The organism is Acinetobacter calcoaceticus ANC 3811, assembly GCF_000399665.1.
GTDB lineage: Bacteria > Pseudomonadota > Gammaproteobacteria > Pseudomonadales > Moraxellaceae > Acinetobacter > Acinetobacter calcoaceticus_B.
On record NZ_KB976986.1, the window covers coordinates 2,661,287 to 2,718,957 of the forward strand.

Consider the following 57,671-nt stretch of genomic DNA (forward strand, 5'->3'; position numbering starts at 1 on the left):
GCTCGACGAGAAACATCAATTTTAAAGAGCACCTGACCTTTTTTCACAGTCTGGTTATCTTGAACCAATACTTCTGTGACAAGACCAGCGACATCCGAAGATACTTGAATAACGTCACCACGCACTCGACCATCGCGTGTCCACGGCGCTGCATTATAGTAGTTCCACAAATGCACAATGGTATAGACCGCCACCATTAATGCGACAATCAAAATTACTGGACGGATGACCTTTTTCAAATCCACCTGATTCATTTCACTCACCTAACTCAATCTTTAATTTCGCAATCATCTCTATGCACCCACCCCAACAAAAATTTGATGTATGACCAAAAGCAATAAAAGGTAAAAGCACAAATTGAAAATACTAGGTAATGCAATCCAGCCTTGTGCAATCCACTTGTTGGTCAAAGGACTCAACCCACGGAAACATATATATGCCAAGAGGGCTTGGACGAGCAAAGAAGGCACGTAAATACCATAAACATTAAACTCACCCATTTGCTGGCGCTCCTCTCAAAGTACTGTTCTCATTCATTTGATCTGATGAAACATGACACATGCTATAAGCAATATTATTAAGTGAAATGAGTAATCTTTGTCGCATCGTCATATCTTCAATATTTGAAGCAAGCTGTTTTAATTCAAATAAACCGCGATGGATTTGTTCAACCAAAGCCGCCGTATTATCTACATCATTTTCTTTGGCTCTAAACAATTCATCTAGATTTTGTTGCAGATTTCCAATGTGATGAGCCAGCTCTGAATTTTGAGGAGACTGATTTGCCAATTCTTGTAATCTACTTAAATCAACAATACTGCTCGACTCAATCAATGCTTGATGAATTGAGGTTTTAATCTCATTAGATTGGACTACTTTACTGTTAAGAATTCCAATTCGGTCTAGCATGCTGCGTAGATGAACTTTAAAATCAAGGCCATAAGGCAAATAGATCGCCTGTCTCATTGCACGATAATGCAACGCTAAAATACGGCTAGCGCTGGTGTCTGGAGACATTGCACGAACAACATCAATCACAACCAAAGACACCAAAACACCTAAGATCATGGCAAAAGAACCATCAAGATAAGACACCGCATCCATGCTATAAGCATTATGTAGATTTAGCCCCATCATGGTATTAATGCCTAAGACCATGCCTACTGGCATAAGCATCTGGTTGGCCATCATAGACACAGCAAACAGGAACATCGGCAATAAAACCAGTCCAAGTTCCCAGAATGTGGTGACATGCGGAAAAATACCAAATGCATAAACAAAGACTAAAACTGCTGAAGCAATACTACCCCAGATAAAAATACGCAAAACCGGAACGGGGTTATCTAAGGCCGTTAAAATACAGGCTGTTACTGCGCCCATTTGCGCCATCATAAATCCAGCTTTCCAGCCCGAAATAATCCATACCCCAGTCACAATAAATGTAATGAGCACTGCACTAATACCACCTCGGATAGCCACACCATGGTCACGATGTAAACTTGGATATTTGGTGGTCATTGGCGTAATGTTGTCAGGAATCTCTTTATTGCCTTGCTGAATTCGTTGCCACAAGACTTTAACCGCTAAAACATTACTAATGAAATGACGTACATCCATTTTCATAGCTGCGACCAAAACTTGCTGATGTGTAGAAGCCGATTCCATCAAACTCAAGAAATCACTTTCAAACTCATCTGGTAACTGCAAAATATTTTCATCAATAATTAAATCTTTTTGCTCCAGAAAATGTACAACATGCGCGGAGAGCTGTTGCAGTTTTTCTGAATGCGTTTCGATAAATCGAAGTTCTTGAAGCTGCTTAATACGCTCAGATAAAGCGACCAGATTAGCCACCACCATTGAGATTTGATGAAGCATTTCCTGCAAGGGTTTGGTCATGCCATGCAACTCACCCTTTTCATAACTCAAATGTACTGCCAAAGCATGAATATCTGTGGTGTCACGAGTAATGGTCGCTAAAAGCTGAGTATTGTTCTGCTGCGGGTCAGCCTTTAATAAATTAGCAAATAAATTTTCTGTATCTTTAAGCGTTTTGATGACGCGCTGTTTAATCGCAGAACCAATGTGCATTGGAAGAATAGTGGCAGAAACCACCGCACTTGAAATCACCCCAATCGAAATCTCGATGACTCGAGCTAAAGCAATATCAAAAATATTGTATTGATCAATATAGGTAATCGAATTGAAGACAATCATGGCTGTCGAATAACCCGCCAGCATAAAAGCATAACTGCGTGGAGTCCGGTCAAGTAAAGACACATAAAGCGCAAAACCCACCCACAATGACAACACCACGGTAAACAACCAAGGTGTATTAATGAGATGGGGCGTTAGCGTTAAGGCAACCACTGCCCCCCCCATCGTCCCTATAACACGGTAGACACACTTAGAAGACACCATTCCTGAATAAGGGTTGGCAATAATCAGGACTGTACCAATCGACCACATCGGGTTAATCAGATCTAATTCAAATGAAACAAATAACGCCAACATTCCGGCAATAAATGTTTTTAAGGCAAAGATCAGATCAAGCCTACTCGGGCGAAACGCCAGTATTTGCTTTAATAACATGAACTCATCTCAAATACAGATTTGAACTGATGAGCATGCTCTTCAATGTTAAATTGCCTTTCTAGAGACAACAAAACTGTGACATTTGCCTAAAAGCAAATGAGATGAGGAGCATCCTTCAATACAATGATTTTTCCACATCCTGCCTGATTGGCCCAGATGATTTCAATTTGAGCGTTATTTAAACGGCCAAACTTTGGAAAGAAGAGGTATCAAGAAATTTGCCTAGAACCGACCAATTTCTCGATTAGATATTTTGTTTGGCAATTTTTTCAAAATAAAGCGATTTAGTCAACTAAAATATCTCTATTTGATAATTTGATATGTTTTTTGATTATCGTATATGATGTATAAGCCAAGAGAAGTTTTCTCTTTGTCAGAGTAAAATACTCAAATTAGGCATTTATTTTAGAATTGAGACAAATTTTCTTTTTTTCTGTTATAAAAACTCAAAGATGATTCATTGTTAAAGGATACGAACAAGACACTATGGCAATTTCAAGTTTTGGCAAAATTTTAACCGTATTGGACCTATTTTCAGTTTCGCGTCCAATAATTAATGTCGATATTATTTGCGAAGAACTTGGCTTGTCTAAACCAACTAGCTACCGTTATCTCAAAGAACTAGTGTCTACCGATCTATTAAAACGCATTAATGGAACCTCTGGCGATTATACCTTAGGCTCAAAAATTGCAGTTCTTGACTATGTATCAAGAACAACAGACCCTCTGGTTCAAATCAGCACACCATTTATGCGAAATATTGTAGAGCGTACCGAACTGTGCTGCTTGCTCACCTATTTAAACGATGACTATTGCATCGACATTCATCATGAAATTTTCAAAGACACCGAATTACTTTCATATGGCCGAGGCTGCCCAAGACCGATTTACGTTGGGTCATCTCCAAAAACGATGGTTTCGCATTTAAGTAAACAACGGATGCAGGACTACTATCATCGTTACCAGCAAGAATTAAAACAATCCGGTTTTGCTGAAGATGAACCAAGCTTTATTCAGCGTATGCGTAAAATTAAGAAACAAGGGTTCTATTTCTCACAAGGTGAGATTGATCCGAATGTTTCTGGCCTTGCTGTCCCTGTTCGTTTTTCGAACAAAGAAGTGCCTTTAGCTTTAACTTTAGTGGCCTCTAAAAATCGTTTTGATTTTTTAAATGTTGAAAAGCTCATCGAAATTTTGCAAGAAAATGCAGCACTTATTGAACAACGTTTTATGGAGTTATCTGAAAAAGGTGAAATCTAAAACTCCACTTTATGATAATTTAACCTTTTCTTACATTTTAATGCATTGAATATCACACAATATTCTCATATTATGATTTTAGCTCCTATTGATGATTCTTTTCATCAGCAGCTCATCAATAGAAGCATCCCCCTCAGAGGAATAAGCTCATGTTGCCATCATGGGCTTTTTTCTTGCCCAATTTTTATAAAAACTGAAACTGCCTAAAAGTAAGATTAATACGCGGCTGTAAAATCTTTGTTGAGCGATTTAAACGATGTTGCCAATGTTGTTGCGTCTCGCCACGCATCACAATGAGTTGACCTGGTTGGAGCCACAATTCAACTTTCTCTTTACTTTGAATATGTCTAAAAGAAAATTTACGGGTAGCTCCAAAACTTAAAGATGCAATTGTTGTGGTTCTTGCCAAAGACACATCCGAATCACTGTGCCAAGCCATTCCTTGAGTTCCATCTTCATAAAGATTTGCCAAGCACGAATTAAATTTTTCTGAAAGTATTTGCTCTACCTGTTGTTTTAGTTTGGCAAGTGCTTTGTCCCACGGCAAAGAATCACGTGCGACACCCGAATATTTATATTGATAATAGTCATCTCCATACCATGCAACTTTTCGAGCTGTTATAAAGTGCTTGCCATATAACTTAGCCTCGTCATGTTTCCACGCGAGGTGTTGGTAAAGATAATGAAAATATTGTTCAGCTTCTTCAGGGCTTAAAATACAACCATAGTCCTGAACTCCACCATCGTAGGGTAATAAATTCTCACAAGGCTCTGGAGAAAATAAATCCAAGGTCATACGGTCTCTCCCTGTTGCTTTGACATCTCCCAAGCTAACAATGCCAATTTACGCCCCTTTTGCCAATGATATTCTCCGACCATTCCGGTTGCGCGGATCACTCGATGGCAAGGAATCAAATATGCAATCGGATTTTGTCCAATTGCGGTGGCAACGGCTCGCACTGCTTTAGGTTTACCAATTTGCTCAGCAATATCTTGATAGGTTCGTAATTGACCTTCTGGAATGGTCAGTAAAGCTTCCCAGACTTGCAACTGGAATGGGGTTCCTGCCAAATTAAGAGGAAGTTTCTGCTGTAAGTGTTCTGAAAAATCTTGTGCGAACCACTCTGCAACTTGTTGATGCCAAACCGGTGACTGATTTTTCAATTGAGCTTTTGGGAAATACTGCTTAATTAAATCTTCAATATTCTCGTGAGTTTCAATAAATCGTATAGAACATATGCCTTTTTCACTACTGACAACCAACAACTCACCGAAGGGGCTTGGCTCAACCGAATAATTAAGAATCACGCCTTCGCCTTGCTGTTTATATTCACCAGGTGTCATCCCTTCGAGCTGAATAAACAGATCATGTAAACGACCAGTACCCGACAAACCTGTGTTTAAAGCAGTTTCTAATAAACTTCGCTTTTGTAGCAGATAATATTTAGCCTGCTGCAAACTCATATATTGAACAAATTTTTTCGGGCTAATACCCACCCATTCCTGAAACTGACGTTGGATATAACCTGAACTTAAATTCATATGAGTCGCAACATCGTCCAGACTGGGTTGCTGATCTAGATGTTCATATAAATATTCAATTACATTGGCAATTACAGCAAATTGCCGAGAAGAAAGCATTTGCATGTGTCACCTCCTTAGCATTCATATCTTACATTAAAGTAGCTAAAGCCCGATGACGACCCGATTCTTGCACTTTCGAAAATAAAAAAGCCTTTCATTATAGAAAGGCTTAATCATTCAATCTGAGCTTAAGGTTGCTTTAAATAAGGCCAAGCTGCTTTTAGGTAAATAAACATTGACCATAAAGTCAGAATGACGGCGGTATATAACAACGCGTAAGCCAACATTTCTAAAGGCTGCCAATTGAGTAGAAACACACTAATGGCAATCATTTGAAAAGCTGTTTTATATTTGCCTACTGTCGATACAGCCACACTCGTTCTTGCGCCAAGTTCTGCCATCCACTCACGTAAAGCAGAAACTGTAATTTCCCGTGAAATAATGACAATTGCCGCAAAAGCCATTGAAATGGTTGGATTCCACTGCACTAAAACAATCAGTGCTGCAGCCACCATGAGCTTATCTGCAACTGGATCTAAAAAACGGCCAAATGCTGAAGTCTGGTTTAAAGTTCGTGCCAAATAGCCATCAAACCAGTCGGTAATAGCGGCCAACACAAAAATACCCGTCAAGATAATATGACGACTCATATTTCCTGCTTGCTCACCAATCCCCATTGCAGGCGGCCAATACACAATCACCAAAAATACAGGAATAAGCGCTATACGCGCCAACGTTAGGATATTTGGGATATTCAGGATTCGCCCTGTGGTCATAAACACCGCCAATTTAGTCTTCATGCATCTTGTAACAGACAAAAATACATTCTTCAATATTGTATCTATCTGTAACAGCCACTTTATACGAAATATATGAATCGAGGAAGTGGACTGCTTAAGTAAATACCGTAACAGTTTGCCGTAAAATTGCAATTAAATGATCATTTTGGTCCCAAAGATGGGCATATTCTGTGGAATAACCTTCACCGGCATATTCAGTCACCACTTTATATTTAAACCAGTCACACAATTGATGTCGAAATTGATGGACATAGGTAATGTGCCAAGTTAAAGAACTTGCAGGAGCAACTTGTTTAAACATGGGCAATACACCAGGTGGCCAAATATCCATCAAAACAATTAAATCTGGCAAAGTCATTTGACGATTTTCATGCTTCTCTGGAGAAAACCTTGACCATCCTCCAAAGTCAGGATAATGACTTCCTGTAACAGGATGATGACCTTCTGCCCAGCATACATCAAAATGTTGATAGCATTCTGGCATTTGTTTGGCAAAAGGAAGAGGTTGTAACTCTTCTGGCGGCAGATAAACTGGAACCATCGGTTCTTGGCGTACTTCAATATTCGACGTACGAGGCACACCAAAGCTTGCAACCAAAATGGTTTGTACCGCGCCATCTTGCCACAAACGAGTTTCAAGCGTAGTGACCGACTTTCCTTCCCTTAAAATTTCAATAGTCAATTGAGCAGGCCCTTGCTGTACAGGCCCCACAAAAGTAACGCTACAACTTAATAATCTTTTATTTGGATCTTGCATATTGGAGCATGCTTTTTGCATCAGCAATCCTGCCACAAGACCGCCAAACACTGTCCGTCCTTGCAACCACCCTTCGGGTATTTCAATCCATTCCTTTTGTTTTATTTCTTCAAACAATCGCAGCAAAGACATTCCTTTCCCTAAAACGAAAGTGTTATTAGGGACTATCTTTCCTCATTTTGATTGGAATGTGAATGGTCAATCATCTAGTGATTGGCGAGTTATTTTGTCACTCAGCCTTTACCGATGCTTATTCATGCAGAATTTTATAAATCGTTCTAGCCATCATCTCACCAAAACCAGGCACAAGTGTTAGCTCTTTTTCAGAGGCTTTCAAAACACCTTGAATCCCGCCAAAATGGGTTAATAAATCTCGACGGCGCTTTGGACCCAAACCCGGAATTGCTTCTAAAACCGATGTACTACGGCGTTTATCACGTTTAGCTCGGTGTTTAGTAATTGCGAAGCGATGGGCTTCATCACGCACCTGTTGAATCAAGTGCAATGCTTTATTGTCTTCTGGTAACTGGATTTTCGTGCCATCTGTAAAATGCAGGGTTTCAAGACCCGGCTTACGCCCTTCACCTTTCGATACACCCACCATAAAAGCGTCAAGTCCAAGCTCTTGCATGACATCCATCGCCATGTGAAGTTGGCCTTTACCACCATCAATCAATAGTAAGTCAGGCAATATGGCTTTTTTATAACGTCGTGTTAAGGCTTGGCGCATGGCAGCATAATCATCGCCACCAGTAATATCTTGAATGGCAAATTGTCGATAGTCACGCTTACGAGCACCGCCTTGGTCAAACACCACGCACGACGCAATTGGAGCTTCGCCCATGGTATGACTAATATCAAAACATTCGATACGATCGACAGGCCTTCCCACCACTTGCTCTAGCTGATGAAAACGTTCATTGAGTTCTAAATGATTACTCAACTGTCCCTTAATCGCATGTTGAACATTCATTTCGGCTAGCTCTAGCCACTCAGCACGAGTTTCTCGAACATTATTCTTAATCTGAACTTTTTTACCAAACTGCTGTGCCAACCCTTCTTCTAATTCTTTACGGTCAGGCAATGCAATGTTCACAATGAGTTCATTGGGTACTTCATCTGCAACCTGAAAGTAAAAGTTAGCCATAAAGTCACTGAGCATTTGCCCAAGGTCATCACCTAGCATGTCTGGGAAATAACTTTTTCCACCTAACATTCGCCCATTGCGTACATACATAATCTGCACGCATGTCACACCAGCCTGATATGCAATGGCCAGAATATCTGCCTCACCCTTGACTTTAAAAACAGCTTGTTGCGCTTGAACTTCACGAAGTAAAGATAGTCGATCACGGTAAAAAACAGCTTTTTCGAATTCAAGTTCAGCCGCCGCTTGTTCCATTTTGGCAATAAGCTCTTGATTGAGCTCCTTTGTATCGCCTTGCAAAAAGCGAATACTATTATTAATGTCTTCTTTGTAATCTTCGGGTGAAATTAGCCCTACACAAGGTGCAGAACAACGCTTGATCTGATATTGCAAACAGGGGCGCTTGCGCTGTGCAAAGTAGCTATTTTCACACTGCCGTACATTAAAAAGCTTTTGTAGAACTACTAAAGTATCACGAGCACTATAAGCACTTGGATAAGGTCCAAAGAACTTACCAATTTGGTGCTTACCTTTGCCACGACCGCTAGCAAGCCGAGGATAGGGCTTATCTGCCGATACAAAAATATAGACATATGACTTATCGTCCCGCAGCATGATGTTATAAGGCGGACGATGTTGTTTAATTAAATTTTGCTCGAGAAGTAATGCTTCAGTTTCTGAACGAGTGACTAAAGTTTCAATATCATAAATTCTGGCTACTAAGGCCTGAGTTTTAGGATGCTCAATTGTTTTAACAAAATAACTCGATACCCGATTTTTTAGGTTTTTTGCTTTGCCGACATATAACAATTCGCCCTCTTTCCCTAGCATTTTATAAACGCCTGGAAGTTGGGTCATGTGGGCTAAAATTTTTTCAATATGAGGACGAGCGTTTTGATTCACTATCGGCAGACATGACTTAATACTGAATACCTAATGTGATGTTTTCAACCTTAATTTTCAAGTGCGTTACTGTGCCAGAACACAAATTTGGAAACAGATTTAGATATGTCCCGACAAACTATGTCGTACTCGCTTAAGAATCGAGACGATAGTAGCTATATTTAACATCTTTTTCTTTATATACCGCATAGGTTTTTTGGCGAAAATCTGAGAACCAGCCATTCCCTGTATATCCCGCAATATGACCATATGTGTGGCCACTCGTCCGCTCAATAATATAAATATCGCCTTCTTGAGGACGATTAAAAGCAGGTTTAATTTTCTTATAGCCATTCTTCTCAAGCGTATGCCCCCAGTCTGAAGCTGCTACTGGATGCTTAGACACATCAGCGCCTGCTGCTTGTAAAGCAATGCGAATATTTTTGGCACATTTCTCTTTACTATGGTCGGCAGACATACTTTCAAGCTTACTTGAGAACTTATGCAAATTAATATTTTGATCTTCAGATTGATGACTTTTCGTATCAGTTTTTTTATGCTTTTCAGTTGTCGAAGCTGTTTGTCTTAACATCACTTTCATTTTTAAATCATCTTGAGAACTTTCTTCTTTTCTCTCTTCGATATGATGAACATGTGCATGAACTGCGTGATGAGCATGAGCCATTTTAAAACCTACTTCCGCTAACCAGTCTTCGAAAAAACCGCGCCATTGTAGAATCAAAATTGCTCTTTGGTTTTTAATAGTTGTAACAAATTGCCAGCACTGTGAAGTGAGTCACAAAATCTATTAAGTACTGTACAGCATAAAAAAACGCCCTTTCGGGCGTAATAAAACTATTTATTTATCTACAATTACAGGGTCAAAGATTTACTTACAAAATCAGAATACTTGCCTGCAATTGATCAATCCCATCCATTTTAAATACGATTGACCAAGTATTTATAGAGAGTTCCAGATTAATTTAAATTATTTAAATAAACCGTTCGCTCTATAGTCTTTTGGATAAAGCACTGTGTATATTGCATCTCTTGGTTTTGCTTACTCATTTCAGCAGTCCAGTAATTCGATTGTTTCTGATAAGTTTCTAAATCTTTTTCAGGAATTTCATCAACACTTTTTTGTGCTAGTACCTTACACTCAACATCACGTTTTTTAAACCAGTCCGATTGATCTTGTTTAAATTGAGTTTTTTTCTCGGCACTCAATTTATCCCAAGTCTGATTTAAGCGTTCCACTTGCTTAGCTTTGTCGCTATCCAATTCTTTTTTACGAACATCCATGGCTTCCTGAGCTAAAGAAGTCTGCTCTTCATTATTTTCCTCAGACATTTGTCGATTTTCTTCAATAGTTTCTTCAAGCGACTGATTTTCTTTAACATAAGCTGCATATTGCACAGCTTTGGTTGCAACAAAAACCACACCCTCAATCACAGTATTTTGACTTGGCAAGTCAAACACCAAACCCTCTTTATCTGTTTTTGTGATGTTATAGAAAAATTCACCTTTCAATTGGTCATTTTCAAGGGTTAAAGGTGAATCACTATCAGAAAAATGGTCATTGAGCGTACCCGATTCGTCATCAGAGTGACGCTGTTCTTCAATATATGCTTTTTCCGCACGCTTTTGTAAACCTTTAGGAAATGAAATGACCAATTGGCTTTCACAACTTAATTGCGTATTTTTTTGACTATCGTCTTCTAAAGGTAAAGTGCGAATACTTTTAATTTCAAACTTCAAACCTTGATTAATTTTATTAAGGATATCCTCATCAACCTGATATTGACTTTGTCTTAAACTGCGTTCGATTTGTTTCAAATACTCTTTTTTCAATGAGGTTTGAATCTGATTCAAATTCTCAGGATGCGTACAGCTCCAATCCGAAATTGCCTCAACTTTATCTGTTTTTGATTTTGGTTCTGGCTTAGATTTTCCACATCCAGTCAATATTACTGCTGCACTGAATGTAGCTATTACTAAAGCTTGTTTCATCACCGTATTCATTTATATTCCACACAATTTTTTAAATTTATCAAGCACAAGAAAGGTATATATTTACCAGTCGCATTATCATCCCAATAATTAATATAAAATTCACCTAAAATTTTAAATAAAAAAACTATCCGCTCTAATAATCATCTTTTTTAAGTGCGGAAAACTAAATACAAATTATTTAAGTAATCAAAATAAAAAACGCCCTTTCGGGCGCTTTAATTAAAATATATATGGACGAACAAAAATCAGGAAGAAAATTCCCAACATCACAAACCATTTTAAGAAGTAATATAACTTACGGTTTTTAGCTTTTAATGCTTTGGCTTTAATACGAATTTGGTAAACATAACCAAAAACTTTATTTAAACTACCTGTTTGGTCACCTGTTTCATTCGGAGAACTTGCCGCTGTCATGACTTTACGACCAAACCAATGATTGAAATGTTCCATCCATTTCACTTTCATTGGACGTTCAACGTCTGCAAAGAAAATAATACGGTTTTGATCAGTCTTATTTTCCGCATAGTGAATATAGGTTTCATCAAACACGACACTTTGACCATCTCGCCAAGAGTATCTTTCACCATCAACATCAATAAAACAACGGTCATCATTTGGTGTAATTAAACCTAAGTGATAACGCAGCGAACCTGCATATGGATCACGATGTCTTACCAAACGGCTGTCGGGTGCAAGTTCGGTAAACATTGCGGCTTTAATTGTTGGCAATGTTTTAAGCAGTGCTGTGGTTTTCGGGCAAAGCTCCGCAGCAGACGGATGACTCGATTCGTACCATTTTAAGTAAAAACGCTTCCAACCTGTTTTAAAGAACGAGTTAAAACCTAAGTCGTTATAAGTACTCGATGCTTTGATCCCACCTTGATCATATAAAGCTTTCGCTTCATCACGAATCATTTCCCAACTTTCATCCAACACTTTTAAATCTTTAAAATGCTGAGTGTCGATATAAGGCTGATTTGGCACCTTTGAAAAGATGTACATTAAAAAGTTAATCGGCGCGAGCAAGGTTGAATGGTCAAAAAATTGGCGATAAAATGAGTGACGCACTTTACCGCGATGTTGGATATACAAGGCTGAAATGATAAAAATCACCAATATGATCCACTTAATCATATAGTTACTCGCTTTTAAACATCTTCAAGAATATTTCGAAGAAATTTGAAATTGGCAGGAATAATAACAAACTCTCAAAGAAAATTCAGACCTAGATCACCACGTATTATTTTTTAATAAATAGAAATCTCAAAAATATTCATTCTTGAGATTTCCTAAACTTAGCTTTTTAATTAGTTTTGATATGCTTGCCAATTTAATGCATTCAGAGAAGCAAGTGCCCTTGCAGCAGTTTCATTATAGACATAACAACCCGATTTCAATTGTGCAATTCTTAACTGAGCAAAACGAATGCGTTGAGGATCATTGACATTTTTTAAGTATGTTTCCCAATGCTTAACTTCTTGATCAGCCGTCCAACCAATATTACCTGTATAAGTTGCTGTATATGGCTTACCTTGATATTGCACCGCCACACTTTCATCCGCAGCAAAACCTAAACTCGTATCATAAATTGTAGTCCATTGAACCGTTTGCCATGTTCCCTTAACTGCTTTATATGAAAATCCGAATGGATTAGTTTGATTTAAACGATTAAGATACGGACCATTTTCCGCATCGAATTCCTCAAAACTTTGGTTAATTTCATAATCTTGACCGACATTAAATGCAAATGACTCTTGATTAGATTTTTTTGAAATTAAACGATAGCAACTACTTCCTTCAGGAAATTTATTCTGTCCATAAGTATTAAGAAATATACGTCCATAGGTCGTAGTCTCATTATTTACTGGAAACCCTGCTGCACGATAACCAGGTAAAACAGCATCAAACATGTTTTGACCAGATAAATTAACTCTTTGAAATTTCCAATCCTCTTTAACATCACCAATGAGATCTAGTGTCCAATCTGTTAGCGAATTAAAATTCATGACATTGATTGCTTTATCAGTAGGGAAATAGAGTTTTTTCTCTGTTAACAAATACTCACCTAAAGCTTGATTAGAAGAGCCATCCGTTGATTTTTTATTAAAAATTTCAAAATAAGAAATATTTAATTCATCTGTTTCATTCGCATTGTAATCCATAAAATAATAACGGGTACCATTCGCAATAGAATCTTGTGAAGTACCACTTTGATTATTATTCGCTGAATTATTATCACTAGAACCACCACCTCCACATGCACTCAACATAAAAGGAAGGATAGCCAGAATCATAAATTTATTTTTTAACATAATACATACTTTATTGAACATTTTTATAACACAAAGTTTATCCAAAGATAAAAAAATAGACAATACTTTCTGTCTAATAATTCACAAAGAACCTTATTTTTTATTACCAGTTCAAAAATTAAAGTAATCAGCTATCTGCTAGTTTTTCTCACTTCATATTAGATTCCAGCTAGAAATCAGTTTTTAAATAAAAATGTATTTTTCATATATATAGTTCAAGAAAGTTGTTTAAAAAAAATTGATGACCCTTGCGTCACGGCTTGATACAACTTGTCAGGTTTTTTTTAGATATAGTTATCGTAAGATTAGCGAAGCATAAATGTGTACCAAAGCTGTGCACACGCTTCATAACATCAACTTAGAAGTCCTCCAAAACCAAGGAGATCAGGCATGATCCACGCTGGCAATGCCATTACCGTCCAAATGCTTTCGGACGGAATTGCAGAATTCCGCTTTGACTTACAAGGTGAGTCGGTCAATAAATTTAACCGTGCAACAATTGAAGATTTCCAAGCTGCTATTGCTGCGGTAAAAGCAAATAATGATATTAAAGGCTTAGTTGTTACCTCTGGCAAATCAACATTTATTGTTGGAGCAGACATTACCGAGTTTGGTGAAAACTTCGCTCAAGGCGAAAAAGCGATTGTTGACTGGCTTATGCCTGTTCACGAAATCTTCAATAGCTTTGAAGATTTAGAAATTCCAAAAGTTGTTGCTATTAACGGTATGGCGTTAGGTGGCGGCTTTGAAATGTGTTTAGTGTGTGACTATCGTGTGATGTCAGAAGCTGCACAAGTGGGCTTACCGGAAATTAAACTTGGTATCTACCCAGGTTTTGGCGGTAGCGTACGTTTAAGCCGTGTTATTGGTATCGACAACGCGGTTGAATGGATGGCAATGGCTGCTCCTAAAAAACCAGCTGCTGCACTAAAAGATGGTGCTGTAGATGCGGTTGTAGCTGCTGATAAATTACTTGAAGCTGCAACTGATTTAGTGAAGCAAGCAATTTCTGGTCGTTTGAACTGGAAAGCAAAACGTCAAGAAAAACTTGATGCTGTAAAATTGAACCCACTTGAACAAATGATGGCGTTCAACACAGCAAAAGGTGCTGTACTTGCTAAAGCAAATCCTGCTCAATACCCTGCTCCAAAATTATTAATTGATTCATTACAAGCGGGTGCAAGCCTTACGCGTGACGAAGCATTAAAAGCGGAAGCTGAAGGTTTTGCAAAAGCTGCGATTACTCCACAAGCTGGTGCATTGATTGGTTTATTCCTTAATGACCAAGTTGTTAAGAAAACTGCTAAGAAACATGAAAAAGGTGCTCATCCTGTAAACCAAGCAGCTGTACTTGGCGCTGGTATCATGGGTGGTGGTATTGCTTACCAAGCGGCAAGCAAAGGCACTCCAATCATCATGAAAGATATTGGTAACCCACAACTTGCATTAGGTATGTCAGAAGCGAACAGCTTGTTAACTAAACAAGTTGAACGTAAGAAAATGAAACCTGCGCAAATGGGTGAAACCCTTGCACGTATCCGCCCTACTTTAAGCTACGATGAGTTTAAAGAAGTTGATATCGTGATCGAAGCGGTTACAGAAAATCCAAAAGTTAAAGAAATCGTTCTTGCAGACACTGAAAAGCATGTTCGTGAAAACACGATTATTGCGTCTAACACGTCTACAATTTCAATTACGCGTTTAGCGAAAGCTTTACAACGTCCTGAAAACTTTGTAGGTATGCACTTCTTCAACCCAGTTCACATGATGCCACTTGTAGAAGTCATTCGTGGTGAAAAGACTTCTGAAGAAGCGATTGCAACGACTGTAGTTCTTGCTCAAAAAATGGGTAAAACACCAATTGTTGTAAATGACTGCCCAGGGTTCTTGGTAAACCGCGTATTGTTCCCTTACTTTGGTGCGTTTGACCTTCTTGTAAAAGACGGCGCAGACTTCCAGCAAGTTGACAATGTAATGTCTAAGTTTGGCTGGCCAATGGGTCCTGCTTACCTCATCGACGTTGTTGGTATCGACACGGGTGTACATGGTGCAGAAGTCATGGCTGAAGGTTTCCCAGACCGCATGAAGCCAGACTACAAAGGTTCAATCCAAGCAATGTACGAAGCTAAACGTCTTGGTCAAAAGAATGACGTTGGTTTCTACAAATACGAACTCGATAAGAAAGGCAAGAAAGCAAAAACTGTTGATCCAACAGCATATGAAATCATTGCTCCTTTCGTAACGGGTGAAAAACGCGAGTTTGATAACCAAGAAATCATTGACCGCATGATGCTTGCTTTCTGTAACGAAACAGTTCGTTGCTTAGAAGACAACATCGTTGCAACTGCTGCTGAAGCAGACATGGCAATGATTATGGGTGTAGGTTTCCCTCCATTCCGTGGTGGTCCATGTCGTTATATCGACCAGACAGGTGTTGCTGAATATGTTGCGCTTTGCGACAAATATGCACACTTAGGTAAGGCTTATGAAGCGCCACAAATGTTGCGTGACATGGCTGCTAACAACAAAAAATTCTACGGTTAAGGAGCAACGTGAATGGCTACTTTAAATCCACGTGACGTTGTCATCGTTGATGGCGTACGTTCTGCAATGGGTAAAACCAAAAACGGTATGTTCCGCAATGTACGTGCTGACAGCTTATCTGCTGAGTTAGTTCGTGCACTCGTTGCTCGTAACCAATTTGACACCAATGAAGTTGAAGACCTGATCTGGGGCTGTGTAAACCAGACTTTAGAACAAGGTATGAACATTGGTCGTAACATCGGCTTATTGGCTGATTTACCAAAAACTGTAGCAGGTCAAACTGTAAACCGTCTTTGTGGTTCATCTATGCAAGCGCTTCATACTGCTGCTGCACAGATTGCAACAAACCAAGGTGATATCTTCATTATTGGTGGTGTAGAGCACATGGGCCACGTAGGTATGATGCATGGCATCGACCTGAACCCTGAAGCATCTAAACACTACGCTAAAGCATCTAACATGATGGGCTTAACTGCTGAAATGTTAGGTCGCATGAATGGCATTGGCCGTGAAGAGCAAGACGCTTTTGGTGTTGAATCTCACCGCCGTGCTTGGGCTGCAACACAAGAAGGTCGTTTTAAAAACGAAATCGTTGGTGTTGAAGGTCACGATGCAAATGGTTTTAAAATCCTTTGCGACATCGATGAAGTCATTCGTCCAGACGCAAACCTTGAGTCGTTCAAAGCATTACGTCCTGTATTCGACCCGAAAGGTGGTACGGTAACTGCAGCTACATCTTCAGCTTTATCTGATGGTGCTTCTGCAATGTTGCTTATGTCTGCTGAGCGCGCACAAGCATTAGGTTTAAAACCACGTGCAGTGATTCGTTCTATGGCTGTTGCAGGTTGCGATGCTGCAATCATGGGTTACGGTCCAGTTCCAGCAACTCAAAAAGCGCTTAAACGTGCTGGTTTAACGATGGCTGATATTCAAACTATCGAATTAAACGAAGCATTTGCTGCTCAAGGCTTATCAGTAATGAAAGGCTTAGGTGTTTATGACAAGCAAGACCTCATTAACTTAAATGGTGGTGCGATTGCGTTGGGTCACCCACTAGGCTGTTCTGGTGCACGTATCACCACTACGTTGTTAAACGTAATGGAACAACAAGATACTCAAATCGGTCTTGCGACGATGTGTATCGGCCTTGGTCAAGGTATTGCAACGATTATCGAACGTGTTTAATTCTTAAATACTTCGTAAAAAAAAATCCCCGCTTATGCGGGGATTTTTTTTAATGACCTTGAAGGCCATCTTGAATTTTCTGTTGTAAATTTATGATGTCAGTAATATTCACTTTCATCGTACCTTCACGATAAGCATCAACATTACTTCGGTTAATTTTTAGAGGCTCTAACATCTTAAAAATACCATTGGTTGGATCAGAAGACTGTATTCCACCCGCTACCGCTAAAATATATTGTTGTAAGAATGGAGAAAGTTGAGACAAATCAGGTTGTGCCATAACTGGCTGATAATCTACGGTCGCCATGCCTTCAGGGACTAAAGCATTCTGCATATCGTTATGAATTTTATACTCACGGTGCTGCAAAGCCTGACGCACTTTTTTATCTTCTTGGAAAGGTACAAATCCCACCTCTTCACGTAGCTCAGATTCAGCCATAACGCGAATTGTTGGTAAAGTAGCCACTTCTTCTGCTTGAACAGTCGGTAAACCCATAAAAGCAAGTGCAGCAATGAAGGCTGATTGTTTTAGAAAGTTCATAACTTGCTCCAAAATCAGTCACCCTATTTCAACTAAAAGATGATGATTAAATTAAAAGTATCTATAAATAGGCTACAACAAAGTCGAATTTGATTCAGTAATGCTCAGATAAACGGTAAATATAATTAAATTTTTTAATGTAATAGTAAGGGACTTTATAAAAATATTTTAGAAATTAGTCTGAATGTGGCTAAGTCAGATCATATTGTTAGATTTAAATACTACGATTTTTTGTTTATAGTCAGCTTTTTATAAATCCCTTGAATTCAACAGAAATAATGAACTTTAAAATATTAAATCAGAACATTCTCATGAGCTGCCTACTTGTCAGTTTCTTTCTCACTGGTTGTGCAAGTAATCGAATTATTGGTGAAAACACGCGAGAGCTATTTACAAAATATGACTCAGGCCATGAATGGATGACTTTAGTTGAAGATGATGTAATCGCATTTGGTAAACCATCAATATCTCTTCCTAATGAACCAGAGGACAGTGTTGTCATCGCAGGGAAAAAATATAGTTATGTCATTAATAAAGGCGGTAGCGATTTCATTCAATTAATTAGCCAGCTAAATCCACAATATATTCAAATAAGTAATGAGTTAGATTTTAATGCCCCAGCTTCGAATAGTAACCATTTTTACGGACATATTAGATTTTCTTACACCCCACTTAATGGAAAATTGAACGAGAAAGAATCAGCTTTATTTAAAAAATATGGTGTAGTGCCATGTGGCTGTGCAAAGAAATTAGAACCGCATAAATTTGATTTAAATCTTGAAGGAACTGTTTATCCTCCTGTAAACAATCTTAAAACAATAACCCCTTTATCTAAGCCATATCACGTTAAAATCCAATATCTTCATGATAAAAGCGGAAAAGTGCCCTTATCAACTAAAGAGAAGCTAGCAAATTTACCCCTGCTTCCATTTACCTTAACTTTCGATATTATCGCTTTACCTGCGAAAGTCATGGGCATCATTTACCAGCCTTAATAGGCTACGCATAAAAATTACAAATTTTCAGACAGAATTTAAAATTCCCCGCTCAATACGGGGATTTTTATTAATCATTTAACATCTCTTTTAAAGAGCCGACTAACTGCGGAAATTCCGTATAACCTTCCCTTCCTAAAAAATGCCCGCCATTAGGTACTGTAATGTACGGCGCATCAATTTCTTTCGCCAATTGAATCGTCAGTTTTGGTGGAACCAAATCATCATTATCAGATAAATACACCAGCTTTTTCTTTATGCTCTTAAAATAATTCGTATCGATTTTACTCTTCGTTATATAACTATTAAGAACGGAAGAATCTGAAATGAAACCAGAGAATCCGGATACTAAAATCATTCCTCCCATGTTTTGATAATCATGTCGTTGCAAAAAGTGCAGCAAAGTAATAACGCCTAAACTGTGTGCAATAAAATAGGTCTTTTCATCCACAGTAGGGATCTGTTGATCTAAAACTTTCTGCCATGCTTCCACATCCGGATGTTCAGAATCTGGAAATGGGATTAAAGTAACGGTTGTATGTTCATCTTCTATTTGATGTTTTAGATCTAAAAACCAGTGATCGTCGATAGAAGCAGAGTAACCATGAAGTACAAATATTTGACGCATGTTGTTCTCCCGAAGTTCAATTATTTTGGCATTTGCAACAAATGACATGAAGCCGAATAACACCAATAAAATGAGTTTTCTAATCATGAAACAAGTACCATTTTGAAAGATATAAACATGCTAAACTATGACACCACTGTTAAGGTCAACCCTATTTTATGAACCTTGCCAAAGTTGCCGAACTCACAAAAGTAAGCCCTCGTATGCTGCGTTATTATGAGAGTTTAGGGCTTATACAGCCTCATCGGGCGAGTAATAACTATCGAAGTTATACGCACAAAGATATTGAAAATATTAAAAAAATTAAAATATTAAATGATGCAGGAATGAATCTAAAAGACATTCAGGCTTTGCTACCTTGTTTTGATTTAGATGAACGCGTATTTACGCTATGTTCAGTAGTTCAAGAAAAGCTGCAAACTGAGCTCATGCACGTGTCCCAGCAGTTAATCAAACTACAATCTTCTCAAAGTTTATTACAATCTTTTTTAAGTAAAGGAAAAGCCGAGAGCACCAATCCATAAATTTTGATGCTCACGTTCAATTTATTCTTTTAAATCTCCCTCTAATGCAGCTACGTTCCTTTTCTTAATTTTTTCAACTTTTGCATTCAGCTTTAAAACATCTTGGTAAAGCTGGTTAAATTTTTTGACCTGGGCATTTTCATGAAAAAGAATCATTTGGTCTTTCTTTTGCCATGGATAGTTTTTTAGAAGTTTAAACATTTCTTCTGCTTTATCTAAAATTTGCAGTTCAATCATAAAAATTGCGTGATCTTGATCCGCCTTTTGTTGAGACCCCAATTTCATTTCCAGCAATTGCCTCATCTCTGCATCCACAGATAATTCCTGAACTTTTGCTAAGAAAGTTTTATGAATTTTTTCATATTGAGTTTGATATTTATCTGAAGCCGTACGAACATCGGCTAACATTTTTTCTGTTTCCACATACTTCTGTTTTTTATCAAGATCTAAACGATCAACATTTAAAAAAGTATCCCACTTGGCTGCTTTTAATTCTCTTAAATATTCATTACGCGCATTTATATTTTGAATCCAATAACTTAAGAGAAATTCTGAAATTTGCTTATAGTGACCTGCCAAACGTTTATCGTGAATATCGAGTTGGATGGGTTTAGACCAGTCTTGTGCTTGGTCATAAAGCTGGTTCATTTTTTCAGTCATGACCACATCAAACATTTGGCTACTGTCTTTGGCCTGTTGCTGTTTGATATGTTGATAGGTGAAAAAAATAATACTCGTGATAACAACCAGACTTGCAATTGCAATCAAAACTCGGCGCATACACACCTCCTATTTCCCTTCTTATAGTTTTGCTCTTTATAGTTATGAAATAGAGCTTATATCTTCTTTATATGCCATTTATTTCACAATACGCAACACTCTATTCGCTATTCAAAGCTTTAAATCCTTGGACATCATCCCTATTATGATGGGTAATTAAAATTTATGAGATTCTCCCATGCGTGTTGATGTCTGGTCTGATGTAGTTTGTCCTTTCTGTTATATCGGCAAAAAACGCCTTGAACATGTAGCTGCTGAAGCAGGTATTGAGCTTGAAATTCACTGGCATAGTTTTGAATTAGATCCTGATGCGCCAGCAAAACATGACACATCAAATACAGAACGTTTGGCTAAAAAATACGGCCGTACCTATGAAGAGATGGAAGAAATGGAGCGCAATATTGCGGCCATGGCTGCCTCTGAAGGTATTGATTTCCAATGGCAAAAGGCTAACTCTGGCAATAGTTTCAATGCACACCGTATTATTCACCTTGCGCAAAGCAAAGGCTTAGGCAACCAAGCAAAAGAAGCTTTTTTCCATGCTTATATGACCGAAGGTTTGGCAATTGGTGAACGTGAGGTTGTTGAAGAAATCGCTTCTCGTATTGGCCTTGATAATGCCGAAGTTGAATTTGTATTAGATACAAATGAACTATCTGACTTTGTTCGTCATGATGAAAAAATTGCGAAAGAACAGTTAAATGTTACTGGCGTGCCATTTTTTGTATTTGACCAAAGAATTGCGCTCGCAGGTGCTCAACCACGTGAAGTCTTTTTAAATGTTTTAGAGCAAGCACAGCTCAAAGCAAATGCTGAAGAAGTTGAACAGGATGATGCGGCTGTTTGTAATGATGAATCATGTGATATTCCACAGAAATAAATCAGCACAATTAAAAGTGTGATTAAATCGTATGTTTTATCACCATTTTAGCAATAGAGCGTTCTAAAAAAAGAACTATCCAATTGTTTAAAATCAGTTTATCATTGCCGCTTAGAATATTCGCGCTGTAATGTTCTGTTTTTTATGTGTTTAATGATCGGAATTTGAAGTTTCCTTGATCTATCATCCCCCTTAACTGGGGGATTTTTTTATGTAAAAATAATCGCTACTAGCTTAAACTTTTTAATTTATTTCAAATATGTAAGAAAAGTTAAATTTACTTAACTTTTGTGTCGCCCTCTTGATTTTATTAGAAAAATCAACAAAAGTGGAAACAACAACAAAACATAAAGATAGATATGAAAACATTTCACGTAATTCCTTATCGGCAGCTTTTTGCACTTTTAACGCTTGGGTTCGGTTCGGTGTGCATAACTCATGCAGAGGCAACTCATACTTCTTCAACTCAAATGGTCGAAGGTTCAAGCTCTGGAGTACAAACAGAAGCCACAACGGATGAAAATCTTCTAGATCAAATTCCGCGCTGGGTAGATGCGACCCCCACCATTTTTCCAGAGCAGTCTAATCAACCTATTGTTCCACCTACCGAACAAACAGAAGATCAAACATGGGTTGACCGTAAACAAAAGAACATTCGTAATTGGGCCGATCGTACTTCTGAAAAAATTGATAACTGGTTTGGTGAAGTCGATCCACAGAAACCGGCGACAGCAACTATTCGCGTAATGGTCGATAACTATTGGAATGAATACGATAACTTTGAAATTAAGCCAAGAATTCGCGGTAGGATTAAGCTACCTACTCTAGAAAAACGTCTAAGCGTGGTATTTGGTGATGACTCTTTAGATAACGAATTTGATAATAGTCCAGCCAATATTAACCAGAACCCAAATCAAGGTTCAAATAAGAAGCTAGACGGTAAGCAAACTCGAGATGACAATAGTTCTATTGCTTTACGTTGGTCAGATTTCTCGAAAAAATTGCCTTTTGAAACAGATGCAGACTTAGGTATTCGTTCTGGAGATGATATTTACGTTCGTTTAAAAGCATCGAGAGATTGGCAATTACGTAATGATTTTAAATTTTATGCTGAGCAAATTTATCGTTATGGCATAGACAGCGAAAACTACTTACGTACCAATCTTGAACTTACACATGCCAGACCAAATCAGCCGATTTTATCGAATCAGTTCAGCCTGACCTATGCCGATGATCAAGATGATGATTTAGCTTGGGAAAACCGGACTTTCCGCGAGCATAGTTTCTTTGCAAATAACCGTTTTAACTATGGTATTTATACCAGCGGTTATTACAACGACAATGACTTACGTTTAAATAGCTGGGGGCCTTTTGTTTCATGGCGCCAACCCGTTTTACGTGAATGGTTCTTTGTTCAAGGAGATGTAAATTACTTTAATGACCATCGTGAAGATCGCAACCATTTCGTCAGCACATTCTTACGTCTAGAAGCACTTTTTTAAGCCTGTAAACATCACCTTGGAAACTTCATTCAAGGTGATGAATAATAAAACACTTTTAAATAAAAATTTAAGCTTAGGCTCTTAACATATTATTCTAATTTTTGATTCTTTTTTATTCTGAACGATGAATCAATTCTCTTCTTTTTCATTTCACTACAGATCAACTGTCTTAGTTTGTATTTATAGTCTGGGCGTATTGGCTTTACTTCCCCATACTCAATTTTTTTACAGTTCTATAAAGCACCAACGTTCAAGACGACATTCCTACTCGTCCAACCAACTCAGCAAAGCAAACAGACTATCTCTGCCATTTGCACTCTCTCCTTGTGAAATAGAGACAAATAATGCTTTACCCGATATCGCCTTAATTCAAGAACTTATGGCTGTATTTGGGAATGATACGTTATGGAAGCGCGCAACCCAGCCTGAACAGCCTTATAAGGCCTTGGGTAAGAAAAAGAAGAAAGCTTCATCAAATCAAACTGAACTAACTAATCCACTCAGTGCAAGCTGGGCCACCATTTCAACCTGGATGCCTTTTGAAAATAATCTTGATCTAGGTTCAAACTCAGAAAGTGATGTCTATGTACAATTTTTGGCAAAGAAAAAATGGAACTTAAGACATAACATTAGTTTGGATACAGAGCAGGTATTTCGTTACGGTTCGACCAGCCGGCACTACACTGAAACCACTCTCAACCTAACGCAGAAAATGCAAGATAACACATTATTTTCTAATAAATTTAATGTAAACAAGAGCGAAAATGAAGATTACAACTGGGGAAATTGGACTTTTCAACAATTTGAGTTTGTAAAAGATAATAGTCTGACTTACGGTGTTTATAGTGGTGGCGTATATACCAAAAATGATATGCGACTAAATAGCTGGGGACCTTATATTTCGTGGCGCCAGCCTTTGTGGCGAAATTGGCTTTTTATGCAAAATGACCTTAACTTTTTTAACCATATTGATGATGATCCAAGACATCAACTCAGCGTTCAAATGAATCTAGAAGCTAATTTTTAGCCAAAAATTATCAAATTGTGGATAACTCTTTCTTTATCCACAAAAAAGCCCCTGAAGGTTCAGAGGCTTTTTTTATACTTAATTATTTCAGCAATAAGCTATTAATACGTTTTACATAAGCTGCCGGATCTTCTGGTAAACCACCTTCAGCAATAACAGCCTGATCGAAAATCACATTTGCCAAATCATCAAAATGTTCTGAACCTTCAAGTTTTTTCACTAATGGATGTTCAGGGTTAATTTCTAAAATTGGTTTGATTTCAGGAACTTCTTGCCCCGCTTGTTTTAACATACGGATGAGTTGAGGCGATAACTCACCTTCACTTGTTACTAAACATGCAGGAGAGTCGACCAGACGCGTAGTTACGCGTACTTCTTTGGTTTTCGTTTTCAATGAATCACTTAGCTTATCAACAACAGGTTTGAACTGTTCAGCTGCTTGCTCAAGTGCTTTTTTCTCTTCAGCATCTTGCAAGTCACCTAAATCAACCGCGCCTTTAGAGACATTCTTTAATGGCGTACCTTCAAACTCTTGAACAAAGTTCATTGCCCATTCGTCAACACGCTCTGCCATTAATAAGACTTCAATGCCTTTTTTCTTGAACAACTCAAGCTGAGGCGAGTTTTTCGCTGCCGCTAAACTGTCAGCAGTCACATAATAGATGGCTTTTTGGCCCTCTTTCATACGTGCCTTATAGTCAGCGAAAGAAGTCGTCACTTCATCATTTGTTGAAGTCGCGTAACGTAATAATTTTAAAATACGTTCGCGGTTACCAAAGTCTTCGCCCAAGCCTTCTTTAATGACTGAACCAAACTCACTATAGAAGGTCTTGAATTTTTCTTGGTCTTTTTCATCTTCCGATTTAGCTAAACCATCAAGCACAGTTAATACACGGCGTGCATTACCTTCACGAATCGTTTTTACATCACGGCTTTCTTGCAGTAACTCACGGCTTACATTCAGTGGTAAATCTGCGCTATCCACCACACCTTGAACAAAACGTAGATAATTTGGAATTAAATTATCCGCATCGTCCATAATGAAGACACGTTTTACATAGAGCTTAATGCCCGCTTTTGCTTCACGAGTAAAAATGTCATGTGGTGCTTTACTTGGAATATAAAGTAATTGGGTATATTCGGTACTACCTTCAACTCGGTTATGCGCCCAAGCCAATGGCGCTTCAAAGTCATGAGTTAAATTTTTGTAGAACTCAATGTACTGCTCTTCAGTCACTTCACTCTTGTTACGTGTCCATAACGCACTTGCCGAGTTGATCGCTTCCCACTCGCCAGTTTTGACCATTTGACCGCCTTTAGACTCTTCGCCTTCAGCCGCCTCTTCCTCTTGCCAAACTTCTTTTTGCATTTCAATTGGCAAGCTAATGTGGTCAGAGTATTTATTAACGATCTGCTTAACTTTATAAGATTCTAAATAATCAAGCGCGTCATCACGCAAGTGAAGAATGATGTCTGTACCACGTGAAGCCTTATCAATTTGCTGAACTTCAAACTCACCTGTACCACCACTAATCCAACGCACCCCTTCAGATGCATCTAGACCTGCACGGCGTGATTCCACTGTAATTTTATCGGCAACAATAAAACCTGAGTAAAAACCAACACCAAATTGACCAATCAACTGAGCATCTGCTTTTTGATCACCAGTCAATTTTGACATGAAATCTTTAGTACCCGATTTTGCAATGGTACCCAAGTTATCAATCGCTTCTTGCTGGTTTAGGCCAATACCGTTATCAGAAATCGTTAAAGTTTTATCTTCTTTATTTAAAATGACTCGTACATGTAAATCTGGATCATTTTCATAATATTCAGGATGATTAATTCCTTCAAAGCGCAACTTATCACATGCATCTGATGCATTAGAGATAAGCTCGCGTAAGAAAATCTCAGGGTTAGAATAGAGAGAATGCGTCACTAAATGTAAAAGCTGTGCAACTTCCGCTTGGAAACTATAATTTTGTGATGCTTGTTCACTCATAAATCACTCCTTAAATTTTGAAGTCTGTTTGTTCTCGAATGCTCTATGAATGGAGTACTTCTAGAATTTTTCAATCCTGAATATTAAAAATTTTTACTCTAATTAAAATGGACCATGGCTTAGCACTCTATCTTGCAATATTGTGTCTAACTGCTTTTGACGTTGTTGATAAGCTTTAGCAATACAACTTACACCAGCAGCACAAGCATTTCTTTTTTTCAGCCATTGCTGCTGAGCATCTTTTTGGTTGTCCCGCCCGCCCATTGGTAAAGCATGCAGAACAATTTGATAAGTTGTTGCCATTTTTACATCTGCATCATTTAAGGAACGATTTTTACAAATACTCTTTTCCGTTTTAGTTTTTGCAGCATCACACGAGAAACTTGCGGCTTGCAAACTCTGTGTAAAAGCAATACCACTAAAAACAGCCAAACACATCGCTAATTTTTTGTTCATGATTTTATTTCCATATTTGTAATGAATAAAAATTAGTTTAGAAAAAAATATGCATAAGATGTGTAGAAAACTGTCTGTTTTATGCTTTTTTTAGTACAAGTAAAACTCATAAAAAAACCTCACATAAAATATATGTGAGGTGCCTGAGTCTAGGTTTATTATTATATTGTTCTATTTATTATTATGCTTAAAATTTATAGCTATAACCTAAAGTGTAAACAAACGGATTAATATCTAAATCAAACTTATAATTAGCAACTGAAGGATCAATTGTTACTTCAGGACTAATATCCATATAACGAACATCTACAAATACTCCCCAGTTTTTAGCATCAGCAGGCTGAAAATTAAAACCAACTTGTCCTGCTACACCAAAATCTTCTTTAACTTTTACCGCTACACCTTCTTCATCCCAAGGAATAAATGCGGTTGCACCAACACCAATATATGGTGTGAAACGTGTCGAGTTTTTAAAATGATACTTTGCTGTAATCGTTGGTGGTAACTGTTTAATACGCGCTACCTTGTTTCCATCTAACAAAACATCATGATTAATCGGTGTTGCTAATAATAACTCTGCCGAAAATGGAGATTGACCAAAAAAGTATTCTACTGATGGCGTAAATGCATATTCATGATCTGCTTTTACCACACCCAAAGGAGTTGTTGTGTCTTCCGAAGGAGCAATAACACTACCACCAAATTTCACTTGCCAGTTACCAGCAAAAGTAAAAGAAGACATCCCCATTAATACAACAACCAAAGCTTTTTTGAACACTTTAATATCTCCAAACTTATTTATATTTATAATAAACATGTATTTTAAAATCATGCAATACTCATTATAAAATTATTTTATCGTTTATTTTTAAATATCTGTTTTAAATAAAATTATATATTAACCAACTATTTTAATTGGTTTTAAATCCAACCTTATTAATCAAGATTATTTTACATTACCAACCATTTTAATATACTTTTTAATTCTGAGTATTTTAATATAATTTATTTTAAATACATCTTTTATTTATTTAATAAAAAACCTTCTTAATTTAAATCTAAAGATCATCATTAAGAAGGTTAATCATTCAATATTTTATAAAAAACTTATAAAACCATTGCAGCAATCCAGCCAAAAATTAATAGCGGAATATTAAAATGAATAAATGTAGGTACAACCGTATCCCAAATATGATCATGTTGCCCATCTACACCTAAACCAGCTGTTGGTCCTAAGGTTGAATCAGAAGCTGGTGAACCTGCATCACCTAATGCTGCAGCTGTCCCAATAAGAGCAATAGTCGCTAATGGTGAAAATCCAAACTGTACGCATAACGGTACATAAATGACAGCAAGCACAGGTACACTTGAGAAAGATGAACCAATACCAATCGTCACAAATAAACCAATACAAAGCATTAAGAAAGCTGCAAGTGCGCGATTATCTCCAATGATTTCAACCACACCTTTTACCAGTTGATTAATATCTCCTGTATGGGTCATTACCGATGCGAAGCCCGCAGCAGAAATCATAATGAAACCCACCAAGGCCATCATTCGCATGCCTTGTACAAAGACATCATCTGCCTCTTGCCACTTAAAAATTCCAGCAGTGGATAGGACAGCAAAACCGACTAAACCACCCAAAATCATTGACCCTGAATAGAGCTGTGCAGCGAGTGTCAGGCCAATTGCCAGCAACGCCATATAGATTGTTTTCTTTGCAATCACGGGCGCTTGCTCTGCCTCATGCTTTAACTCTTCTGCATCTGCTTTTAAGTCAGCTGTTTCATCTTGCGCTGTTGCACGAAGGGGTTTATCTAAATCAATCGTTGTAGTTGGTGTAATAGCGCGATCAGCATAAATTCGTGGTTTACGGTAGCTAATAAACACAGCCACCAAAGTACCTAAAACCATCCCTAAAACTGGAATAGCCATGCCAATTGACATCATGCCACGCTCTACATGCAAACCATAGGCAGCACCAACTTTGTTGATATTTCCCATCAAAATTTGTTCAAGGAAAATTGCACCAAATCCAACCGGAAGAAAAATATAAGTTCCGACTAAACCTAGCGTAAGCACACAGGCTGCAGCGCGACGGTCTAACTTTAAATGGTTCATTACCCGTAATAATGGCGGAACGAGTACAGGAATAAAGGCAATATGAACCGGGATTAGGTTCTGAGAGAAAATAGCAGCAATCAGTAAAATACCTAACAGTAGATATTTCACTTTAGTTTCGCGGCTTTTTCCTGCTTCCATTCCCAACAAACCAATAAGTTTATGGGCAAGTAAATCAGGTAAACCAGATTTTGAAAGTGCCAGAGCAAATGCCCCTAACACCGCATAGGCAAGTGCAACTTCAGCACCATCGCCAAGACCAGCGTTAAAGGCATCAACGGTTTGAGAAAGGCTTAAACCTGCTACGAGGCCGCCTACAATGGCAGAAACCACTAAAGTCAGGACGACAGAAACGCGCGCCAGTGATAATAAAAACATCACTGCAATCGCAATAACGACAGCATTCATGAATAAATTCAGAGCAAAACAAAAGGCGACATTCTATCAGATTCAGACCTATGAAGCCGAAAATATCGCCGAATTAACAGTTTTATGCAGTCACTCAATGATTAAGCTTGGGCCTTAATAAACTGACGAATATGATCTGCAATTTTTGCTGGCTCACTTAGAATTGCCCAGTGATTTGCTTCAAGCTCTACATATTCAAAATTGTCCACCCACTTTGGCATAGCCTCAGTGATGTATTCAGGGCTCACAAAAGTATCATATTTTAAAATAACGGCTTTAACTGGACACTGTGCAGAACGTTGACGAGGACCAGTTAAACGAGGAATAAAATTTGCCCGATATAAATTAATGCCATATTTACCATCTGCATTAATATTATTATTTAAAGGTAAATTACTTTTTCTCTCCAGCTGAGTCAGAACTTTACCCCATTTTTCAGGGCTAAAAAGGGACCATACTGTTGGTGCTAACAACGGAAGATGAAATGCACCGATATACCAAGATTTGGTCAATATTTTTAAGATTTGACCTGGTGAAGTTTTAAATTTATCACGCAAAAATAAAGCGGCATGGTCAAGACACGGCCCAGAAATGGTTGTATATGATAATAAACGCCCTTTAAATTTAGGCTCAGTTGCAGACTCCCAAGATTGAATCGAACCCCAATCGTGTGCAGCCATATGGAATTGACGATTTGGTAATAATTCATCAACCACTTCTTGTAAATCTAGAGATAACCGCTCTAAACGGTAATCGCGTATACGTTTTGGTATAGACGACAAACCCGCCCCACGTACATCATAAGTGACAATGTAAAAGTCATTGATTAAATGTTCAATGATTGATTCCCATACTTCTTGATTGTCAGGATAACCATGTACTAAAACCAACGGTGTATTTTTTTCGTCGCCCCATGTTTTGGCACAAAGCGTTTGTTGGTCACTTGTTGTTACTGTATGAACTTTTGGCTGCATAATCATTTCCTATCTTGTTTTTCAATCGATCATGTCGTTAGTCGGATAGAACATTGCCATCAATATAAAAAAGATGATACTTATCTAGTATGAATACTGTTTCAATAAAAAAAATTGACTATTATGGCTATTTTAAGAAGACTTCAGAACAATCCTACGATTTCAAAATTTTTATTTAATCACTACCCACCTTATCGTGGCGCAGGGATTTATATTGAAATCATGAATTTAGATCTTTGTCACGTACGCGTAAAAATGCCTCTGACATGGAAAAACCAAAATTTGGTCGGAACGCATTTCGGGGGCAGTATTTATTCAATGGTTGATCCATTTTATATGATGATTCTTCTGCATCACCTCGGATCAAAATATATTGTGTGGGATAAAGCTGCTGAAATTAATTTTCTTTCCCCTGGTCGAAGTACGGTACATGCAGATATTCGAGTAGATTTAGCTGAAATTGAGCAAATTCGAGAGCTTGCCGACAACTACGACCCTGTTTTAAGAACTTATCATCTAAACATTTTTGATGAAACTGGGATAAGAATTGCCGAAGTTAAAAAAACGCTTTATATCCGACGTAAAAAAGCAAAACCTTTCCCCCAATAAAAAATAAGCGCTAAAAAGCGCTTATTTTATTCTTCGATACGGGGTTATCTTTTTTCTTCAATCGCTGCACCAGCACCGCCACCAATCGCACCGCCAATTGCAGCACCAGAGTCACCACCCAATATTGCTTTACCTACCACAGAACCGATACCAGCTCCGATCGCGCTCTTAGTCGTAGTTTGCTTACTACCACCTTGGGTATTTGAACCGACACCAGCACCTACTGCCGCGCCTAAGCCCGCACCAACACCACCGCCTACATGATTACCTAAGCCACCACCGAGCGCACCACCTGCTGCTGCTGCGCCAATACGCTGATCAGATGGACTCATATTTTGACAACCCGTAAACATAAGCGTAGACAACATTAAAGCAGAAACTAATCCAATTGTTTTTTTCATGTCCATACTCCTACTACCTGTTCTAATAAAAAGAATAATCCTCTTTTATGAGGAATTTGATCAGATTGTGTTATTCATCTGTCCTAATCGATTGATATTTTGTAAAGCTCTTCTATTTATGATGATTAACCAAAATTTTAATTATAAAAAAGACATAAAAAAGAAGTCTCTAACAAGTTAAAGACTCCTCGAGTTAAACATTATTAGGAATACTTTTAGTACTTCCCTTTCTTCTCTTCATAAGCTGCGCCTGCACTACCACCAAGTGCTCCACCTGTAGCAGCACCAGCATCGCCACCAATGATTGCGCCACCTAACACCGCACCAACACCGGCACCAATTGCACTATTTCGCACAGTTTTATTACTAGACCCTTTTGCATTGGCTGCAACACCTGCACCAAGTGCTGCTCCTAAACCTGCACCAATATTACCACCCACATGTTTACCTACAGCACCACCGGCACCACCACCAATCGCAGCCGAACCAATACGTTTACTTTCTGGGCTTGCATTCTGGCAACCAACAAACAAAGTTGTTGACATCAAACCAACACTAACAATCATCATCATTTTTTTCATTAGATTTACTCCAGTCTTCATAAGCATGTAGCCTAATATGGTTTTGTGGAGTGTTTATCCCGCTTAAGTAATAAAATAATGGCTCTTTAATATGTTTATGTAATTACCCCTTTTAATTGTTATAAATAAATCTAAATAAAAAAGGCACCCTGAGGTGCCTTTTTTAGTGCCAGTCTAAACTTAGAATTGTTCTGAGTTTAATGCTTGGCTGAATGCTTGGTCTACTTCGCTAAAGTCATTGTGAAGCTCATGTTCAGCAGCTTCTGATTCTTGACGACGACGTTCTAGATGGTATGCAAGACCAGTACCAGCTGGAATCAAGCGACCTACTACAACGTTTTCTTTCAAGCCACGTAATTCATCTTCTTTACCTGTTACAGCTGCTTCAGTTAACACACGAGTTGTTTCCTGGAACGATGCAGCAGAGATAAACGAGTCAGTAGAAAGCGACGCTTTAGTGATACCCATCAATAAACGTTCGAACTTCGCAGGGAACTTATTCTGAGCCAAGACAGCTTGGTTCTCTTGTACCATGCGGATGTAATCCACTTGCTCGCCTTTGATGAAGCTTGTATCGCCACCATCGGTGATATCAACTTTACGCAACATTTGACGTACAATAACTTCAATATGTTTGTCGTTGATTTTTACACCTTGGAGACGATATACGTCTTGAACTTCGTTCACGATGTAGTTAGTTAATGCAACTTCGCCTTTCAAACGTAAGATGTCATGCGGGTTTTGTGGACCATCAGAAACAGTTTCACCACGGTTCACATGCTCGCCTTCGAACACGTTGATTTGACGCCATTTTGGAATCAACTCTTCGTAGATCTCAGAACCATCATCAGGGCTAATTACCAAACGGTTTTTACCCTTAGTTTCTTTACCGAAGCTCACAACACCTGAAACTTCAGCAAGAATTGCATGTTCTTTCGGCTTACGTGCTTCGAACAAGTCAGCTACACGCGGAAGACCACCGGTAATATCACGAGTACGTGATGTTTCTTGTGGTACACGACCAATTACGTCACCCACACCAATCGTTTCGCCATCGCGAACTGTTACGATTGTGTTTTGTGGCAAGAAGTAGAACTGTTCGCCGCCATCTGTTGTATCCAATACGATTGCAGGACGTAAATCTTTACCAGAAGCAGGACGAGCTGTTACAGGTAAGATTTCAACAGTAGTCATACCAGTTGCATCATCAGTTTTTGATGTTGCAGTTACACCATCAGCGATTTGGCTGAAACGTGCTTTACCAGCAACTTCTGTTACTAATGGATGTGTATGCGGATCCCAAGTCGCTACGATACCGCCAGCTTCTACAGATTCACCATCTTTCAACAAGATGCTTGCACCGTAAGGAAGTTTATAGCGCTCGCGTTCACGACCTAAGTCATCGGCAATACCAATTTCACCTGAACGAGAAACTGAAACCAAGTGACCTTTTGCATGTTGTACAGTTTTCACGTTATGGAAACGTACAGTACCTTTGTTACGTACTTGAACACTGTTTGCAGCAGAAGTTCGGCTCGCAGCACCACCAACGTGGAACGTACGCATTGTTAACTGTGTACCTGGTTCACCAATAGACTGTGCTGCCATTACACCTACTGATTCACCTGGGTTAACCAAGTGACCACGTGCAAGGTCACGGCCATAACATCTAGCACATACACCAAAAGCAGATTCACAAGCAATTACTGAACGTACTTTGACTTCATCCACACCCGCTTCTTCAAGATGAGCTGCGATTTTTTCGTCAATTAACGTACCACGAGGTAATACAACTTCATCATCAGACGCACGACGTACATCTTCAGCCGTTACACGACCCAATACGCGGTCACGTAAAGGTTCGATTACATCGCCACCTTGAATGAACGGAGTCATTACCAAACCACCCGCTGTACCACAGTCAGGCTCGGTAATTACCAAATCTTGCGCTACGTCTACAAGACGACGAGTCAAGTAACCAGAGTTCGCAGTTTTTAATGCTGTATCGGCCAAACCTTTACGCGCACCGTGTGTTGAAATAAAGTACTGAAGTACTGTTAAACCTTCACGGAAGTTCGCTTTAATTGGCGTTTCGATAATCGAACCGTCCGGTTTTGCCATCAAGCCACGCATACCAGCAAGCTGACGAATCTGTGCCGCACTACCACGGGCACCAGAGTCAGACATCATATAGATGCTGTTGAATGATTTTTGCTTCTCGTCTTCACCTTGTTTGTTTTTCACAACGGTATAAGACAAGTTATCCATCATTGCTTTAGCAACTTGGTCGTTTGTACGCGCCCAGATATCGACAACTTTGTTATAACGCTCACCAGCAGTTACGAAACCTTGTTCGAACTGTTGTTCGATTTCACGAACTTCTGTTTCTGCTTTGTCAATAATTGTGTGCTTAGTAGGTGGAATAAGCATGTCTTCCATACCTACAGATACACCTGAACGAGTCGCCTGACGGAAGCCCAAGTACATTAATTGGTCAGCAAAGATAACTGTATCTTTCAAACCAAGTTTACGGTAACAAGAGTTGATTAACTTCGAGATGTTCTTTTTAGTCATCTCAAGGTTGATCATGTCAAAGCTTAAGCCTTGTGGAACAACTTCCCAAAGCAAACAACGACCTGGTGTTGTTTCAACAATAATAGTTCCGTGTTCACGTTCACCATCTTCATTGATAACAGTTTGATGCACACGTACTTTAACACGAGCATGAATCGCAACCTGACCAGTTGCAAGTGCACGGTTTACTTCGTGAGTATCAGCAAACACCATGCCTTCGCCTTTAGCATTGATCGCATCACGTGTGATGTAATAAAGGCCTAAGACAACGTCCTGAGAAGGAACGATGATCGGCTCACCATTTGCTGGTGACAAGATGTTGTTTGTTGACATCATCAATGCACGAGCTTCTAACTGTGCTTCAAGTGTCAATGGAACGTGTACCGCCATTTGGTCACCGTCGAAGTCGGCGTTAAACGCAGCACAAACGAGTGGGTGAAGACGGATTGCCTTACCTTCAATAAGAATAGGCTCAAATGCTTGAAGACCTAAACGGTGAAGTGTTGGCGCACGGTTCAACATGACTGGATGTTGACGAATTACAGAAGCAAGAACGTCCCAAACTTCTGGAGTCTCACGCTCAACCATTTTCTTCGCAGCTTTAATGGTTGTTGCCTGACCTGAAGCTTGTAGTTTAGCGAAAATGAATGGCTTGAATAATTCAAGTGCCATTTTCTTCGGAAGACCACATTGGTGAAGACGTAAAGTAGGACCTACAGTAATTACCGAACGACCAGAATAGTCAACACGCTTACCAAGTAAGTTCTGACGGAAACGACCTTGTTTACCTTTGATCATATCTGCCAAAGATTTTAACGGACGTTTGTTAGAACCAGTAATTGCACGACCACGACGACCGTTATCAAGCAATGCATCTACAGACTCTTGTAACATACGTTTTTCGTTACGTACGATAATGTCTGGTGCTGCAAGATCAAGAAGACGTTTTAAACGGTTGTTACGGTTAATGACACGACGATATAAATCGTTCAAGTCAGAAGTCGCGAAACGACCACCTTCAAGTGGAACTAATGGACGTAAATCAGGTGGAAGTACAGGAAGTACATTCATCACCATCCATTCTGGCTTGTTGTTTGAATCGTTGAATGCTTCCATCAATTTCAAGCGTTTAGACGCTTTTTTCAACTTCGTTTCAGAAGTTGTTTGAGGAATTTCTTCACGTAAACGTGCGATTTCAGCTTCAAGATCGATATCTTTTAATAAGTCCTGAATCGCTTCTGCACCCATTTTCGCAGTGAATTCATCACCGTGTTCTTCGAGTGCATTGAAGTATTCTTCGTCTGTTAAAAGTTGATACTTTTCAAACGGAGTCATACCAGGATCAGTTACAACGTATGATTCGAAATACAATACACGTTCGATATCACGAAGCGTCATATCAAGTAATAAACCGATACGAGATGGTAACGATTTTAAGAACCAGATATGTGCAACTGGAGAAGCGAGTTCAATGTGACCCATACGTTCACGACGAACTTTCGCTGTAGTTACTTCAACGCCACATTTTTCACAAATGACGCCTTTGTATTTCATACGCTTGTATTTACCACACAAGCATTCGTAATCTTTTACTGGACCAAAAATTTTGGCACAGAACAAACCGTCACGTTCTGGTTTAAAAGTACGGTAGTTAATTGTCTCAGGTTTTTTAACTTCACCATGAGACCATGACTTAATCATTTCTGGTGACGCAAGACCAATACGGATACGGTCAAACTCAATTGGTGCATGACCATCTGAGTCCGTTTTCTTACGCATGATATCGAGCAAGTCTTTCAATTTTTTTCTCCGTGTGTCGGGAAGCAACGCTTACCCGACTGGGTCACAAATATTGTTTTTTCCTAAAAAATCGTGAGTCTTACGACTTAGTCACCATTTTTCAGTTCAATGTTGATACCTAAAGAACGGATCTCTTTGGTCAATACGTTGAACGATTCAGGCATACCTGGATCCATATAATGGTTACCATCTACAATATTCTTATAGATACGTGTACGACCTTCAACGTCATCCGACTTAACAGTTAACATCTCTTGAAGAGTATATGCTGCACCGTAAGCTTCAAGTGCCCAAACCTCCATCTCACCGAAACGCTGACCACCGAACTGTGCTTTACCACCAAGCGGTTGCTGTGTAACAAGTGAGTAAGAACCAGTTGAACGCGCATGCATTTTGTCATCAACCAAGTGGTTCAATTTGAGCATGTACATGTAACCTACAGTTACAGGACGATCAAACTGTTCACCCGTACGACCATCAAACAATACTGTTTGACCAGTACGTGAAATGTCAGCTAATTCAAGTAAGTCTTTAATTTGGCTTTCTTCAGCACCATCAAATACAGGAGTAGCCAAAGGCACACCAGCACGTAAGTTGCCAGAAAGAGCTAAAACTTCAGCATCAGTTAAGCTATCAAGATCTTCTTGCTCGCCACCGACTTTGTTATAAATCTTGTCTAAGAATTCGCGAAGTTCTAAAACTGTACGCTGTTCTTTCAACATTTTTTCGATTTTATCGCCAAGCCCTTTAGCCGCCATACCCAAGTGAGTCTCAAGAATCTGACCCACGTTCATACGAGATGGTACACCCAATGGGTTCAATACGATATCTACCGGTACACCGTTAGCATCGTGTGGCATGTCTTCAACAGGTAAGATGTTAGATACAACACCTTTGTTACCGTGACGACCAGCCATTTTATCACCAGGCTGAATGCGACGTTTAACTGCTAGGTAAACTTTAACAACTTTAAGAACACCTGTTGTTAACTCATCACCAGTCGAAAGCTTACGTTTCTTCTCTGCAAACTTCTCATCAATTTCTGCGCTCTTCTCTTTCAAGAACACTTGAATTTGAGATAAACGTTCAGCAATTGCTTCGTCTGTAGGTTGGATTTCAAGTAAGTCAACAAGCTCTAAACCAGACAACATACCTTCAACGAGCTTATCGCCACGTTTAGTCGAACCACCGCCGTTAGACTCTTGGCCATTAAGCAAACGAATTACACGCTCACGAGCTGCTTCTTCAAAGATCTTGTATTCTTCTTTCAAGTCTTTACGGTAAGCATCAAGCTGTGCTTTTTCAATTGCCATCGCACGGTCATCTTTCTCTAAGCCATCACGAGTGAAGACTTGAACATCGATAACTGTACCTTTAGTACCAGATGGAACACGTAAAGATGAGTCTTTAACATCAGCTGCTTTCTCACCAAAGATTGCACGAAGCAATTTTTCTTCAGGAGTTAACTGAGTTTCACCTTTAGGCGTTACTTTACCAACAAGGATGTCACCAGCAGTAACTTCCGCACCAATATAAACGATACCCGATTCATCAAGTTTAGAAAGTGCAGCTTCACCTACATTAGGAATATCGGCAGTAATTTCTTCTGCACCTAACTTAGTATCACGCGCTACACATGATAATTCTTGAATATGAATAGAAGTTAAACGGTCTTCTTGAAGTACACGCTCAGATAACAAGATCGAGTCTTCATAGTTGTAACCATTCCACGTCATGAACGCTACACGCATGTTTTGACCAAGCGCAAGCTCACCCATATCTGTTGACGGACCGTCTGCCAAGATGTCACCGCGAGCAACTTTGTCGCCCAAATTCACGATAATATTTTGGTTGATACAAGTGTTTTGGTTAGAACGTGTATATTTAATGAGGTTGTAAATATCTACACCAGCCTCACCTGCAATCATTTCGTCTTCGTTTACACGAATAACGATACGAGAAGCATCTACATATTCAATCGCACCACCACGGTCAGCGATCACGCATACACCCGAGTCACGTGCAACGTTCGCTTCCATACCTGTACCTACAAGCGGTTTATCCGCACGTAGAGTAGGAACCGCCTGACGTTGCATGTTTGAACCCATCAATGCACGGTTCGCGTCATCGTGTTCAAGGAATGGAATAAGTGATGCAGCTACAGATACAACCTGCTGTGCAGATACATCCATATGCGTCACTTTTTCAGGTGAGATACGTACAAATTCACCTTGATGACGAACAGAAACCATATCTTCTGTTAAGTTACCATCTTTATCTAGCGCAGAATCGGCCTGTGCAATAACAGTACCCACTTCTTCAATAGCAGAAAGGTATTCAACAGCATCAGTTACTCGGCCATCTACCACTTTACGGTAAGGTGTTTCCAAGAAACCAAAATCATTCGCCTTTGCATAAACAGAAAGCGAGTTGATCAAACCAATGTTTGGACCTTCCGGCGTTTCAATTGGACATACACGACCATAGTGAGTTTGATGTACGTCACGTACTTCAAAGCCCGCACGTTCACGCGTTAAACCACCAGGTCCAAGCGCTGAAACACGACGTTTATGTGTAATCTCAGATAATGGATTGTTCTGGTCCATAAACTGAGACAATTGGCTTGAACCAAAGAATTCTTTGATTGCAGCTGCAACTGGTTTTGCGTTAATTAAATCTTGTGGAGATAAATTATCTGTTTCTGCTTGGCTTAAACGTTCTTTAACAGCACGCTCAACACGAACCAAACCAACACGGAATTGGTTTTCAGTCATTTCACCAACAGAACGTACACGACGGTTACCCAAGTGATCGATATCATCGACTTCACCTTTACCGTTACGGATTTCAACTAATGTACGTAATACATCGATGATATCTTCGTGCGATAAAATACCTTCTACTTCACGTGACTTCTGATCAGTACCAACTTCGTATGGACGACCCAAACGACGGTTAAACTTCATACGACCTACTGGAGATAAGTCATAACGTTCAGAAGAGAAGAATAAGTTATTAAATAAGTTTTCAGCAGCTTCTTTTGTTGGTGGCTCGCCTGGACGCATTACTTTATAGATTTCAACTAATGCTTCTTCACGACCAGATGTTGTGTCAGCACGTAATGAATCAGCAACAAATGAACCACGGTCAATATCGTTCGTAAACAAGATATTGAACTGTTTAACACCGCCTTCTGCTAGTTTCACCATAATTTCATGGCTTAACAACGTATTTGCAGCAATCACATCACCATTACGTAAAGTAATATCTTCAGCAGTGATACGCTCATACAGGTACTCATCAGGAACTGATAGCTTAGCTAAACCAGAAGCTTCCATTTGACGTACGTGACGTGCATTAATACGTTTACCTTGCTCAACAATGATTTTGCCATCATTATCTGCAATATCAAATTGCGCCATTTCGCCACGCAGACGATCTGGAACGAGGTCAATTTGATAGCTACCCATATCAAGATATACAGGCACTTTTTCATAGAACAAATTCAAGATTTGTTCATTGTTATAACCCAATGCACGCAACACAACAGTTGCTAATAATTTACGACGACGGTCAATACGTACATAAACTAAATCTTTTGCATCAAATTCGAAATCTAACCATGAACCACGGTAAGGAATAATACGTGCAGAATAAAGTACTTTACCACTTGAATGAGTTTTGCCTTTATCGTGATCAAAGAACACACCAGGTGAACGGTGTAATTGAGATACGATTACACGCTCAGTACCATTGATTACAAAGGTACCATTGTCTGTCATGAGTGGCATTTCACCCATGTAGACTTCTTGTTCACGTACGTCTTTAATAGATTTAGTTTCGCGATCTTTAATAATCAAACGAATTTTTACGCGCATTGGTGCCGCATAAGTCGAACCACGTAAAATACATTCACGCACATCAAACTCAGGCTTACCAAGGCTATACTCAACAAATTCTAAAGCAGCATTGCCAGAATAACTTTCTATAGGGAAAACTGAACGAAATGCGGCTTGGAGACCGATATCTTCGCGGTTTTTTGGAGTTTTGCCACCTTGCAAGAACGTTCTATACGAATCGACCTGGATCGAAAGTAAGTACGGTGCTTCCATTACTTGGGGCAATTTACCAAAATTCTTACGGATCCGTTTCTTTTCGGTATATGAGTATGCCATCTGGAGTCCTCGGAAAGTAAACCAAGCCCGCCTGCAGAACGGGCTCAGAAGGAATTACACAGGCCGATATGGCCACCACTGTTTACAAATGCTGCAATTTTTAGTGGTATTAAAACGCTTAACAATATTTTTTAAAAAGAAAAATATTGGTAAACATTTGAAATTACTTTGATTATTCTGAAATATGACAGTTATTGTACAGAACAAACAAAAATCGAGCCGATTATTGTAACGCAAAAAGGCTGATGACCCAAGAGCCATCAGCCATTTTATGGAGCCGATTTAAAAACCGACTCCTTTTACAATTACTTAAGTGTAACTGTAGCACCAGCTTCTTCAAGTTTCTTCTTAAGTTCTTCGCCTTCTTCTTTAGAAATGCCTTCTTTAAGAACTTGTGGAGCACCTTCAACTAGGTCTTTAGCTTCTTTAAGACCAAGGCCAGTTGCTTCACGAACTGCTTTAATTACAGCTACTTTGTTAGCACCGAAAGAAGTCAACTCAACGTTGAATTCAGTTTGCTCTTCAGCAGCAGCAGCAGCAGGAGCAGCAGCTACAGCTACAGCAGCAGCAGATACGTTGAATTTTTCTTCAAAAGCAGAAATAAGTTCAACAAGTTCAAGAACAGTTTTTTCAGCAACTGCGTTTAGGATTTCTTCGTTTGTTAAAGCCATGAGATTAACTCCAAATGGGTATTGAATGGTGTGGAAGTAGATTTAAGCTTAAGCAGCTTCTGACTCGTTTTTCTCTTGAAGCGCTGTAAGTAAGCGACCCAATTTCGAAATAGGAGCTTGAAGAACAGATGCGAGCATAGTAAGCGCTTTTTCTTGGTTTGGAAGATTTGCGATAACGCTAACTTCAGCACCTTGATAAAGTTTGCCGTCAAATGCAGCAGCTTTTAATTCAAATGCTTTGTTAGTTTTAGCAAATTCTTCAAACAAGCGTGCAGCTGCACCCATATCGTCTTCAGAAGTTGAGAATGCTAAGATTGTTGGGCCAACAAGGTTGTCATTCAAGATTGCAAATTGCGTATCTTGAAGAGCACGTTTAGCCAAAGTGTTACGTACAACGCGTGTAGCAACACCTAGTTTACGAGCTTCAACACGAAGAGTAGTTAATTGCTCAACGGTTAAACCTTGATAGTCAGCAACAACGGCAGCGAACGCTGTAGAAGCAGTTTGAGCCACTTCAGCAACGATCTGTTTTTTGCTTTCAATAAGAAGAGCCATTGTAAAACCTCCTAACGGTGATTTATGTACTCAAAAAAGTACACTCCCAATTCGCAAGTCAACAAGGATTTGACTTGCACGCGGAGGAGGAATAAATCACACCACCGCGTCTACGCAGGCTGGGCTATTAAGAAGATATTCAAAAGAAGTCTCTTCGCCTGTGGTCTTTGACGCTGATAAATTTACATTTATCAATTCAAAGTCCGCCTGATGAGTGAGGAAACAAAGCATTACTTTGAATGGGTGTAAAAAATCTATGATTTTTTACACCCTGCCCTCAATCAGGACTTTAAAATTCTTGACTAAGTTTAAAACTTAGTTAGAAACGTTGCTTACATCAACAGTAAGACCAGGACCCATAGTTGAGCTCAAAGTGATCTTTTTGATGTATATACCTTTAGAAGTTGCAGGTTTTAACTTTTTCAAGTCAGCAACTAAGGTTTCAACGTTTTGACGGATAGCAGCAGCATCAAAGCCTAACTGACCGATCGCAGCATGGATAATACCCGCTTTGTCTACACGGTAACGAGCCTGACCAGATTTAGCGTTTTTAACAGCATTCGCTACATCAGGAGTTACAGTACCAACTTTAGGGTTTGGCATTAAACCACGTGGACCAAGGATTGTACCGAGCTTACCAACAACACGCATAGCGTCAGGAGCTGCGATTACAACATCAAAGTTAAGGTTTCCACCTTGGATGCTTTCAGCAAGGTCATCAAAACCTACGATGTCTGCACCAGCTTCTTTAGCAGCTTCTGCTTGCGCACCTTGAGCAAATACTGCTACACGTACAGTTTTACCAGTACCAGCAGGTAATGTAGTCGCGCCACGAACAACCTGGTCAGATTTACGCGGGTCTACACCAAGATTTACAGCTACATCTAAAGATTCTTTGAACTTCGCAGCAGGTAGGCTGTTAAGAACTTGCACCGCTTCTTCCAAAGTATAAACTTTGTTTGCTTCAACAGCAGCAGCAATGGCTTTTTGACGTTTAGTTAACTTTGCCATGTCTTATAGCTCCACTTCCAAGCCCATAGAACGTGCAGAACCAGCGATGGTACGTACACGTGCGTCTAAATCAGCACCAGTTAAATCTGGTTCTTTAGTAGTCGCAATTTCTTCTAACTGAGCACGAGTCAACTTACCAACTTTAGTTTTGTTTGGTACAGCTGAACCCTTCTGGATACCAGCAGCTTTCTTAAGAAGGATAGAAGCTGGAGGAGTTTTCATGATGAATGTGAACGACTTGTCGTTGTACACAGTAATCACTACAGGAATTGGAAGACCTTGTTCAACTTTTTGTGTAGCAGCATTGAATTCTTTACAGAATGCCATGATGTTTACACCACGTTGACCTAATGCAGGACCAATTGGTGGAGATGGATTTGCTTTACCAGCTGGAACTTGCAGCTTGATATAGCCGTCAATCTTCTTAGCCATTTTAAAATACCTCTGGGTACAAACGCCGCTAGGCTCCCCAATCTTTACGATACACTTCTATTACAACAACAATGCCCGATAAAATCGGGCGCTTTTCAACCAATTAAGATTAAATCGTTTTTTCGACTTGGCGAAATTCGAGTTCAACCTGAGTTGGTCGATTAAATACGTTAATCGTCAACGTTAAACGTGACTTCTCGTATTGAACTTCTTCCACCACACCTTTAAAGTCTGTGAATGGACCGTCAATAACAAGTAATTCTTCACCCGGCTCAAACATCGTCTTAGGACGTGGTGCTTCACCTGTGTTACGTACACGCGCAAGAATCGCATCTGCTTCACGCTGAGTGATTGGTGCTGGTTTTTCAGGTGTACCACCGATAAAACCTAGAACCTTTGGACATTCTTTAACGATATGCCAAGTATCATCATTCATTTCCATTTCGACTAACACATAGCCTGGAAAGAATTTGCGCTCAGATTTACGTTTCTTACCATCCTTCATTTCTACCACTTCTTCGGTAGGAACAAGGACATCACCAAAGCTATCAGCAACAGCGCTACGCTGGATTCGTTCTGTAAGTGAACGTAACACTTGTTTTTCATAACCAGAATAGGCATGAATAATGTACCAACGTTTCATAGCTCTTTTACCCGATAATCAACTTAATTAACCAACCCAAACCATAGTCAAAACACCATAAAACCAATGATGCAACAACTACAACCAATAGAACCTGCCACGATGTGGTGACTGTTTCTTGTTTTGTTGGCCAAGTTACTCGACGCAATTCGACTCGTGCATCTTTTAGCAAACGAACGAAGCCTTTACCTTGATGGGTGGCGTATAATAAACCCAAAGCCACAACGATACAAGCAAAAATTGCCCCAACGCGCACCCAGATATTATTGGCAGGCGCCCAATGCGCTGGTAAATACTGATTCGCCATAACAGCTAAAACCAATAATGCAATCGCAATCACCCATAGAACAATATCTAGAGGTGAACCAGAACGAACAACTTCAGCAGAATTATTTCTTTGAGGAATTGGCGCGTCGCTCAATGCGTCGCGCGATTTATCATTCGACATTTTTGTACTCGTCGTAGAACTCGCGACTTATTATATGAACAACTAAGCCAGCATCAAGCTTTTTATTTCAAAATATGGCAGGCCAGGAGGGACTCGAACCCCCAACATTCGGTTTTGGAGACCGACGCTCTACCAATTGAACTACTGACCTATAATGCAGGTTGAGAGCCAAAGCCCTCAACCTGAGACGTAATCCGTAACTATATTATGCTTATGCAGTTACTTTCGCAACAACACCAGCACCTACAGTACGACCACCTTCACGGATCGCAAAACGTAGACCTGGGTCCATTGCGATTGGGTGGATTAATTCTACTGACATTTCAACGTTGTCACCTGGCATAACCATTTCAACGCCGTCTTGTAATTGGATTGCGCCAGTTACGTCAGTTGTACGGAAGTAGAACTGTGGACGGTAGCCGTTAAGGAATGGAGTATGACGACCACCTTCTTCTTTAGAAAGTACGTATACTTCTGCATCGAATTTAGTGTGCGGCTTGATTGTACCTGGTTTAGCAAGTACTTGACCACGTTGTACGTCTTCACGCTTAGTACCACGTAGAAGAACACCACAGTTCTCGCCTGCACGACCTTCGTCAAGCAATTTACGGAACATTTCTACGCCAGTTACAGTCGTTACTACTGTGTCACGGATACCAACGATTTCAACTGATTCGCCAACTTTAACGATACCAGATTCAACACGGCCTGTTACTACAGTACCACGACCAGAAATAGAGAATACGTCTTCGATTGGCATTAAGAATGCTTTGTCGATAGCACGTTCTGGTTCTGGAATGTAAGAATCAAGCGCAGCAACCAATTCGATTACAGCAGATTCGCCATACTGACCTTGGTCACCATTAAGTGCAGCAAGTGCTGAACCACGGATGATTGGAGTGTCATCACCTGGGAAGTCATAAGTAGAAAGAAGTTCACGAACTTCCATTTCTACTAATTCAAGTAATTCTTCATCATCAACAAGGTCACACTTGTTAAGGAATACAAGAATATAAGGTACACCAACCTGACGAGAAAGAAGGATGTGTTCACGAGTTTGTGGCATTGGACCATCAGTCGCAGCACATACAAGGATCGCGCCATCCATCTGAGCAGCACCAGTAATCATGTTTTTAACATAATCGGCGTGGCCCGGGCAGTCTACGTGAGCGTAGTGACGGATTGGAGAATCGTATTCTACGTGTGAAGTATTAATTGTAATACCACGTGCTTTTTCTTCAGGTGCCGAGTCGATTTGTGAGTAATCTTTCGCTTCACCGCCGTAAGTTTTTGCACAAATAGTTGCAATCGCAGCAGTTAAAGTTGTTTTACCATGGTCAACGTGACCGATTGTGCCCACGTTTACGTGTGGCTTATTACGTTCAAACTTAGCCTTAGCCATGTTTATAGTCCTCGTTTACGTCGAACACAATTCTGAGTAAAACTCAGCATCGACATATCGCCTAAAAAATCAAACACCCAATACTTGAAAAGCAGACTAATAAGCCTGCTTTTTAAATCTTTGTAGAAAATCTACTAAACTGTATCTGGAGCTCTTATCGAGATTTGAACTCGAGACCTCTCCCTTACCAAGGGAGTGCTCTACCACTGAGCTATAAGAGCGATTATCCTTCGATGGAGCGGGAGACGAGGGTCGAACTCGCGACATGCAGCTTGGAAGGCTGCCGCTCTACCAACTGAGCTACTCCCGCACGATGCTGGTATACTTAGCACTTCAATCGAAGTTAATGGTGGTGAGAGAAGGATTCGAACCTTCGAAACTTTCGTAGCGGAGTTACAGTCCGCCCCCTTTGACCGCTCGGGAATCTCACCACATCACACTTATTTCAGTGTTATCCTTCACTTAACAACTTCACACTTTAGATGGTGCCGGCACACGGATTCGAACTGTGGACCTACTGATTACAAGTCAGTTGCTCTACCAACTGAGCTATGCCGGCGCTTCTTAGTGTTTCGTACGTTTCGTATCGGAACGGTGTGCAGTTTAGCAAAACTTCCAAACGATGCAAGCAGTTTTTTAAAAAAAACTGCTAAAAACTCATAAAATCAACCCGTTTGATGATAATTCAACCGCTTTGATCACTGCGCGAGCTTTTATTTGGGTTTCATTCCATTCTGATTCAGGATTTGAGTCAGCAACCAAGCCTGCTCCAGCCTGTACATACACTTTTTTATCACGGATTACACACGTACGGATTGCAATCGACATATCCATTTCACCATGCCAACCTAAATATCCCACTGCCCCGCCAAAAACGCCGCGCTTAACAGGCTCCACTTCATCAATAATTTCCATTGCACGAATTTTCGGTGCGCCAGATAAAGTACCTGCTGGAAAAGTTGCCTTAAATACATCTAGTGCATCAATATCATCACGAACCTCACCTTGTACATTTGAAACGATGTGCATAACATGCGAATAGCGCTCAATGACCATTTGATCAGTCACTTTGACCTTACCAATTTTAGAAACTCGGCCAACATCATTTCGACCAAGATCAATCAACATTAAATGCTCAGCGATTTCTTTTTCATCAGAAAGTAAGTCTTTTTCTAAAGCGATATCTTCTTCTTTCGTTTTTCCACGCGGTCTGGTACCAGCAAGCGGACGAACTGTCGCAATACCATTTTCCAAACGAGAGAGAATTTCAGGTGAAGATCCTACAATATGAAATGGTTTTTGATCGGTAATTGTTTGACCTTGTACCAAGAACAAATAAGGCGAAGGATTTAAATGACGTAAAGCACGGTAAACCTGTAAAGCCTCTCCATCAAAGTCAGAAACCATACGTTGACCAGGAACAACCTGCATAACATCACCCGCACGGATGTATTCTTTAACCTTTTCTATGGTCTCAAGGAATTTCGCTTTACCTGTAATCGATTCAAAATGAGGCGGTGTATGCGGCTTGGCTTGCAAGCTAACTGGTGTAGCCAACAACTGCTCTAATTGATCTAACTTTTGCTGCGCATCTTCATAAGCATGTGTCTGTGCCGTATCAGCATGAACAATTAAAAATAAAGTATCTTTAAGGTTGTCGAAAACGATCACTGTTTTTGAGAGCATCAACCACAAATCTGGTAACGCAATTGGATCAGCCGCAGGCACATTCTTTAAGCGCGGCTCAATATAACGAACTGCATCATAGCCCAAATAGCCAACCAGCCCGCCAGTAAAACTTGGTAAGTCTGGCAAAAACTCAGCTGGTGGAACTGTAAATTGCTTTTGAAATTCACGAATATATTCAAATGGATCTAGACAATCTTCTTGTGTGATTGAACCATCAGCATGCTGTATAGATAAAACGCCAGCATTACATGAAAAAACTGTCGACTCACCTAAACCAATCATGGAGTAGCGCGCCCAGTTTTCACCACCTTCAACCGACTCAAATAAATAAGCTTGTTTTTGTTCCTTAAAACGAGCAAAAACCGATAAAGGTGTTTCCGTATCTGCCAAACGCTGACGATAAACTGGAATAGTGTTGTAACCTGAAGCCTTAAGTTGTTCAAATTGCGCTAATGTAGTCATGAATTTTTCTCTAATATGGTTTCGATTTAAAACAGTGTTTTTCTAGTTTCGATTTAGACACGCCATCGAAAAACCATACGCTTATTCATGCTGATCTCCATTTCACTCATTAGATAATTAACTCAGCCAAACTATCAACCACTTGCTGAGGTTGGCAATCATAGATATTTTCTCCATGATTATAGCCATAGCTAACCACAATACAATCAATTCCCGCACGACGCGCAGCCTCAATATCGTTACTTGAGTCGCCAATCATTAATGATTGCGAAGCAGATATTTTTAAGCTTTGCATGCAATGCAATAAAGGCAATGGATGTGGCTTTCTCTCTGGCAAACTATCACCCCCAAGTACAACTTGGAAATAAGAAGAAAGTTCTAATGCATCAAGTAACCCTTGAGCAAGTTGCACAGGCTTATTGGTAACACATGCCATATGTATATTCAAAGCTTTACAATGCTTTAAAAACTCAGTGACTCCCGGATAAATTTGAGTATTTACACAAAGTTCTGCACCATATATGTCAACAAATTTCTGTAAGAGGACTTTATGCTGTTCAGTGTCTAATTTTCCAAAAATATGAAGTAGAACACTTTCACAGAGTTTAGACACTCCCTTGCCGACCCATGCTCGTATCTGGGCTTCTGTTACTAATGGCCAATTGAGCGCTTCTAAACTTAAATTCATAGACCGATACAAATCAGCAGCAGAATCAACCAATGTTCCATCTAAATCAAATAAAATTAAATCACGCTTATTTAGTTGTGCAACAGACATTTTCTTCTTCTCAAAATTAAAAAGGCATGCGTTTAGCATGCCTTGATTGTAAAAGCAGCAATGGATTATTTAAAGAACAACCATGCCAATAAAGCTAAAATTACTAAAGTAATAATGGTGATTAAACCAACAGAGGCATTCTTCTGTTGCTCTTTTTCTTCAGCAACACGAGAAACTGGCTCCTCAAAGGCAACCGGTACCTGTTGTGGTTGTACGTTAACCTCTACACCTTCCGGGATCGGTGCAGGTTTTGGAATAGAAATATTTTGCGGCATACCATCGCGACTAACTTCTATTTCAGCAGCACGTTCTGTAAGGCTTGGCATCCCTTGATCACTTAAATCTGGGGTTGATGCCGTATTTACAGGCTCCACTTCAATTTCAGGCAAATCTATAATTTCCTGCGCAGGCGCCAATACAGAAAATTTAAAGCTAGCAAATTGAATAATATCGCCATCATGCAACTGTTTTTCTTGCTCAATACGAATATCGTTTATGAATGTGCCATTCGATGAATTAAGGTCTTGCACCCATAACAATTGATCTTTTAAAAGCAAAGCAGCATGGCGACGTGAAATTTCAGCAGCTTGTAACAATACATCAGCATCTTGATGGCGTCCCACCAACATATCACGATCAACACTAATTTCTTGACCAGTAATTTCGCCAGTAATTGCTTGTAATTTCCAAGTCATGCGTATGTCCTATTCATTTTTATCAATCATAACATGCTACTACGGCGCTGTGCTTTGACGCAGTGTCGTTGTTGTTACGGTATTTTTAGTACGATTAACTTCAGGTTCGGGCAACTGTAAGGTTTGCTTTCGAACCACAGGCTCTACTGCTACAGGTGTTATTACTGTCGAGCTTTTGCCACCTGAAGGAACCTGTTGATAGTTTTTTGGCTGAGAGCCAATATCTGGTGGTGTCATTTTTTGATTATAGACATCATCAACCTGTTCAGGCAGTTTGGCAAAGTTGCCATTTCTATCCATCGCCAATTGCAAGCTGTAAAGCTGGTTATAGCGCTGCTGAGACAAACGGCGCACATCATTTGCATCACCCACAATTGTTGGGTGAATAAAGACAAGAAGATTACGCTTGGTATTACTTCTGCTGTCTGAACGAAATAATCTGCCTACATATGGAATACTGCTTAACCCAGGAATCCCTTGACGACTGAGCTCAACATCATCCGAAACCAAACCACCTAAAACAACTGTTTGTCCATGTTCGGCCAATACAGCAGTTTTAATAGCACGTTTATTGGTAATTAAATCGGCCGCCTGACCTTTACTAGTCTGAACATTTGAAACTTCTTGCTCAACTTCAAGGCGAACCGTACCGCCTTCACCTATATGTGGAATAACTTTTAATGTCACACCCACATCTTTACGTTCAACAGTTGTGTATGGATTGATGCCTGTACTATTCGTAGTGACCGAACCTGTTACAAATGGAACGTTCTGGCCTACAACAATATAAGCTTCTTCATTGTCCATTGTCACAATGGACGGTGTGGAAAGTAAATTTGATTTGGTATTAGCTTTTAGGGCTTGAATTAATGCACCATACGCCTTACGGGAGTTCTCAAAATTACCCACAGCAAAAGTTGCACCATTACCCTTATTAGCACCACCAGCAATAGCCGACGCTGCTCCAGCCGAACCACCCGACAAATAACCAGCAGCAATAGAAGATAAACTCGCCCCCACATTACTAAAGCTAAGTAAGCCAATTCCACTAGACAAATCACCTAGCGCCCATTGGATACCAAGCTGATCAGAGTCATCTCCTGAAACCTCAATAATGGCAGCTTCAATTAAAACTTGCTGACGGCGAACATCTAGCTGCTGAATCGCAGATTCAATTTCACGCATTAATTGAGGATCGGCCTTAACCACTAACGAGTTTTGGGCATTATCCGCGATAATGCTCACACCATTTTGGCTAAAGCTAGAGATGCTGTTCTGATTACTATTATTTGAATTACCATTTAGGTTAATAGATGGCGTAGAAATTGAGCTACCATTTGAACCAGATGAAGATGAGCTGGAATTCTGGTTATTACCCATCAAATTATTGATCGGATTCGATGAGTTAGAAGAATTATTATTACTATTTGATGAAGAAACTGCCTGCCCTGTTACAAGGCCTTGCAAAATCTCAGATAAGTTTTTTGCACTTGCATATTTTAATCGAAAAACTTTTAAGCCGCCTAAGCGGTCTGCCGAAGGCACATCCAGCATTTCAATCATGTGACGAATGCGTTTACGTGTTTCAGGGTCACCCTTTACCAAAATACGATTGGTTCGGTTGTCTGCAATAATACGTATACGTGCACCACTAAAATCTTTCGAAGCTCCCGTTGCGCTCATCGCCTCAAGTTGAGTAATGATTTCTTCTGCCTGACTTGATTGCAAGTTAATAGCTTCAATATCATTTTGCCCCGTACCGTCGAGGTTACGAATGATATTTTCAAGTTGGTAGATATTTGCAGCTCTGTCAGAAACAATCAGCGCATTAGTGCCTGCTATCGCAGCCATATGTGCGAATTGAGGCATTAAAGGGCGAAGTGCTGGAATTAAATCATTTGGATTCGTATTTTCAAGCCAAATGACTCGAGTGACGATTTGATCACCACGCAGCCTATTTCTAGAATCGTAAGGAATTCCCGAATTTTTAACATTACTATCCGGTACCAGTTTAATAGTGTTCCCAGAAGGAATTGCCACGACCCCATTTACATTTAAGACCCCAAGAAATAGATCATAAACTTCATCTTTGTTGAGGGGTTTATTCGATATTACTGTGACATTGCCACGCACTCGCGGATCTACTGCAAAGTTTTTCCCCGTAATGTCTGCAACTTCATTAATAAATGCAGTTAAGTCAGCATCACGTAAATTGATCTTCCATGTTTGGGCATAGACGCTGCTGCTCACTGTCGCAATCAATGGGGCTGCTGCAAGTAATGCCCAAAGTGGACGTTGATGATTCAATAAAGCCATAACTTGCGATAATTCCTAACTCTTATGGTGACGTGTTATCACTAAAAATTTTGTTGTATGGTCATCACTTGATCACCACGTTTTATTTCTAATTTCACTTGCCCAGCTCGACGAGCCTGTTCAAGTAACTGCACATCCGTTTGTCCTTGCCCAACCGTTTGACCATTTAAAGAAACAATCCGATCACCCGGCCTTAAACCTAACTTATTTCGAAGCGCAGTGGGTGTACGTTCTGTAACTTCAAAACCTCCACCTGAGTTCCCGCTTACCCCCATATCTTTGAGGTACTGCTCTCGGTTCCCTTGCATTTGCTGAATAGCCTGTCCAAGCGCTTCTTGAGTCGTATTAGTCGAAGGTGCCTGTTGAGTTGGGGCTACCGAATTCTCTGGAGATGCCTGTGGATTAGGTGGTTGATATAACCCGTTTGGCAAACCTTTAAACTGAAGCTCACGCGTACTTCCATTACCTTGACGCAATATCACATGATCCCAATAAACTTCTGCTAGTTGGTAAGATGTAGAAGCTATTGTTTCTCCCACCCGATATCGGTCAGCAGTATTATCAAGCTTAATAACAGCCGAAGAAAAACGGTTCGGATAACCGACTATCACACCCTGCAATTCTAGATTGACATTTTCCTGAGCTGCATTGGCTGAAGGTTCATTAAAAAGTGAAAAAGTACTAATGTTAGGAATTTGTGGCTGCTGTGATCCTAACTCCACCCGATCAAACTGCATCATTTGAGGAGGTGCAATGACCCACCAAAACAATGAAGCCAATTTCCAACATAGCCATAAAACTAAAAAGGCAAATACAACCACACTTAACCGATCTAATTTTTGCCATTGTAAGTGCTGTAATTTTTCAATCCATACTTTCATTAGTTACTCCCTTGCATCAAAGGTTGGCGAGAACTAATGACAAATGTATCTAAACCAGCTTTCCCATCATAAGACGGAATATTCAGTAATAATCTTTGTGTAAGCTGCACATCAAGCATCATATTGGCATCTAATAAAAGGTTTGCCATTTTTTGACTGCGTTGATCACGTATATCAACTTGTAATTGTCCATTTTGATCCGTTAATTGCCCATTTAAAGAAGGCATATTCATCCGGTCTTGACGGTCACCAATATTATAAATTAAAGCACCACCACCCCAATGCAATTGACCATCAACCGCAGCGAAACCTTGCTCTTTTTTATAATTAAAATCAATATCTTTTAACTGGATACTGTTCACAGGCCATTGCCAGTTCACAATTTGTTTTAATGTTTCAGGCGCAATTTGACCATTCATTGCCCTTACAAGTACTTTTTTACCAACACCATAGGCCATTACCCCAGATAACTGGGTATTTCCACTATGGATATCTACATCAGCAGCGAACCTTAATAAAAATAGGTCTAGAGGTCTAGTTTTCCAATGAATCGAGCCTCTCAAAGTACCGCGCCGCCAATCTGCTTGGCCTTGCCAGATATTTCCACTTACATTGTGTAGAGTTTGATTATTCTTTGAAAATTTAGAAATAAGCCAAGTCGCTGGGATCTGTAAAATAATAAAAATTAAAAATGCAATGAGGGCAAATAACCACCACTTCCATTGCTTAGACTTTTTCTTCATTCAGCCTTACCAACATGCAAATTATCGTCCTTATTTTGAGAGTAGCTCCCTAGTCTGACATTATGCATACTTTTTCAACATCGCCAATTCACTTCATATAAAAAAACCAAGCAATCGGGCTTGGCTTCGGTATTAAGACTATAAGTTGAACGTATGACAAAATCATGAAAACCTGGCGCTAAAAGAACTAAATGCACATTTGATCTCAACAATGTATTTAAAGATGAATTTAAACACTCAATTTCTTAAATAATATTTACAGCAAAATTTTAGATATTTTCAGACAAAAAAAAAGCCAGGAAAATTTTCCTGGCTTTTTTAAAACAGCAATACGATTAGATTAAGAAATCTTCAAGTTTTGCGCCTTTTTCAATTTCAGCAACTAACCAACGTGGTTGTTTACCACGGCCAGTCCAAGTCTCTTCAGAATTGTTTTTGTTGCGGTAGCGCGGCTCAACAGATTTACGTGTTGTTTTCTTACGTTTTTGAGCACCAAACTCAAGAAGCTGTTCAACACTAAAACCTACATTTTCAGCGATCTCGATAATTTGATTATAAGCATCTTCGATTGCTTGATCTTTTTTACTTGCAATTAAAGCTTCCGCTTCTTCTTGTAAGCGTTTTAACTCTTCAACAGATAATTCACTGATATCCGGTTTCATTAATAAATACTCCAGTCTTACAGACAATTCAAAATAATACAGACAAAATTTAAAAACATAAAATCAAGACCAATATTATTTATAATCTATTCAATAAGCAATAGTTTGAAAGCCATGTTCATCAGAATAACTAAAAAAATTACCTTTTAATTACATTATCAATTATAAATGAAATATATTTTATTAATATTTATTTAAGATAAATGTATTAAGTCATGCCCAACAGATTTTTCTAGCTCAATAATTTTTTGTTTTATTTCCTGAGGTATTTCACATTTTCGTTCTGTTAATTTATCTACGCAGACCATAACAGCTTCACCAGTAGCCACGATTTGTTGTTGTGCCTCGCTCCATAATATATAAGCCATACGGAATGCACTATTACGGAGCTCTTCCACGCGAACACCGACTTTCAATACATCTGGATAAAAAACTGGCTTTAAATATTTACACTGACTTGAGGCTACAACGGTATATAATTGTGGCGTTAATATATTTATAGCTTCCATATATAAAATACGTGAGCTTTCAATATATCGATAATATTGTACATTATTGACATGACCGAAAGCGTCCATATCTCCCCACGCTACTTTCTGTTCATATATTATCGGGTAGACAGACAGTTCTTTCATTTTTTCCTCATATTTTAAATTTTAAAAAATTCGCATCATTTTCAAAGATTAGGTTTAACTGTTTGATTAACACTTCATCTTCATTAAGCGTAGACTTAATACGTAAATAGCTCATTAAAATATTATCTGGATATAATGATAATAATGTTTCAGCCTCTGCTTGACGTCCAGTTGCCATATAGACATGCCATTTTGCAAAGGTTAAAACTGGCAAATTCATATATTGATTTTCAAACTCGATAATTTTTTCTTCGACATCGGCATAGTCTGGAACTTGTTTAAGCAATTGTTGCTGGAACCACAGGTAAAATACTTCTGGGTCGAACTGCTCTTTTAATAGGTGTAGTGTTAAAGCCGCATGCTGCATGCTCATATCAGGCATACGCGCCAATAGCTTGAGCCACAACAACTTACTACTATACGGTCGAGTTTGAATCTCAGACTCTAAATCCAGATAACGTTGTTGCAATGCATGCTGGTCATCAATAGAAGCCTCATCAAACTGCTGAAGAAGTTGCTGTAGCCATAAATCACGGTGCTCAGCATCTAGCAAACCATACTTCATTGAACGTAAATATACCCATGGGTGTTGCAGCGCCAATTGCCCCCATAATGCTGTTAATCGTTGCTGGTAGGCAGTTTCTATTTCCTCAAGCCAAGGCGACAACTGATGCTGGTATAAAAACTCAAGATGAGTTAATGCGCGATCAGCTTCGTTTTGGGCTAAAAAGATTTCGATTCGTTCTAACTCTGCCAATTCAAATGCCATAGGTGGTGACTGATCTAAAGCAGCTAATGCTTTTGGATAGTCTCCATTTGAAACTAGAAACTTGGCATCAATGATATTTTTTAAAAGCGCTGACTGAGTAAAAACACGTTCAATAAATACACGCTGGTCTTCGGCGGCCTCTAATAACCAGACAATACCTAATTGTTCATAGGGATGAAGGTTTTTAAACTGGAAAATGTTTTCACTTTTCCGCTGTTCACGAGAGGAATAACGCTTAACCCAAAGCCACACCAGTTGAGCAATAAAACTTACCACCACAAAAGCGAGGGTTAAGCCCCAGACATTTGTTTGCAACTGCAATTGTCGCCAGTAGATATAGACATACCCCATTCCATAGCCATAACTCAATAAAGCTAAAGCGGCAAAGAGTATTAAGCTAATTACGAAATAAACCGACAGGAGGTGTTTCATATCTCCTCCTTATGAGCCAATTAGACCAAGTGTAGATAATTTAGGAACAGGCACTATCGATAAATGTGCCACTTTAGCAATACGTTTTTTTAACTGCTGACTCGTTGCATCAGGCATCTCATCTAACTTTTGCATCACAGATTGCAACTCGTTTTGGTACTCAGTCATTTTGCCTTGATTGAGTGCCTGCTCCGCAATTAATAATCTTAATTGCACTTCTTTGAGCACTACACTTCGATTCATTAAATTAATAGACGGTGTTTCTACTTTTTCTATACGGAACCATCTTTTCCACCAAGATACAGACTCGGATTGATCCATCTCTAGTTTAGGCCGAGCCAAGGCTTGCTGAATATTTTTATCAATCGTCTGCAATAAATCATCAATCAATTGATGACGTTGATTTTGGGCCAAACTGAATTGCTGAACTGCTTGTTTATCCTGCTCAAGCGATTGGTTTAAGCTATGTTGCAATGCAGGGGCAATTTCATAGTGCGCAAGGGATTGCTGTAATTGACTTAATTGATCAACTGCATAAATCAATTGTTGTTGATCAATTGCAAATTGAATTAAATCTAACTTTTGTTTAATTAAAACTGTAGGAGCAATACCTGCTGGTGGAGCATCTGGATGAGCCGCCGAACTTAGTTTATCGCCAGTATTTACAGGTTGATTCTGTAATTGTCGCTGTAAAGCAACCAATTGATCATTTAGATTGGCATAGTGCTGTTCTGATTGAAGCAGACTTTGCTTAAGCTCGGGAACAGTACGAGAAATTTGCCACATATCGTAACTGAGCTTAGCCAACCAAGCCACGCCCAGTAAAATGATGATAGAAACAAGTTTTCTCATATGAATCCTTATAATGCCTGAATGTGATGAATCATCCCCGAAGGCGATAAATTTTCAAGTTGAATAATGTGAAAATGAGCCTGCTGCTGATCGCGATATTCTTTAACAATTTGAAAAAGACGTGGCCCTAAAACCAAATATACACAATCAGGTTGTACATTATTTTTTGAACAAAGCTCTAACCAATACTTCCAGCTGGCCTCACTGGTAATTAAGACCAGCCATTTTTTTAAATTATAATTTGAATTCTGTGTCAGATGTTTGAATGTAGAATATGAAGCTTCTGGGCACTGCCGATGATATAAAACGAAATTTAAAATCTGAATACCTTGCTGCTGCAAAGTTTCCATCATAAATTGACGTCCACCCTCTCCTCGCCAGAAAGCGATGCTACCAGCCTGCTTCATATTATGAAGAATAGGTAGGTTTAACATCCCCTCAGAAGTTTCCACGTCTGGAATATGTGCGTCAACGCTATATTCATGAAGGCGATTAGCCGTAGCCTGCCCGACTGCAATCCACTGAATATGTTTTAAGTCATCTAGCTTTAAACCACTTTGTATTAAGTACTGCATACCCACATCAACAGCAGTTGGGCTGACCACAACAATAGCTTGTGCTTTAACTAATTGTTGGTAAAGCTGAAGTAAATGTTCGAAAAAAGGTTTGGCAACGAGTTCTAAAAGAGGTAAAGACTCAACCTGAAATCCCTTATTTTGCAAAACTTCTGTTAGTTCAGTTGCACGAGAATCAGGTCGAGTATTAATAAACAACATGGTTTAGTAGAGAGCCTTTAATAGCTCGCCCGCGCCTTGGTCAAGTAAATTTCGAGCAAGGTTTTCACCCAATTGATGAGCATTGCTGGCTTCATCTGTCAGTTCAGCACGTAGTAACGTTTGGCCATCGGGGCTTCCAACACGCCCTTCAATATGAATTTGTCCATTTTGTAGTGTGGCATAACCTGCAATTGGAACCTGACAACCACCTTCAAGATAGGCATTAAAAGCACGCTCAGCACGTACACAAACATCAGTTTCTTCGTGTAGTAATGGTTGAATTAAAGCTAATACATCTTGGTCAGCTGCACGGCATTCCAAGCCCAATGCACCTTGACCCACCGCAGGCAAACTAATATCTGGTGCTAGACAATGACGAATACGTTCTGACAACCCTAAGCGCTTCAAACCAGCGCTAGCTAAAATAATAGCGTCATATTGACCATCATCTAGCTTTGCTAAACGTGTGCCAACATTTCCACGCAAGTCAATAATTTGCAAGTCAGGACGTTGTTTTAAAATTTGAGATTTACGACGTAAACTTGAGGTACCAACTTTTGCACCTTGAGGTAAGTCAGCAAATTTTTCAAATTGATTTGAAACGAAAGCATCTAATGGATCTTCACGTTCACAAATTACTGCCAAGGTTAAACCTTCTGGCAAAGCCATCGGGACATCTTTCATTGAATGTACAGCTAAATCTGCACGCCCATCTAGAAGTGCTGCTTCTAACTCTTTAACAAACAGCCCTTTCCCACC

53 protein-coding genes, 5 tRNA genes and 1 pseudogene (2 of these 59 running past the window's edge) are annotated in these 57,671 nt (G+C 39.4%); 9 read left to right on the top strand and 50 right to left on the bottom strand.

The window, feature by feature from the left end; translation table 11 throughout:
• The 4 genes and pseudogenes from F935_RS13730 to F935_RS18560 all read right to left on the bottom strand — a co-directional run.
• Positions 1-254, bottom strand: partial view of an HlyD family secretion protein gene (locus F935_RS13730; RefSeq protein ID WP_016139448.1) — the start only. It extends 748 nt beyond the left edge of the window; the window shows 254 of its 1,002 coding nt (coding positions 1-254); the start codon lies at positions 252-254; its stop codon lies off the left edge, out of view.
• A gap of 39 nt (positions 255-293) precedes the next feature.
• Positions 294-500 (bottom strand): DUF1656 domain-containing protein, encoded by a 207-nt coding sequence (locus tag F935_RS13735; protein ID WP_004795042.1) that lies wholly within the window; start codon positions 498-500, stop codon positions 294-296.
• Positions 493-2,592 (bottom strand): FUSC family protein, encoded by a 2,100-nt coding sequence (locus F935_RS13740; RefSeq protein ID WP_016139449.1) that lies wholly within the window; start codon positions 2,590-2,592, stop codon positions 493-495. The genes F935_RS13735 and F935_RS13740 overlap by 8 nt, the downstream gene beginning before the upstream one ends.
• A pseudogene (locus F935_RS18560) lies at positions 2,583-2,714 on the bottom strand (hypothetical protein). The gene F935_RS13740 and the pseudogene F935_RS18560 overlap by 10 nt, the downstream one beginning before the upstream one ends.
• 367 nt (positions 2,715-3,081) lie before the next feature.
• Here F935_RS18560 and F935_RS13745 point away from each other — a divergent pair.
• Positions 3,082-3,855: an IclR family transcriptional regulator gene (locus F935_RS13745; protein WP_016139450.1), complete on the top strand. Its 774-nt coding sequence runs from the start codon at positions 3,082-3,084 to the stop codon at positions 3,853-3,855.
• Between the two features lie 184 nt (positions 3,856-4,039).
• Here F935_RS13745 and F935_RS13750 read toward each other — a convergent pair whose 3' ends face one another.
• The 10 genes from F935_RS13750 to F935_RS13790 form a co-directional block, all read right to left on the bottom strand.
• A complete protein-coding gene (locus F935_RS13750) occupies positions 4,040-4,651 on the bottom strand; it encodes an alpha-ketoglutarate-dependent dioxygenase AlkB family protein (protein ID WP_016139451.1) in 612 nt (203 codons plus the stop codon).
• Positions 4,648-5,502, bottom strand: coding sequence for a methylated-DNA--[protein]-cysteine S-methyltransferase (locus F935_RS13755; RefSeq protein ID WP_016139452.1), 855 nt, complete (start codon positions 5,500-5,502; stop codon positions 4,648-4,650). The genes F935_RS13750 and F935_RS13755 overlap by 4 nt, the downstream gene beginning before the upstream one ends.
• A gap of 125 nt (positions 5,503-5,627) precedes the next feature.
• Positions 5,628-6,215 carry a CDP-diacylglycerol--glycerol-3-phosphate 3-phosphatidyltransferase gene (pgsA, locus tag F935_RS13760; RefSeq protein WP_016139453.1) on the bottom strand — a complete coding sequence of 196 codons (588 nt, stop codon included), beginning with the start codon at positions 6,213-6,215 and terminating at the stop codon, positions 5,628-5,630.
• A gap of 118 nt (positions 6,216-6,333) precedes the next feature.
• Complete coding sequence (locus F935_RS13765; RefSeq protein ID WP_016139454.1) at positions 6,334-7,128, bottom strand: thioesterase family protein; 795 nt, start codon at positions 7,126-7,128, stop codon at positions 6,334-6,336.
• Between the two features lie 118 nt (positions 7,129-7,246).
• The gene (gene uvrC / locus F935_RS13770; protein WP_016139455.1) at positions 7,247-9,046 is read right to left on the bottom strand and encodes an excinuclease ABC subunit UvrC; all 1,800 of its coding nucleotides are present in this window, start codon (positions 9,044-9,046) and stop codon (positions 7,247-7,249) included.
• A gap of 133 nt (positions 9,047-9,179) precedes the next feature.
• Positions 9,180-9,710: a peptidoglycan hydrolase gene (locus tag F935_RS13775; protein ID WP_035366529.1), complete on the bottom strand. Its 531-nt coding sequence runs from the start codon at positions 9,708-9,710 to the stop codon at positions 9,180-9,182.
• A gap of 293 nt (positions 9,711-10,003) precedes the next feature.
• Positions 10,004-11,047, bottom strand: a complete 1,044-nt coding sequence (locus tag F935_RS13780; protein WP_016139457.1) for a lysozyme inhibitor LprI family protein — start codon at positions 11,045-11,047, stop codon at positions 10,004-10,006.
• Positions 11,044-11,166, bottom strand: coding sequence for a hypothetical protein (locus F935_RS18565; protein ID WP_080645777.1), 123 nt, complete (start codon positions 11,164-11,166; stop codon positions 11,044-11,046). Before F935_RS18565 ends, F935_RS13780 begins: the two co-directional genes overlap by 4 nt.
• A gap of 91 nt (positions 11,167-11,257) precedes the next feature.
• On the bottom strand, positions 11,258-12,172 hold the full coding sequence (gene lpxO / locus F935_RS13785; protein WP_016139458.1) for a lipid A hydroxylase LpxO: 915 nt from the start codon (positions 12,170-12,172) through the stop codon (positions 11,258-11,260).
• Between the two features lie 173 nt (positions 12,173-12,345).
• The gene (locus F935_RS13790) at positions 12,346-13,350 is read right to left on the bottom strand and encodes a hypothetical protein (RefSeq protein WP_171068114.1); all 1,005 of its coding nucleotides are present in this window, start codon (positions 13,348-13,350) and stop codon (positions 12,346-12,348) included.
• A gap of 390 nt (positions 13,351-13,740) precedes the next feature.
• Here F935_RS13790 and fadB point away from each other — a divergent pair, with 390 nt between their 5' ends.
• Both fadB and fadA read left to right on the top strand, forming a co-directional pair.
• Positions 13,741-15,894: a fatty acid oxidation complex subunit alpha FadB gene (gene fadB, locus F935_RS13795; RefSeq protein ID WP_016139460.1), complete on the top strand. Its 2,154-nt coding sequence runs from the start codon at positions 13,741-13,743 to the stop codon at positions 15,892-15,894.
• A gap of 12 nt (positions 15,895-15,906) precedes the next feature.
• Positions 15,907-17,079, top strand: a complete 1,173-nt coding sequence (fadA, locus tag F935_RS13800; protein WP_016139461.1) for an acetyl-CoA C-acyltransferase FadA — start codon at positions 15,907-15,909, stop codon at positions 17,077-17,079.
• 49 nt (positions 17,080-17,128) lie between these two features.
• On the opposite strand, the gene F935_RS13805 is transcribed toward fadA, so the two are convergent.
• Positions 17,129-17,620, bottom strand: a complete 492-nt coding sequence (locus tag F935_RS13805) for a hypothetical protein (RefSeq protein ID WP_016139462.1) — start codon at positions 17,618-17,620, stop codon at positions 17,129-17,131.
• Positions 17,621-17,898: 278 nt separating this feature from the next.
• Between F935_RS13805 and F935_RS13810 the strand changes: the two genes are divergently transcribed.
• Positions 17,899-18,615, top strand: a complete 717-nt coding sequence (locus tag F935_RS13810; RefSeq protein WP_035366291.1) for a YidX family protein — start codon at positions 17,899-17,901, stop codon at positions 18,613-18,615.
• 70 nt (positions 18,616-18,685) lie between these two features.
• Here the strand turns inward: F935_RS13810 and F935_RS13815 are convergent, their stop codons facing one another.
• On the bottom strand, positions 18,686-19,330 hold the full coding sequence (locus tag F935_RS13815) for an RBBP9/YdeN family alpha/beta hydrolase (RefSeq protein WP_035366293.1): 645 nt from the start codon (positions 19,328-19,330) through the stop codon (positions 18,686-18,688).
• Between the two features lie 71 nt (positions 19,331-19,401).
• Between F935_RS13815 and F935_RS13820 the strand changes: the two genes are divergently transcribed.
• Positions 19,402-19,767 (top strand): MerR family transcriptional regulator, encoded by a 366-nt coding sequence (locus F935_RS13820; protein ID WP_016139465.1) that lies wholly within the window; start codon positions 19,402-19,404, stop codon positions 19,765-19,767.
• A 21-nt stretch (positions 19,768-19,788) separates the two neighbouring features.
• Here the strand turns inward: F935_RS13820 and F935_RS13825 are convergent, their stop codons facing one another.
• Positions 19,789-20,547: a hypothetical protein gene (locus F935_RS13825; RefSeq protein ID WP_016139466.1), complete on the bottom strand. Its 759-nt coding sequence runs from the start codon at positions 20,545-20,547 to the stop codon at positions 19,789-19,791.
• Positions 20,548-20,725: 178 nt separating this feature from the next.
• Between F935_RS13825 and F935_RS13830 the strand changes: the two genes are divergently transcribed.
• From F935_RS13830 to F935_RS13840, 3 genes are all read left to right on the top strand, one after another.
• On the top strand, positions 20,726-21,427 hold the full coding sequence (locus F935_RS13830) for a DsbA family oxidoreductase (RefSeq protein WP_003654526.1): 702 nt from the start codon (positions 20,726-20,728) through the stop codon (positions 21,425-21,427).
• A gap of 359 nt (positions 21,428-21,786) precedes the next feature.
• Entirely contained in the window at positions 21,787-22,929 is a 1,143-nt protein-coding gene (locus tag F935_RS13835; protein ID WP_016139467.1) for a hypothetical protein, read from the top strand.
• Between the two features lie 124 nt (positions 22,930-23,053).
• Positions 23,054-23,956 (top strand): hypothetical protein, encoded by a 903-nt coding sequence (locus F935_RS13840; protein ID WP_016139468.1) that lies wholly within the window; start codon positions 23,054-23,056, stop codon positions 23,954-23,956.
• An 82-nt stretch (positions 23,957-24,038) separates the two neighbouring features.
• Here F935_RS13840 and htpG read toward each other — a convergent pair whose 3' ends face one another.
• The 5 genes from htpG to F935_RS13865 all read right to left on the bottom strand — a co-directional run bounded on the left by htpG (position 24,039) and on the right by F935_RS13865 (position 29,926).
• Positions 24,039-25,958, bottom strand: coding sequence for a molecular chaperone HtpG (gene htpG / locus F935_RS13845; protein ID WP_016139469.1), 1,920 nt, complete (start codon positions 25,956-25,958; stop codon positions 24,039-24,041).
• A 102-nt stretch (positions 25,959-26,060) separates the two neighbouring features.
• Positions 26,061-26,414: a lysozyme inhibitor LprI family protein gene (locus tag F935_RS13850; protein WP_016139470.1), complete on the bottom strand. Its 354-nt coding sequence runs from the start codon at positions 26,412-26,414 to the stop codon at positions 26,061-26,063.
• A 187-nt stretch (positions 26,415-26,601) separates the two neighbouring features.
• On the bottom strand, positions 26,602-27,192 hold the full coding sequence (locus F935_RS13855; RefSeq protein ID WP_035366532.1) for an OmpW/AlkL family protein: 591 nt from the start codon (positions 27,190-27,192) through the stop codon (positions 26,602-26,604).
• 329 nt (positions 27,193-27,521) lie between these two features.
• On the bottom strand, positions 27,522-28,946 hold the full coding sequence (locus tag F935_RS13860) for a Na+/H+ antiporter family protein (RefSeq protein WP_016139472.1): 1,425 nt from the start codon (positions 28,944-28,946) through the stop codon (positions 27,522-27,524).
• Between the two features lie 101 nt (positions 28,947-29,047).
• On the bottom strand, positions 29,048-29,926 hold the full coding sequence (locus tag F935_RS13865) for an alpha/beta fold hydrolase (protein ID WP_080645615.1): 879 nt from the start codon (positions 29,924-29,926) through the stop codon (positions 29,048-29,050).
• A gap of 117 nt (positions 29,927-30,043) precedes the next feature.
• Between F935_RS13865 and F935_RS13870 the strand changes: the two genes are divergently transcribed.
• Positions 30,044-30,529: a DUF4442 domain-containing protein gene (locus tag F935_RS13870; protein ID WP_016139474.1), complete on the top strand. Its 486-nt coding sequence runs from the start codon at positions 30,044-30,046 to the stop codon at positions 30,527-30,529.
• A 44-nt stretch (positions 30,530-30,573) separates the two neighbouring features.
• On the opposite strand, the gene F935_RS13875 is transcribed toward F935_RS13870, so the two are convergent.
• The 28 genes from F935_RS13875 to hemC all read right to left on the bottom strand — a co-directional run.
• Positions 30,574-30,930, bottom strand: a complete 357-nt coding sequence (locus tag F935_RS13875; protein ID WP_016139475.1) for a hypothetical protein — start codon at positions 30,928-30,930, stop codon at positions 30,574-30,576.
• Positions 30,931-31,145: 215 nt separating this feature from the next.
• On the bottom strand, positions 31,146-31,511 hold the full coding sequence (locus tag F935_RS13885) for a hypothetical protein (protein ID WP_016139476.1): 366 nt from the start codon (positions 31,509-31,511) through the stop codon (positions 31,146-31,148).
• A gap of 180 nt (positions 31,512-31,691) precedes the next feature.
• Complete coding sequence (rpoC, locus tag F935_RS13890) at positions 31,692-35,885, bottom strand: DNA-directed RNA polymerase subunit beta' (protein ID WP_016139477.1); 4,194 nt, start codon at positions 35,883-35,885, stop codon at positions 31,692-31,694.
• Positions 35,886-35,971: 86 nt separating this feature from the next.
• On the bottom strand, positions 35,972-40,060 hold the full coding sequence (gene rpoB, locus F935_RS13895) for a DNA-directed RNA polymerase subunit beta (protein ID WP_016139478.1): 4,089 nt from the start codon (positions 40,058-40,060) through the stop codon (positions 35,972-35,974).
• A gap of 305 nt (positions 40,061-40,365) precedes the next feature.
• A complete protein-coding gene (rplL, locus tag F935_RS13900) occupies positions 40,366-40,731 on the bottom strand; it encodes a 50S ribosomal protein L7/L12 (protein ID WP_003654503.1) in 366 nt (121 codons plus the stop codon).
• Positions 40,732-40,779: 48 nt separating this feature from the next.
• Entirely contained in the window at positions 40,780-41,286 is a 507-nt protein-coding gene (gene rplJ, locus F935_RS13905) for a 50S ribosomal protein L10 (protein WP_016139479.1), read from the bottom strand.
• Positions 41,287-41,601: 315 nt separating this feature from the next.
• Positions 41,602-42,297 carry a 50S ribosomal protein L1 gene (gene rplA, locus F935_RS13910; RefSeq protein WP_016139480.1) on the bottom strand — a complete coding sequence of 232 codons (696 nt, stop codon included), beginning with the start codon at positions 42,295-42,297 and terminating at the stop codon, positions 41,602-41,604.
• A 3-nt stretch (positions 42,298-42,300) separates the two neighbouring features.
• Positions 42,301-42,729 (bottom strand): 50S ribosomal protein L11, encoded by a 429-nt coding sequence (gene rplK, locus F935_RS13915; RefSeq protein WP_016139481.1) that lies wholly within the window; start codon positions 42,727-42,729, stop codon positions 42,301-42,303.
• Between the two features lie 109 nt (positions 42,730-42,838).
• The gene (nusG, locus tag F935_RS13920) at positions 42,839-43,372 is read right to left on the bottom strand and encodes a transcription termination/antitermination protein NusG (protein ID WP_003654499.1); all 534 of its coding nucleotides are present in this window, start codon (positions 43,370-43,372) and stop codon (positions 42,839-42,841) included.
• Between the two features lie 7 nt (positions 43,373-43,379).
• Positions 43,380-43,820 (bottom strand): preprotein translocase subunit SecE, encoded by a 441-nt coding sequence (gene secE / locus F935_RS13925; RefSeq protein ID WP_004640737.1) that lies wholly within the window; start codon positions 43,818-43,820, stop codon positions 43,380-43,382.
• Positions 43,821-43,895: 75 nt separating this feature from the next.
• Positions 43,896-43,971, bottom strand: a tRNA-Trp gene (locus tag F935_RS13930).
• Positions 43,972-44,031: 60 nt separating this feature from the next.
• The gene (tuf, locus tag F935_RS13935; RefSeq protein WP_016139052.1) at positions 44,032-45,222 is read right to left on the bottom strand and encodes an elongation factor Tu; all 1,191 of its coding nucleotides are present in this window, start codon (positions 45,220-45,222) and stop codon (positions 44,032-44,034) included.
• Positions 45,223-45,368: 146 nt separating this feature from the next.
• Positions 45,369-45,443: transfer RNA gene (locus F935_RS13940), tRNA-Thr, on the bottom strand.
• Positions 45,444-45,456: 13 nt separating this feature from the next.
• Positions 45,457-45,532, bottom strand: a tRNA-Gly gene (locus F935_RS13945).
• Between the two features lie 37 nt (positions 45,533-45,569).
• A tRNA-Tyr gene (locus F935_RS13950) sits at positions 45,570-45,653 on the bottom strand.
• 52 nt (positions 45,654-45,705) lie between these two features.
• Positions 45,706-45,781 (bottom strand) — tRNA-Thr (locus tag F935_RS13955).
• Between the two features lie 98 nt (positions 45,782-45,879).
• On the bottom strand, positions 45,880-47,373 hold the full coding sequence (trpE, locus tag F935_RS13960) for an anthranilate synthase component I (RefSeq protein ID WP_016139482.1): 1,494 nt from the start codon (positions 47,371-47,373) through the stop codon (positions 45,880-45,882).
• Positions 47,374-47,482: 109 nt separating this feature from the next.
• Positions 47,483-48,151: a phosphoglycolate phosphatase gene (locus F935_RS13965; RefSeq protein ID WP_016139483.1), complete on the bottom strand. Its 669-nt coding sequence runs from the start codon at positions 48,149-48,151 to the stop codon at positions 47,483-47,485.
• 65 nt (positions 48,152-48,216) lie between these two features.
• Positions 48,217-48,846 carry an FHA domain-containing protein gene (locus F935_RS13970; RefSeq protein ID WP_016139484.1) on the bottom strand — a complete coding sequence of 210 codons (630 nt, stop codon included), beginning with the start codon at positions 48,844-48,846 and terminating at the stop codon, positions 48,217-48,219.
• Positions 48,847-48,885: 39 nt separating this feature from the next.
• Positions 48,886-51,162 carry a type II secretion system secretin GspD gene (gene gspD / locus F935_RS13975; RefSeq protein ID WP_016139485.1) on the bottom strand — a complete coding sequence of 759 codons (2,277 nt, stop codon included), beginning with the start codon at positions 51,160-51,162 and terminating at the stop codon, positions 48,886-48,888.
• Positions 51,163-51,203: 41 nt separating this feature from the next.
• Complete coding sequence (locus F935_RS13980; protein WP_016139486.1) at positions 51,204-52,043, bottom strand: type II secretion system protein N; 840 nt, start codon at positions 52,041-52,043, stop codon at positions 51,204-51,206.
• On the bottom strand, positions 52,043-52,786 hold the full coding sequence (gspN, locus tag F935_RS13985) for a type II secretion system protein N (protein ID WP_016139487.1): 744 nt from the start codon (positions 52,784-52,786) through the stop codon (positions 52,043-52,045). Before gspN ends, F935_RS13980 begins: the two co-directional genes overlap by 1 nt.
• A 335-nt stretch (positions 52,787-53,121) precedes the next feature.
• Positions 53,122-53,448: an H-NS histone family protein gene (locus F935_RS13990; protein ID WP_002053185.1), complete on the bottom strand. Its 327-nt coding sequence runs from the start codon at positions 53,446-53,448 to the stop codon at positions 53,122-53,124.
• A 194-nt stretch (positions 53,449-53,642) separates the two neighbouring features.
• The gene (locus F935_RS13995; RefSeq protein ID WP_016139488.1) at positions 53,643-54,083 is read right to left on the bottom strand and encodes an acyl-CoA thioesterase; all 441 of its coding nucleotides are present in this window, start codon (positions 54,081-54,083) and stop codon (positions 53,643-53,645) included.
• Between the two features lie 7 nt (positions 54,084-54,090).
• The gene (locus tag F935_RS14000; protein WP_016139489.1) at positions 54,091-55,284 is read right to left on the bottom strand and encodes a hypothetical protein; all 1,194 of its coding nucleotides are present in this window, start codon (positions 55,282-55,284) and stop codon (positions 54,091-54,093) included.
• Between the two features lie 9 nt (positions 55,285-55,293).
• The gene (locus tag F935_RS14005; protein WP_016139490.1) at positions 55,294-56,136 is read right to left on the bottom strand and encodes a hypothetical protein; all 843 of its coding nucleotides are present in this window, start codon (positions 56,134-56,136) and stop codon (positions 55,294-55,296) included.
• Between the two features lie 8 nt (positions 56,137-56,144).
• A complete protein-coding gene (locus F935_RS14010; RefSeq protein ID WP_016139491.1) occupies positions 56,145-56,912 on the bottom strand; it encodes a uroporphyrinogen-III synthase in 768 nt (255 codons plus the stop codon).
• 3 nt (positions 56,913-56,915) lie between these two features.
• A protein-coding gene (gene hemC / locus F935_RS14015; protein WP_035366533.1) for a hydroxymethylbilane synthase crosses the window boundary here: on the bottom strand, positions 56,916-57,671 show its 3' portion. 162 nt of this gene lie beyond the right edge of the window; only the last 756 of its 918 coding nucleotides appear in the window; its start codon lies off the right edge, out of view — the gene reads right to left on this strand; the stop codon is at positions 56,916-56,918.

Coding starts and splice junctions, on each gene's coding strand:
- F935_RS13750 (WP_016139451.1), bottom strand. CDS start 4,651: ATGACCTTGGATTTATTTTCTCCAGAGCCTTGTGAGAATTTATTACCC.
- rplJ (WP_016139479.1), bottom strand. CDS start 41,286: ATGGCTCTTCTTATTGAAAGCAAAAAACAGATCGTTGCTGAAGTGGCT.
- F935_RS13965 (WP_016139483.1), bottom strand. CDS start 48,151: ATGTCTGTTGCACAACTAAATAAGCGTGATTTAATTTTATTTGATTTA.
- F935_RS13775 (WP_035366529.1), bottom strand. CDS start 9,710: ATGGCTCATGCTCATCACGCAGTTCATGCACATGTTCATCATATCGAA.
- tuf (WP_016139052.1), bottom strand. CDS start 45,222: ATGGCTAAGGCTAAGTTTGAACGTAATAAGCCACACGTAAACGTGGGC.
- nusG (WP_003654499.1), bottom strand. CDS start 43,372: ATGAAACGTTGGTACATTATTCATGCCTATTCTGGTTATGAAAAACAA.
- F935_RS13740 (WP_016139449.1), bottom strand. CDS start 2,592: ATGTTATTAAAGCAAATACTGGCGTTTCGCCCGAGTAGGCTTGATCTG.
- F935_RS13830 (WP_003654526.1), top strand. CDS start 20,726: ATGCGTGTTGATGTCTGGTCTGATGTAGTTTGTCCTTTCTGTTATATC.
- F935_RS13790 (WP_171068114.1), bottom strand. CDS start 13,350: ATGTTAAAAAATAAATTTATGATTCTGGCTATCCTTCCTTTTATGTTG.
- F935_RS13990 (WP_002053185.1), bottom strand. CDS start 53,448: ATGAAACCGGATATCAGTGAATTATCTGTTGAAGAGTTAAAACGCTTA.
- F935_RS13980 (WP_016139486.1), bottom strand. CDS start 52,043: ATGAAAGTATGGATTGAAAAATTACAGCACTTACAATGGCAAAAATTA.
- gspD (WP_016139485.1), bottom strand. CDS start 51,162: ATGGCTTTATTGAATCATCAACGTCCACTTTGGGCATTACTTGCAGCA.
- F935_RS13735 (WP_004795042.1), bottom strand. CDS start 500: ATGGGTGAGTTTAATGTTTATGGTATTTACGTGCCTTCTTTGCTCGTC.
- lpxO (WP_016139458.1), bottom strand. CDS start 12,172: ATGATTAAGTGGATCATATTGGTGATTTTTATCATTTCAGCCTTGTAT.
- F935_RS13995 (WP_016139488.1), bottom strand. CDS start 54,083: ATGAAAGAACTGTCTGTCTACCCGATAATATATGAACAGAAAGTAGCG.
- fadA (WP_016139461.1), top strand. CDS start 15,907: ATGGCTACTTTAAATCCACGTGACGTTGTCATCGTTGATGGCGTACGT.
- F935_RS13810 (WP_035366291.1), top strand. CDS start 17,899: ATGAACTTTAAAATATTAAATCAGAACATTCTCATGAGCTGCCTACTT.
- F935_RS13870 (WP_016139474.1), top strand. CDS start 30,044: ATGGCTATTTTAAGAAGACTTCAGAACAATCCTACGATTTCAAAATTT.
- rpoB (WP_016139478.1), bottom strand. CDS start 40,060: ATGGCATACTCATATACCGAAAAGAAACGGATCCGTAAGAATTTTGGT.
- rplK (WP_016139481.1), bottom strand. CDS start 42,729: ATGGCTAAGAAGATTGACGGCTATATCAAGCTGCAAGTTCCAGCTGGT.
- fadB (WP_016139460.1), top strand. CDS start 13,741: ATGATCCACGCTGGCAATGCCATTACCGTCCAAATGCTTTCGGACGGA.
- F935_RS13885 (WP_016139476.1), bottom strand. CDS start 31,511: ATGAAAAAAATGATGATGATTGTTAGTGTTGGTTTGATGTCAACAACT.
- F935_RS14005 (WP_016139490.1), bottom strand. CDS start 56,136: ATGAGAAAACTTGTTTCTATCATCATTTTACTGGGCGTGGCTTGGTTG.
- secE (WP_004640737.1), bottom strand. CDS start 43,820: ATGTCGAATGATAAATCGCGCGACGCATTGAGCGACGCGCCAATTCCT.
- htpG (WP_016139469.1), bottom strand. CDS start 25,958: ATGAGTGAACAAGCATCACAAAATTATAGTTTCCAAGCGGAAGTTGCA.
- pgsA (WP_016139453.1), bottom strand. CDS start 6,215: ATGACCACAGGGCGAATCCTGAATATCCCAAATATCCTAACGTTGGCG.
- F935_RS13780 (WP_016139457.1), bottom strand. CDS start 11,047: ATGAATACGGTGATGAAACAAGCTTTAGTAATAGCTACATTCAGTGCA.
- trpE (WP_016139482.1), bottom strand. CDS start 47,373: ATGACTACATTAGCGCAATTTGAACAACTTAAGGCTTCAGGTTACAAC.
- F935_RS13755 (WP_016139452.1), bottom strand. CDS start 5,502: ATGCAAATGCTTTCTTCTCGGCAATTTGCTGTAATTGCCAATGTAATT.
- F935_RS13815 (WP_035366293.1), bottom strand. CDS start 19,330: ATGATTAGAAAACTCATTTTATTGGTGTTATTCGGCTTCATGTCATTT.
- F935_RS13835 (WP_016139467.1), top strand. CDS start 21,787: ATGAAAACATTTCACGTAATTCCTTATCGGCAGCTTTTTGCACTTTTA.
- F935_RS13840 (WP_016139468.1), top strand. CDS start 23,054: ATGAATCAATTCTCTTCTTTTTCATTTCACTACAGATCAACTGTCTTA.
- F935_RS13825 (WP_016139466.1), bottom strand. CDS start 20,547: ATGCGCCGAGTTTTGATTGCAATTGCAAGTCTGGTTGTTATCACGAGT.
- F935_RS14010 (WP_016139491.1), bottom strand. CDS start 56,912: ATGTTGTTTATTAATACTCGACCTGATTCTCGTGCAACTGAACTAACA.
- F935_RS13765 (WP_016139454.1), bottom strand. CDS start 7,128: ATGTCTTTGCTGCGATTGTTTGAAGAAATAAAACAAAAGGAATGGATT.
- F935_RS13805 (WP_016139462.1), bottom strand. CDS start 17,620: ATGAACTTTCTAAAACAATCAGCCTTCATTGCTGCACTTGCTTTTATG.
- gspN (WP_016139487.1), bottom strand. CDS start 52,786: ATGAAGAAAAAGTCTAAGCAATGGAAGTGGTGGTTATTTGCCCTCATT.
- rplA (WP_016139480.1), bottom strand. CDS start 42,297: ATGGCAAAGTTAACTAAACGTCAAAAAGCCATTGCTGCTGCTGTTGAA.
- rplL (WP_003654503.1), bottom strand. CDS start 40,731: ATGGCTTTAACAAACGAAGAAATCCTAAACGCAGTTGCTGAAAAAACT.
- F935_RS13820 (WP_016139465.1), top strand. CDS start 19,402: ATGAACCTTGCCAAAGTTGCCGAACTCACAAAAGTAAGCCCTCGTATG.
- F935_RS13860 (WP_016139472.1), bottom strand. CDS start 28,946: ATGAATGCTGTCGTTATTGCGATTGCAGTGATGTTTTTATTATCACTG.
- F935_RS13865 (WP_080645615.1), bottom strand. CDS start 29,926: ATGATTATGCAGCCAAAAGTTCATACAGTAACAACAAGTGACCAACAA.
- F935_RS13850 (WP_016139470.1), bottom strand. CDS start 26,414: ATGAACAAAAAATTAGCGATGTGTTTGGCTGTTTTTAGTGGTATTGCT.
- F935_RS13745 (WP_016139450.1), top strand. CDS start 3,082: ATGGCAATTTCAAGTTTTGGCAAAATTTTAACCGTATTGGACCTATTT.
- F935_RS13970 (WP_016139484.1), bottom strand. CDS start 48,846: ATGACTTGGAAATTACAAGCAATTACTGGCGAAATTACTGGTCAAGAA.
- F935_RS13875 (WP_016139475.1), bottom strand. CDS start 30,930: ATGAAAAAAACAATTGGATTAGTTTCTGCTTTAATGTTGTCTACGCTT.
- F935_RS14000 (WP_016139489.1), bottom strand. CDS start 55,284: ATGAAACACCTCCTGTCGGTTTATTTCGTAATTAGCTTAATACTCTTT.